Annotated in this window: 44 protein-coding genes; 21 read left to right on the top strand and 23 right to left on the bottom strand. The window is 72.1% G+C overall.

Features of this window, described 5'->3' with window-relative positions:
- On the top strand, positions 1-628 hold a 628-nt coding region (locus VNM44_RS16770), incomplete at its 5' end, for a sigma-70 family RNA polymerase sigma factor (RefSeq protein WP_325627420.1).
- A gap of 82 nt (positions 629-710) precedes the next feature.
- Here the strand turns inward: VNM44_RS16770 and VNM44_RS16765 are convergent.
- The 3 genes from VNM44_RS16765 to VNM44_RS16755 form a co-directional block, all read right to left on the bottom strand.
- Complete coding sequence (locus tag VNM44_RS16765; protein ID WP_325627418.1) at positions 711-1,490, bottom strand: mechanosensitive ion channel family protein; 780 nt, start codon at positions 1,488-1,490, stop codon at positions 711-713.
- Positions 1,491-1,650: 160 nt separating this feature from the next.
- Complete coding sequence (locus VNM44_RS16760; RefSeq protein WP_349258062.1) at positions 1,651-2,868, bottom strand: aspartate kinase; 1,218 nt, start codon at positions 2,866-2,868, stop codon at positions 1,651-1,653.
- Positions 2,869-2,911: 43 nt separating this feature from the next.
- Entirely contained in the window at positions 2,912-3,592 is a 681-nt protein-coding gene (locus VNM44_RS16755; protein WP_325627414.1) for a pyridoxamine 5'-phosphate oxidase family protein, read from the bottom strand.
- A gap of 87 nt (positions 3,593-3,679) precedes the next feature.
- On the opposite strand from VNM44_RS16755, the gene VNM44_RS16750 reads away from it, so the two are divergent.
- The 4 genes from VNM44_RS16750 (at position 3,680) to VNM44_RS16735 (ending at position 8,337) form a co-directional block, all read left to right on the top strand.
- On the top strand, positions 3,680-4,036 hold the full coding sequence (locus tag VNM44_RS16750; protein WP_325627412.1) for a plastocyanin/azurin family copper-binding protein: 357 nt from the start codon (positions 3,680-3,682) through the stop codon (positions 4,034-4,036).
- An 83-nt stretch (positions 4,037-4,119) separates the two neighbouring features.
- Positions 4,120-5,121, top strand: coding sequence for a sensor histidine kinase (locus tag VNM44_RS16745; RefSeq protein WP_325627410.1), 1,002 nt, complete (start codon positions 4,120-4,122; stop codon positions 5,119-5,121).
- A gap of 9 nt (positions 5,122-5,130) precedes the next feature.
- Positions 5,131-6,141 carry a threonine/serine dehydratase gene (locus VNM44_RS16740; RefSeq protein WP_325627408.1) on the top strand — a complete coding sequence of 337 codons (1,011 nt, stop codon included), beginning with the start codon at positions 5,131-5,133 and terminating at the stop codon, positions 6,139-6,141.
- Positions 6,142-6,150: 9 nt separating this feature from the next.
- A complete protein-coding gene (locus tag VNM44_RS16735; protein ID WP_325627406.1) occupies positions 6,151-8,337 on the top strand; it encodes a hypothetical protein in 2,187 nt (728 codons plus the stop codon).
- 10 nt (positions 8,338-8,347) lie between these two features.
- On the opposite strand, the gene VNM44_RS16730 is transcribed toward VNM44_RS16735, so the two are convergent.
- A complete protein-coding gene (locus tag VNM44_RS16730) occupies positions 8,348-9,466 on the bottom strand; it encodes an AI-2E family transporter (protein ID WP_325627404.1) in 1,119 nt (372 codons plus the stop codon).
- Between the two features lie 58 nt (positions 9,467-9,524).
- Here VNM44_RS16730 and VNM44_RS16725 point away from each other — a divergent pair, with 58 nt between their 5' ends.
- Positions 9,525-11,054 (top strand): phosphatidylserine/phosphatidylglycerophosphate/cardiolipin synthase family protein, encoded by a 1,530-nt coding sequence (locus tag VNM44_RS16725; protein ID WP_325627402.1) that lies wholly within the window; start codon positions 9,525-9,527, stop codon positions 11,052-11,054.
- 5 nt (positions 11,055-11,059) lie between these two features.
- On the opposite strand, the gene VNM44_RS16720 is transcribed toward VNM44_RS16725, so the two are convergent.
- The gene (locus VNM44_RS16720) at positions 11,060-11,947 is read right to left on the bottom strand and encodes a phosphatase PAP2 family protein (protein ID WP_325627400.1); all 888 of its coding nucleotides are present in this window, start codon (positions 11,945-11,947) and stop codon (positions 11,060-11,062) included.
- 147 nt (positions 11,948-12,094) lie between these two features.
- On the opposite strand from VNM44_RS16720, the gene VNM44_RS16715 reads away from it, so the two are divergent.
- The 6 genes from VNM44_RS16715 to VNM44_RS16690 all read left to right on the top strand — a co-directional run bounded on the left by VNM44_RS16715 (position 12,095) and on the right by VNM44_RS16690 (position 17,645).
- Complete coding sequence (locus tag VNM44_RS16715) at positions 12,095-12,838, top strand: phosphatase PAP2 family protein (protein ID WP_325627398.1); 744 nt, start codon at positions 12,095-12,097, stop codon at positions 12,836-12,838.
- Positions 12,835-13,716 carry a diacylglycerol kinase family protein gene (locus tag VNM44_RS16710; RefSeq protein WP_325627396.1) on the top strand — a complete coding sequence of 294 codons (882 nt, stop codon included), beginning with the start codon at positions 12,835-12,837 and terminating at the stop codon, positions 13,714-13,716. The genes VNM44_RS16715 and VNM44_RS16710 overlap by 4 nt, the downstream gene beginning before the upstream one ends.
- Complete coding sequence (locus VNM44_RS16705; RefSeq protein WP_325627394.1) at positions 13,713-14,666, top strand: YihY/virulence factor BrkB family protein; 954 nt, start codon at positions 13,713-13,715, stop codon at positions 14,664-14,666. The genes VNM44_RS16710 and VNM44_RS16705 overlap by 4 nt, the downstream gene beginning before the upstream one ends.
- Before the next feature lie 88 nt (positions 14,667-14,754).
- Positions 14,755-15,774: a M36 family metallopeptidase gene (locus VNM44_RS16700; protein ID WP_325627392.1), complete on the top strand. Its 1,020-nt coding sequence runs from the start codon at positions 14,755-14,757 to the stop codon at positions 15,772-15,774.
- A gap of 141 nt (positions 15,775-15,915) precedes the next feature.
- Positions 15,916-16,599 (top strand): peroxiredoxin, encoded by a 684-nt coding sequence (locus VNM44_RS16695; RefSeq protein ID WP_325627390.1) that lies wholly within the window; start codon positions 15,916-15,918, stop codon positions 16,597-16,599.
- 65 nt (positions 16,600-16,664) lie between these two features.
- Positions 16,665-17,645: a sigma-70 family RNA polymerase sigma factor gene (locus VNM44_RS16690; RefSeq protein WP_325627388.1), complete on the top strand. Its 981-nt coding sequence runs from the start codon at positions 16,665-16,667 to the stop codon at positions 17,643-17,645.
- Here VNM44_RS16690 and VNM44_RS16685 read toward each other — a convergent pair.
- Positions 17,642-17,962, bottom strand: a complete 321-nt coding sequence (locus VNM44_RS16685) for an STAS domain-containing protein (protein WP_325627386.1) — start codon at positions 17,960-17,962, stop codon at positions 17,642-17,644. The genes VNM44_RS16690 and VNM44_RS16685 overlap by 4 nt on opposite strands.
- A 92-nt stretch (positions 17,963-18,054) precedes the next feature.
- Here VNM44_RS16685 and VNM44_RS16680 point away from each other — a divergent pair, with 92 nt between their 5' ends.
- Positions 18,055-19,509 (top strand): DHA2 family efflux MFS transporter permease subunit, encoded by a 1,455-nt coding sequence (locus VNM44_RS16680; protein ID WP_325627384.1) that lies wholly within the window; start codon positions 18,055-18,057, stop codon positions 19,507-19,509.
- A 9-nt stretch (positions 19,510-19,518) separates the two neighbouring features.
- On the opposite strand, the gene VNM44_RS16675 is transcribed toward VNM44_RS16680, so the two are convergent.
- The 12 genes from VNM44_RS16675 to VNM44_RS16620 form a co-directional block, all read right to left on the bottom strand.
- Positions 19,519-20,127, bottom strand: coding sequence for an alpha/beta family hydrolase (locus VNM44_RS16675; protein WP_325627382.1), 609 nt, complete (start codon positions 20,125-20,127; stop codon positions 19,519-19,521).
- A 79-nt stretch (positions 20,128-20,206) separates the two neighbouring features.
- Positions 20,207-21,490, bottom strand: a complete 1,284-nt coding sequence (locus VNM44_RS16670) for a hypothetical protein (protein WP_325627380.1) — start codon at positions 21,488-21,490, stop codon at positions 20,207-20,209.
- On the bottom strand, positions 21,487-22,149 hold the full coding sequence (gene ric / locus VNM44_RS16665) for an iron-sulfur cluster repair di-iron protein (RefSeq protein WP_325627378.1): 663 nt from the start codon (positions 22,147-22,149) through the stop codon (positions 21,487-21,489). Before ric ends, VNM44_RS16670 begins: the two co-directional genes overlap by 4 nt.
- Before the next feature lie 611 nt (positions 22,150-22,760).
- Positions 22,761-23,846 carry a dipeptide ABC transporter ATP-binding protein gene (locus VNM44_RS16660; RefSeq protein WP_325627376.1) on the bottom strand — a complete coding sequence of 362 codons (1,086 nt, stop codon included), beginning with the start codon at positions 23,844-23,846 and terminating at the stop codon, positions 22,761-22,763.
- Complete coding sequence (locus VNM44_RS16655) at positions 23,843-24,856, bottom strand: ABC transporter ATP-binding protein (RefSeq protein ID WP_325627374.1); 1,014 nt, start codon at positions 24,854-24,856, stop codon at positions 23,843-23,845. The genes VNM44_RS16660 and VNM44_RS16655 overlap by 4 nt, the downstream gene beginning before the upstream one ends.
- Positions 24,856-25,815, bottom strand: a complete 960-nt coding sequence (locus tag VNM44_RS16650) for an ABC transporter permease (RefSeq protein ID WP_325627372.1) — start codon at positions 25,813-25,815, stop codon at positions 24,856-24,858. The genes VNM44_RS16655 and VNM44_RS16650 overlap by 1 nt, the downstream gene beginning before the upstream one ends.
- 115 nt (positions 25,816-25,930) lie before the next feature.
- Entirely contained in the window at positions 25,931-27,685 is a 1,755-nt protein-coding gene (locus VNM44_RS16645) for an ABC transporter substrate-binding protein (RefSeq protein WP_325627370.1), read from the bottom strand.
- Between the two features lie 29 nt (positions 27,686-27,714).
- Entirely contained in the window at positions 27,715-28,689 is a 975-nt protein-coding gene (locus VNM44_RS16640) for an ABC transporter permease (RefSeq protein WP_325627368.1), read from the bottom strand.
- Between the two features lie 183 nt (positions 28,690-28,872).
- Positions 28,873-29,115 carry a hypothetical protein gene (locus tag VNM44_RS16635; protein WP_325627366.1) on the bottom strand — a complete coding sequence of 81 codons (243 nt, stop codon included), beginning with the start codon at positions 29,113-29,115 and terminating at the stop codon, positions 28,873-28,875.
- Between the two features lie 76 nt (positions 29,116-29,191).
- Positions 29,192-30,385 carry a sensor histidine kinase gene (locus VNM44_RS16630; protein ID WP_325627364.1) on the bottom strand — a complete coding sequence of 398 codons (1,194 nt, stop codon included), beginning with the start codon at positions 30,383-30,385 and terminating at the stop codon, positions 29,192-29,194.
- Between the two features lie 3 nt (positions 30,386-30,388).
- Complete coding sequence (locus tag VNM44_RS16625; RefSeq protein ID WP_325627362.1) at positions 30,389-31,054, bottom strand: response regulator transcription factor; 666 nt, start codon at positions 31,052-31,054, stop codon at positions 30,389-30,391.
- A 12-nt stretch (positions 31,055-31,066) separates the two neighbouring features.
- Entirely contained in the window at positions 31,067-32,233 is a 1,167-nt protein-coding gene (locus VNM44_RS16620; protein WP_325627360.1) for a S1C family serine protease, read from the bottom strand.
- 219 nt (positions 32,234-32,452) lie between these two features.
- Between VNM44_RS16620 and VNM44_RS16615 the strand changes: the two genes are divergently transcribed.
- Entirely contained in the window at positions 32,453-33,208 is a 756-nt protein-coding gene (locus tag VNM44_RS16615; RefSeq protein WP_325627358.1) for a hypothetical protein, read from the top strand.
- 6 nt (positions 33,209-33,214) lie between these two features.
- Here VNM44_RS16615 and VNM44_RS16610 read toward each other — a convergent pair whose 3' ends face one another.
- Positions 33,215-33,856 carry a hypothetical protein gene (locus VNM44_RS16610; RefSeq protein WP_325627356.1) on the bottom strand — a complete coding sequence of 214 codons (642 nt, stop codon included), beginning with the start codon at positions 33,854-33,856 and terminating at the stop codon, positions 33,215-33,217.
- 58 nt (positions 33,857-33,914) lie between these two features.
- On the opposite strand from VNM44_RS16610, the gene VNM44_RS16605 reads away from it, so the two are divergent.
- Genes VNM44_RS16605 through VNM44_RS16595 form a run of 3 tightly spaced genes read left to right on the top strand, consistent with a single transcriptional unit; the run spans position 33,915 to position 39,074 of the window.
- A complete protein-coding gene (locus VNM44_RS16605; RefSeq protein WP_325627354.1) occupies positions 33,915-34,625 on the top strand; it encodes a metallophosphoesterase family protein in 711 nt (236 codons plus the stop codon).
- 34 nt (positions 34,626-34,659) lie between these two features.
- Positions 34,660-38,718, top strand: a complete 4,059-nt coding sequence (locus VNM44_RS16600) for a SpoIIE family protein phosphatase (RefSeq protein WP_325627352.1) — start codon at positions 34,660-34,662, stop codon at positions 38,716-38,718.
- Positions 38,719-38,720: 2 nt separating this feature from the next.
- Positions 38,721-39,074 carry an STAS domain-containing protein gene (locus tag VNM44_RS16595; RefSeq protein WP_325627350.1) on the top strand — a complete coding sequence of 118 codons (354 nt, stop codon included), beginning with the start codon at positions 38,721-38,723 and terminating at the stop codon, positions 39,072-39,074.
- A 1-nt stretch (position 39,075) separates the two neighbouring features.
- On the opposite strand, the gene VNM44_RS16590 is transcribed toward VNM44_RS16595, so the two are convergent.
- A complete protein-coding gene (locus VNM44_RS16590; RefSeq protein WP_325627348.1) occupies positions 39,076-39,795 on the bottom strand; it encodes a DUF72 domain-containing protein in 720 nt (239 codons plus the stop codon).
- A 124-nt stretch (positions 39,796-39,919) separates the two neighbouring features.
- Between VNM44_RS16590 and VNM44_RS16585 the strand changes: the two genes are divergently transcribed.
- Positions 39,920-40,897, top strand: coding sequence for a TIGR03557 family F420-dependent LLM class oxidoreductase (locus VNM44_RS16585; protein WP_325627346.1), 978 nt, complete (start codon positions 39,920-39,922; stop codon positions 40,895-40,897).
- 4 nt (positions 40,898-40,901) lie between these two features.
- Here the strand turns inward: VNM44_RS16585 and VNM44_RS16580 are convergent, their stop codons facing one another.
- Both VNM44_RS16580 and VNM44_RS16575 read right to left on the bottom strand, forming a co-directional pair.
- Positions 40,902-41,048, bottom strand: a complete 147-nt coding sequence (locus VNM44_RS16580) for a hypothetical protein (protein ID WP_325627344.1) — start codon at positions 41,046-41,048, stop codon at positions 40,902-40,904.
- The gene (locus tag VNM44_RS16575; protein WP_325627342.1) at positions 41,045-41,467 is read right to left on the bottom strand and encodes a PRC-barrel domain-containing protein; all 423 of its coding nucleotides are present in this window, start codon (positions 41,465-41,467) and stop codon (positions 41,045-41,047) included. The genes VNM44_RS16580 and VNM44_RS16575 overlap by 4 nt, the downstream gene beginning before the upstream one ends.
- 120 nt (positions 41,468-41,587) lie before the next feature.
- Here VNM44_RS16575 and VNM44_RS16570 point away from each other — a divergent pair, with 120 nt between their 5' ends.
- Positions 41,588-42,601 (top strand): hypothetical protein, encoded by a 1,014-nt coding sequence (locus tag VNM44_RS16570; RefSeq protein ID WP_325627340.1) that lies wholly within the window; start codon positions 41,588-41,590, stop codon positions 42,599-42,601.
- Between the two features lie 120 nt (positions 42,602-42,721).
- On the opposite strand, the gene VNM44_RS16565 is transcribed toward VNM44_RS16570, so the two are convergent.
- On the bottom strand, positions 42,722-43,726 hold the full coding sequence (locus VNM44_RS16565) for a magnesium transporter CorA family protein (RefSeq protein WP_325627337.1): 1,005 nt from the start codon (positions 43,724-43,726) through the stop codon (positions 42,722-42,724).
- A gap of 188 nt (positions 43,727-43,914) precedes the next feature.
- Here VNM44_RS16565 and VNM44_RS16560 point away from each other — a divergent pair, with 188 nt between their 5' ends.
- Together VNM44_RS16560 and surE are read left to right on the top strand one after the other, a co-directional pair.
- Positions 43,915-44,859: a PfkB family carbohydrate kinase gene (locus VNM44_RS16560; protein ID WP_325627335.1), complete on the top strand. Its 945-nt coding sequence runs from the start codon at positions 43,915-43,917 to the stop codon at positions 44,857-44,859.
- The gene (gene surE / locus VNM44_RS16555) at positions 44,856-45,683 is read left to right on the top strand and encodes a 5'/3'-nucleotidase SurE (protein ID WP_325627333.1); all 828 of its coding nucleotides are present in this window, start codon (positions 44,856-44,858) and stop codon (positions 45,681-45,683) included. Before VNM44_RS16560 ends, surE begins: the two co-directional genes overlap by 4 nt.
- The last annotated feature ends 762 nt before the right edge of the window (positions 45,684-46,445 follow it).

The raw sequence follows: 46,445 nt of genomic DNA, 5'->3' as shown, positions 1-46,445 counted from the left end.
CCTGATCCAGGAGGGGAGCCTCGGCCTGATCCGCGCCGTCGAGAAGTTCGACTACCGCAAGGGCTACAAGTTCTCGACGTACGCGACGTGGTGGATCCGCCAGGCGGTCACCCGCGCGATCGCCGACAAGGCGCGCACGATCCGGATCCCGGTGCACATGGTCGAGAAGCTGAACAAGGTCGTCCACATCGAGCGCCAGCTCGTCCAGCGCCTCGGCCGCGAGCCGCGCCCCGAGGAGGTCGCGGAGGAGCTCGAGATGTCGACCGACGAGGTGCGCGAGATCCTGCGGATGGCGCAGATGCCGGTGTCGCTCGAGAAGCCGATCGGCGAGGAGGAGGACTCCTCGCTCGGCGACTTCGTCCCGGACGACCAGGCCGAGTCGCCGTTCGACACGGCCTCCCTCTCGCTCCGCCGGGAGGACATCGAGCTCGCCCTGGGGTCGTTGCCCGAGCGCGACCGCAAGGTGATCGAGCTGCGCTACGGGCTGCTCGGCGAGGCACCGTGCACGCTCGAGGAGGTCGGGCGGGCGTTCGGCGTCACCCGCGAGCGGATCCGACAGATCGAGAACAACACGCTGAAGCGGCTCGAGACCCTGCCCGAGGCGCAGGCTCTACGAGACTGCGTGTAGGAGGGCGGGGGAACCGATGGTTCCCCCGCGAGCCCCCTCCTTCTGCGTCTCCGGCCGCGACTCGTAGCTCGCGGACACTGCCCTAGGCCGCGAGAAAGCCGGCCTCCCCGAGCGCGCCGAGCGCCGCCTCGCGGACGTCCGAGCCGAGCTGGATGACGTCCGCGTCGAGCGGCGCCGACACGGTCGCCGTCAGCCACACCGAGCCGCCGCTCACGTCGCCGACGAGCACCTTGCCCTGGCCCTTGTGGAGGCCATCGAGGCCGTCGATGGCCTGCAGCACCGTGCTCTTTGCCTCGTCGACCGGAGCGCCGAGCCGGACGGGGAACGACGCCGACACGACCCGTCGCGGGTCGCGGATCGTCCGGTTGACGATCATCGACGCGGTCAGCTGGCTGTTCGGGATGTACACGCGCCGTGCGTCGTCGGTGACGAGCGTCGTGTAGAGCAGGGTCATCTCCTCGACGAAGCCCGTCTGGTCGCCGACGGTGACACGGTCGCCGATCCGCAGCGGCTGCGCGAACGCGACGAGCATCCCGGAGCCGAGGTTCGAGAGCGGCGTGTTGAACGCGAGGCCGACGAAGATCGCGAGAACGGCGCTCGATGCGAGGAGCGCGTTCGCGAGCTGGTTCGTGCTCGGGTAGAGCGCCAGCACCTTCCAGATCGCGATCGCCGCGACGAACGCGACGATCACGCGCCGTAGGAAGCCGAGCGTCGTCCGCCGGCGGGCGGCCAGCCCAGCGTCCTTGGCGGCGAGCCGGGCGACGTAGCGCTCGAACGCGCGACCGAGCAGGAAGCGGACGGCGACCACGACGACGAGGCCGACGCCGGCCGTGATCAGCGCCTCGACGGTGCGGTCGCTCACGCTGCAGGCGTTCGCCGTTGCGGGCCGGGTGCCTGCCCGGCTTACTGGTGCAGTTGCGACCGCGAATGCGGGCGCCTTCGGGGATCTGCCCCGCCGTAGGCGGGGATCGAGCCGCAGGAATCCGCTCCTGCGGACTCCTGCCTGGCGGGCAAGAAACGGCTCAGATCGTGGGTTCCGGCTGCGGCTCGCCCTCGAGGGCGAACGCCTCATGGAGCGCCCGCACGGCCTCCGGGATGCGGTCGCGGCCGATCATGCAGGAGATCTTGATCGGCGAGGTCGAGATCATCTCGAGGTTGATCTCGAGCTCGGCGAGCGTGCGGAACATCGTCGCCGCGACACCGGGGTGCGAGCGCATGCCCGCACCGATGAGCGAGACCTTGCCGAGACGGTCGTTCATCTCCACCGCGAAGACGCCCAGGTCGGCCTGCGCCGACGAGATCGCCTCGTTGGTCGCCGCGACGTCTTCGGCGGGAACCGAGAACGACATCTCCGCCCGCCCGTGGACGACGTTCTGGATGATCGTGTCGACGTTCACCTGCGCCTGCGCGACGCGGTCGAAGATCATCGCTGCGACGCCGGGGCGGTCCGGGATACCGGTCAGCGTGAAGACGACGTCGGTCTCGGAGTGGGTGACGGCCGAGATGATCGCCTGCTCCATTCCCTCGTAATCGGTCACCCAGGTTCCTTCCTCGTCGGAGAACGTCGAGCGCGCGTGGATGCGCACCCCATGATTGCGCGCGAGCTCGACCGAGCGGAGCGCGAGCACCTTCGCGCCGGAGGCCGCCATCTCGAGCATCTCGTCGTACGAGACGAACGGCAGCTTGCGGGCGCCCGGGACGATTCGCGGGTCGGCGGTGAAGACCCCCGGGACGTCCGAGTGGATCTCGCACGCGGCGCCCAGTGTCGCCGCGAGCGCGACCGCTGTGAGGTCTCCTGCGCCCCGCCCGAGCGTCGTGATGTCCATCGTGTCGCGCGAGAAGCCCTGGAAGCCGGCGACGAGCACGATCTTCCCCTGCTCGAGCGACGTCCGGATCCGGTCGCCGCGGATCTCGCGGATCTTCGCTCGCGTGTGCGCCGAGTCGGTGAGGATGCCCGCCTGCGAGCCCGTGTACGAGACGGCTTCCTCGCCCAGGTCGTCGATCGCCATCGCGACGAGGGCGCAGGCGATGCGCTCGCCGGTCGAGAGGAGCATGTCGAGCTCGCGTGGGTTCGGCGTGGGGGAGACGTCGGAGGCGAGCGCGAGCAGCTGGTCGGTCGTCTTTCCCATCGCGGAGACGGTGCCGACCACGTTCAGCCCACGTCGCTTCGCCTCGACGAACCGCTGCGCGACGTGACGGATCTTGTCGGGGTCGGCGACCGACGAGCCGCCGAACTTCATCACGACGGTGTCGAAGGCGGGCGTGGTCACCGTGGAAGTGTCGCTATCCGACGAGGCCGGGGCGCCGGTACGGCCGGAGGCCGGGGGGCACGGGGATCCCGGGCCGCAGCGAGGGATCGGGAACGGGCTCGAGCGCCGTCACGACGAGCGGGACGTGGCCTGCCCAGACCTCGAGTTCGGCGTCGGGCGTGTCGCCGTCCTCCGGGCCGCCCTCGCGGATCTTCGCCGACGCCTCGTCGAGGGGGAGGCGAAGCACGGAGGTCGCCTTCAGCTCCTTCGCCGTGGGCTGGCGCGCCTCGTTCCAGCGGCCGGGGAGCAGCTTCTCGGTGAACGCCTCGAGCGCGGCGAGCTTCTCGTCCGGCTCGACTACCGGCGTCGCGTGTCCGAGGACGACGACCGACCGGTAGTTCATCGAGTGCTCGAACACCGACCGCGCGAGGACGATGCCGTCCAGGAGCGTGACCGTGAGGCAGGCGGGAAAGCCCCCCGCGAGCGTTCGCAGCGTTCGGCTCGCCGCAGACCCGTGCACATAGACCTCGTCGTCGACCCGGGCGTGGAGCGTCGGGATGACGAACGGCTGGCCGTCGGCGACGAAGCCGAGATGCGCGACCATCCCCGCGTCGAGCACGGCTTCGAGCGCCTCGCGGTCGTACCTGCCGCGCTCGGGCAGGCGACGGACGCGTGTGCGCGACGAGGCGGCGGCATCTCGGCGGCGGGTCGCCATCGGAGAAGCGTACGGGCGGACCGGCGCCGGGTCGCGGCAACGGCAGGCATAGTGCGGCGGGAGGCACTTCGAGTCCGAGGGAGGAGCATGACGAGCAAGGGGTTGGTCGCGATCCTGGCGAGCGTCGCCGTGGCGCTGGTGATCGCGTTGCCGGCGTCCGCCGGGTCGTCCGCGACGGTGGTCAACGTCACCGCCGGCAAGCCGTCGGAGCTCAAGTTCACGCTGTCGAAGAAGCTCGTGACGAAGGGCAAGGTCACCTTCAGGATCACGAACAGGGGCGCGCTCGAGCACGACTTCAAGATCGCGGGCAAGGTCACGCCGAAGCTGAAGCCCGGCAAGTCGGTCACGCTGACGGTCGTGCTCAAGAAGGGCAAGGCTCCGTACCTGTGCACGCTCCCCGGCCATGCGGCCGCGGGGATGAAGGGCGTCATCACCGTCAAGTAGGGCGTCGGCCCGCCAGGACGCCGCAGGCGAGGGTCTACCTCCGGCGCCTGGCGCCCGGCCGCTACACGCGCTACAACCCGTCCGTGAGCGAGGTCGTCTCGTGGCTCGACACGATCGGGCGGGTGTTCGAGGGCATTCCCGACCTCGCCACGCCCGACCAGGTCGAGTCGGCGCTCTCCGAGATCCTGGACGACCCCGGGCTCACGCTCTACTGGTGGGACTGGGAGCTCGAGCGCTACGTCGACGTCCGCGGCGTCACGGCCGAGCCCGCTGCCGGAGCGGGCGGCGCCGTCACGTGGGTCGGCTACGAGACACGGAAGATCGGGGCGCTCGCCCACGACGCGCGCCTGCTCGACGTGCCCGAGTTCACCGCGACGTTGATACCGCTGATGAGGATCGCCATGGAGCGCGACCGGCTTCATCGCGACCTCGTCTCGAAGCTCGACCAGCTGCGGGCGTCGCGCCTGAGGATCCTCGAGACGGCCGACGGGGAGCGGCGGCGCCTCGAGCGGAACCTCCACGACGGCGCGCAGCAGCGGCTCACCGCGGCGCTCCTCGGTCTCCGCACGCTCGAAGGACGGCTGTCGGAGGATCCGGAGCTCGTCGCGATGGCCAGGGGCGCGCTCGAGGAGCTCGAGGGCGCGATCGACGAGCTACGCGAGCTGGCGCGCGGGCTCCATCCGCCGCTCCTGGCCCAGCGAGGGCTCGAGGCGGCCTTGCGCGCAGGCGCCGCCCGGGCTGCCATCCCGGTCGAGGTCGACCTGCGTCTCCCGCGGCGCCTGCCCGAGGCGCTCGAGGCGGCCGCGTACTACGTGTGCTCGGAGGCCTGCACGAACGCGGTGAAGCACGCGCGGGCGTCGGGGCTGTGGCTCACCGTGGCCGACGAGGAGAACGCGCTCACGGTCGTCGTCCGGGACGACGGCATCGGGGGCGCGTGCATCGAGTGCCAGGAGGAAGCGTCGGGGCTCGGCGGGCTCGTCGACCGGGTCGAGGCGCTGGGTGGGACTCTCGCCATCGTCAGCCCGGACGGTGGCGGGACGACGCTGACCGCCGTCTTCCCGCTGGAGCCGGAGCCCGGCCTGTAGCGTCGGCCCATGCCGCCTGTCGGCGCATGGCCCACGCTCACTCTCGCGGACGTCCTCGAGGCGCGCCGCGCGATCGCGCCGTACCTCCTGCGGACGCCCCTCCACGGGTACCCCGGCCTGACCGGGCTCGTCGGCGCCGAGATCCTCGTCAAGCACGAGAACCACCTGCCGACGGGGGCCTTCAAGGTGAGAGGCGGCATCAACCTCGTCTCGCATCTCGATCGCGGCGAGCGCGCGCGAGGCCTCGTCACCGCCTCGACGGGGAACCACGGCCAGTCGATCGGCTACGCGGGGAGACTCTTCGGCACCCACGTGGTCGTGTGCGTCCCCGTCGGAGCGAACCCCGCGAAGCTCCGGTCGATGCGCGCGCTCGGTGCCGACGTCGTCGAGCACGGCCGCGACTTCGACGAGGCGCGTGAGCACTGCGAGGCGCTCGCGGCGGAGCACGGCTACCGGTACGTGCACTCCGGCAACGAGCCCTTGCTGATCGCGGGCGTCGGGACGCACACGCTCGAAGCGCTCGAGCAGGAGCCGCGGCTCGACGCGATCGTCGTCCCGATCGGCGGCGGCAGCGGCGCGGCGGGCGCATGCATCGTCGCGAAGGCGGTGGCGCCGGGCTGCGAGGTGATCGGCGTCCAGGCGGAGCTGGCGCCGGCCGCGTTCCGGTCGTGGCAGGCGCGCTCGGTCGTCCGTGACCGCATGGCCACAGCGGCAGAGGGGCTCGCGACACGGGTCGGCTTCGAGCTGCCGCAGTCGATCCTCTGGGAGCACCTCGACGACTTCGTGCTCGTCGGCGAGGACGAGCTCCGCGACGCGACGCGGCTGATGATCGAGCACACGCGGAACCTCGTCGAGAGCGCAGGCGCGGCGCCACTCGCGGCTGCGTTACGGCTCCGCGAGCGGCTCGCCGGGCGTCGCGTGGCACTGGTCTGCACCGGCGGCAACGTCACGCTCGACCAGCTGCGCGACGTTCTCGACGGGGACGTCGTTCCTCATAGCTCCATCACAGCCCTCGCGTAGCCTGCCGCGATGCTCCGCCGCCGGCTGCTCCTGGTCGCGCTCGCGTGCGCGGCCCTCGCAGCGGCGCTCGCGGGCCCGGTGTCGGCCGCGCCGTCGCCGTCGGTCCCGTCGCTCGATCCGCAGGCGACTCAGGCCATGTGGGAGCGGCTCACTTCGAAGCGCGAGATCCGGCCGCTCTCCGTCGACGCGGACTGCCGGCCGCTCCGGGCAACGTTCTACGCCGCGACGGACTGGCTGCGGCTCGCGACGACGCTGGCAGCCAAGGCGTCGCCCTGCGCCCAGTACTACGTCTCGGTCCCGCCGGTCGTCGCCGACAAGACGAAGCCGCGGCCCGACCAGGCCCAGCGCATTCGCGCGCTCGGCCCGACGTTCCACGCGCTCGCCGAGATCCACTACACGGCCTGGCAGAAGTGGGTCGCGAGCACGGGCTCGACGTGGTACCAGGCAGGCGTCGAGGCGCGACGCCGGATGGCCGCGGCGGGCTACGACGTCGCGGCGGGAGACACGTGGGCGCTCAACGAGGTCTCCTCGGCCGTGCGCCGCGGGGACGGCAACGGACGGGCGAACGTGCGGGAGCTCCTCCGCGGCCTGTACGACGCGGCCGGCGAAGGGCCCACCGCGCGCGGGGTCGTGTTCGTGGTCGGCATCGGTCAGCGCGTCCCGGAGCTCGGGACGTACAAGGCACGGGTGCAGGAGTGGTTCCAGGACGCGCAGTTCTGGATCGACATGAACGTCTACGTGAGCGACTGGTCGCAGGAGGCCTACGGGGACGTCCGCAGCTATGCCGTCCCCGGCGTCCCGCTCGCCGGCCGGCGCGACGGGCTCGTCGAGTACCTCCGCCACATGGACCTGCTGGCTGCGGCCGGTGGCGCCGTCTCGGGAACCGCGAACGCGTTCCTCGGCAACGCCGGCAGCACGCTCGCGAACGCTGCCTGGCAGTGGGAGTCGGCGTTCGGCTGGACCGCGGTCGACGACGTCCTGATGCAGCAGTACGTCTCGGCCCAGGTGTACGCGCTCCGGAACCACGGCGTCCGGGCCGGCCGGGCCACCGACCGGTTTGGATTCGCCTGGGCCCCGAAGAATCTCGACGCGCTCGCGCCGAGCGACTTCACGCAGCGGACGGCGGCCGTCCTCGACCGCATCGCGACGGCGATCAGAGACTCGGCAGCCGACTCGCCGGCCGACCCGGGAGTCGCGGCGTGCGGCGCGAGCGGTGTCTGGTGCGCGGGAGACCTCGGCGGCGCGACACCCTCGGTCGGCTGGCGCGGGTTCCGCGCCTGGTCGCCGACGACGCTCGCGTTCGTCTCGGCGCCCCAGACCATCGCGGCCGGCGCGATCTCGAAGCCGGTGTCGATCCAGGTGCAGGTCGCCACCGTCGCCGCGCGACCCGCCGCAGCCGTGCCGGTCACGATCACCTCTTCCTCGGCGACCGGCCTCTTCGCCACGAGCCCGGAGGGGCCGTTCGCGCCGACGCTCGCCGTCCAGCTGCCCGCCGGAGTCTTCGCCACGGCCCAGGTCTACTACCAGGATCCAACGGCCGGGACGGCAACCCTCACCGCGACGGCCGCGGGGGTCGTCTCGGGCACGCAGCAGATCACCGTCGGCGGAGCGGCGCCGGTCTCGTTGCGCGTCGAGCCGGCGACGGTCAGCGTGCTCCCGGGCGGTGCGGTCGCGCTGACGGCGGTCGGGGTGGACGCGTTCGGCAACGCGACGCCGACGGCCGCCCTCTGGACCGTCTCGCCGCCGACGCTCGGCGCCCTCACCGCGGCGATGGGGACGACCACGACGTTCACGGCCGGGACGGAGCCCGGCGTCGCCCGGGTGACCGCGAGCGTGACGACGCCGACGGGCACGCTCAGCGCGACGTCGAACGTGACGGTGACGTCGCCGCCTCCCGTCCGGGTCGCCGCCGTGCGCTACGGCGTCGCGCAGAAGCGGCTGCACGTGTACGTGACCGTCGTCGACGGCAGAGGAAGGCGCGTGCGCGATGCCTCCGTCACCGTCGCCCTCTACCGGAACGGCAAGGTCTACGCGCGCGCCGCCGGGCGGACCACAACCGGCAGCATGACCTTCTCGCGGCCGGCGTCGGTGGGCGCCTACCGTACGAAGGTCACCCGCGTTGCGGCGAGCAACCGGGTCTGGGACCGCGTGACCCCTCCCAACGCGTTCACGAAGAAGCCGCGCCGAGCCCCATAGAGGCGCGACCCTACTCGACGTCGCTCGCCGGGAACAGCACGGACGGCACGGGCTCCGTGGCCGGGTCCTTGTCCCGGACGACGATGTCGACGAGCGTCACCGCGATGCTCGCGAGCGGTACGGCGAGGATGACGGCGAACCCACCGAGAACCAGGCCGACGGTCGTGACGGAGACCAGCACGACGAGCGGCGACAGACCCACCGAGTGGCCGAGCACCTTCGGTAGGACCACGTAGTCCTCGAGCAGGCGCACGGCGAGCACGACGATCCCGGCCAGGATCGCGAGGTGGACGGACTGGGAGAGCCCCACCCCGATCGCGACGATTGCGGCGGCGAGCGGGCCGATCACGGGAACGATCTCGACCACTCCGGCGAACACTCCCACCAGGAGCCAGTAGGGCAGACCGATCGCCCAGAAGCACGCCGACAGCACCGTCGCCACGAGCGCCACGAGCACGGCCTGGCCGCGCACGAACGCGCCGAGCCGGAGCTCCACGAGGTCCCACGTGTCCCGGACCTTCCTGCGCCTGGGTCGTGACACGAGCGAGCAGACGAGGTCGACCGCGCGATTCCGCTCGACGATCCAGTAGGCCGAGGCGGCGAGGACGAAGAACGTGCCGATGATCGCCTCGAACGCCTTGCGCCCGTACTCGACCGCCGGGTCGACCAGGCTGGTTCCCGACGGCACGTCACTCAGCTTCCTGTCGAGCGCGATGAGGATGTCGTGCTTGACGCCCGTGGACTGACGTGCTTCCTGACGCAGCGGATGCTGGTCGCCGAGCGCGGCCTGAACTTGGTCGGCCGCCGCGGGCACGACGAGCCACAGACCCACGCCGATGATCGCCACGAGGACGGCGTAGTGGAGGACGACGCCGACGCCGCGGGGGACGCCGAGGCCGGCCAACCGGTCGACACCGGGCCGGAGCGCGGCGGCGAGGATGATCGCGGTGAGCAGGAGCGCCACCACCAGGCGGGCCTCCCAGACCACGACGGCCGCCGTGAGGATGCCCGTGACGACGAGAGTCGCGATCGCGACCCGCCCGGCGAACCGGGACAGGTCGTGTACCCCCCGGTCTCCTTCCTGAGCCTCGGGCTCCGGCTCTCCCCTCGTCGTCTCGCGCACCGCCACGTCGCGGTCGTACCCGCAGCCGACCGGTCCGACACGTTGCGCTCCCTATGATCGCGGCGTGGCGCAGGGCGACGAAGACATCTCGACGGGTCGGACGGAGCGGCCCGCGGACGCGGTTCCCGGGCAAGCGCCGGTCCCGAGGACGGCGGAGCGCCTCGGCGTCTGGGTCGGCCACGCCCTCGGCGATCGTCTCGACAGGACCGTCCGGCACCGGCACCGCGACGAGCTGCGGCACGTCGGCTGGGAGCACGCGCTCGATGCCACGACTGCCTCGTTCGTCCGCGAGGGGGCAGATCCGCGTCCCGGGAACGCCGTCGAGGTGTTGATCGATGGGGCGGAAGCTCTGCCGCGTATCGCCCAGGAGCTGTCCGGCGCCCGATCGCACGTGCATCTGACGGGCTGGTTCCTCTCGCCCGAGCTCCAGCTCACCCGCGAGGAGGAGCCCGTCGTCGTGCGCAACCTCCTCGCGGAGCTCGCCGAGCGGATCGACGTGCGGGTGCTCCTCTGGCAAGGCGCCCCCGTCCCGGCGTTCCGCCCCTCGCGTGGCGACGTGCGGAACGCGGTGGAGGATCTCGTGCGCCACACGCGGATCAAGGCGGCCGTCGACGGGTGCACGGGCCTCACACACTGTCATCACGAGAAGACGATCGTGATCGACGACCGAGTCGCCTTCGTCGGCGGCATCGACCTGACGCTCGACGGCGGCGACCCCTTCGACACCGGCAACCATCGTGCCCGCGGCGGGATCGGCTGGCACGACGCCGCAGTACGGATCGAAGGCCCGGCCGTCGTCGACGTCGCGGAGCACTTCCGGCTGAGGTGGCGCCGGCCCGGTCGGGAGGAGCTGGCGTCGCCGGCGGTGCCCGAGGCCGCGGGTGACGTCGAGCTCCAGGTCACGCGCACGCTTCCCGCGAAGACCTATCGGGCGGTGCGGCGCGGCGACTACTCGATCCTCGCGTCCTACATGGGCGCCCTTCGCTCCGCCGAGCGCTTCGTCTACCTCGAGAACCAGTTCCTGTGGTCGCCCGAGATCGTCGGCGTGCTGATCGACAAGCTGCGCGACCCGCCGAGCGACGACTTCCGGGTGGTCGTGCTGCTACCGGCCCGGGCGAACGACGGCGCGGACATCTCGCGCGGCCAGATCGCGGCGCTGATCAACGCCGACGACGGAGCGGAGCGGTTCCTCGCGTGCACGGTGTACGCGCGCGCGGGAAAGCTCCGCGACGTCGTCTACGTGCACGCGAAGATCGGGATCGTCGACGACACGTGGTTCACCGTCGGCTCGGCGAACCTGAACGCCCACTCGCTCTTCAACGACACGGAGATGAACGTCGTCTCGCTCGACCCCTCGCTGGCGCGCGAGACGCGGCTGCGACTCTGGGCGGAGCACCTCGAGGCGTCCCCGGAGGAGGTGTCCGGCGACCCGACGGCGCTCGTCGACGAGCGCTGGCGGCCGATCGCCGACGACCAGCTCCACCGGCTCGAGAACGGCGAGCCCCTGACCCATCGGCTGGTCATGCTCCCCGGCGTCTCGCGCCGACGGCGCCGGGTGCTCGGCCCGATGCAGAGCCGTCTGTTCGACCTGTAGTCGCGTCAGCGGCTCGGCGCCGACCTCGCCTCGGCGCGCTCGGCGACGCGCGCCGCCTTCTCCGCGGGCTCGCCGAAGGAGAGGAACCTGCCGCCGAACGCGATCGCGCAGAGCGCGAACCAGCCCCAGCCGAACGCCAGGCCGGCGACCACGTCGGAGAGCCAGTGGACGCCGAGCAGCACGCGGCTGGCCGCCACGCCGACGGCGACGGCGACCGCTGCTCCGGCGAGCAGTGAGCGCGTCCGCGGGCTCCGGCGCCGGGCCAGGATCAGCGCGACGGCGGCGTAGAACGCCGCGGCAGTGGCCGAGTGGCCGCTCGGGAACGAGGGACCGAGCGTCTCGGCGATCGGGTTGAAGGTCGGCCGCACGCGGTGGAGGAGATCCTTGATCGCGTTCACGAGAACGACCTCGCCGAGCAGCACCGTGAGGAGAAAGACGGGAATCCACCGGTTGGGTACGCGGACGTATTCGACGACGCAGACGACCACCGCGAGAGCGATCACGAACCAGGTGCCGCCGAGGTCGGTCACGAGCTGGATCCCGCGGGTCGACCACGATGTCGCATGGTCGACGCCCCACTGGCCGGCGCCGTTGTCGACCCCCACGAGCGCCCCGCTCGAGCGCATCAGGTAGGCGAGGACGCCGATCACCATCCCGCCCACGATCGCGAGCCCGAGCGCGATCGTGAGCGCGAGCCCGGTCGCCGCGGCGGGGTCGAGCCGCCGGGTGAGCGTGCGCCGCAGCCACGGCCGCTTCACGGTCTCCTCGGCGAGCTTCTCGCCCGCCGCCTGGGACGGCTCCTCGCCGATGACCGGCGTGGGGTACCGCGAGGCGAGGAGAGCCACGAGGGTGCCCCCTGCGATCGCGACGAGGAAGAGCACGAGGAGCGGCATCACCCTCGAGTTTGCCCATGGTGTCGCGGGGGTAAACAGCCCGCCGTGGATGCGGCGGACTCTTCGACGGCCCCGGCCGTTGCGCTCCGCCCGCTGCGCACGCCACGGGCGGCGGCGGGTAGGGACGATCGTCCGCGGTCCGTCGCGGTGCTCGAGCCGACGCCCGACGGCCCTGCCGAGCATCTCGCGCACCGGCTCGGCGCGACGCATCCCGCCCGTGTCTTCCTGGCGACGGTCGTGGCCGGCTTCGCAGCTCTCGTCGGGCTGACGATCTCCGCCGGTCTTCTGCTGACCGAGCTGCTCGTCCCGGTGCACGGGTTCGAGAAATGGGACAACGACGTCAACCGGTGGCTGGCCGAGCGGCGCTCGCCTGCTCTCACCGACCTCTCATGGCTCGGCTCGACGCTGGCAGGCGGGCTCGTGATCCCGGTGGTCGTCGGCGTGCTCGTCGTCGTCTTCCTCCTCAAGCGCAAGTGGCTGCTCGCCGCCTTCACGCTGTTCGTGATCGGCGTCGAATCCGGGTCGTATCGGGCGACGACGCTCGTCGTGGAGCGCGACCGCCCTCCGGTCCATCGGCTCGAGGGCCTCGACCCGACCGCGAGCTTCCCCTCGGGTCACATCGCGGCGACGGTCGCGCTCTACGGCGGCGTGCTTCTCCTGCTGTCCTCCTGGCTCCACCGCCGGTGGTTCTCGATGCTCGCCGTCTGCCTCACGATCGCGCTCGCGCTGTTCGTCGGATGGGCCCGGATGTACAGGGGCATGCACCACATCACCGACAGCGCCGCAGGCGTGGTGATGGGTCTCCTCGCGCTCGGCGTCCTCGTGCTCGCCGCACGGGCGGCGACGGCCGCGGCGAACGCGCGCGATGCAAGGCGGAGGGACGCGACGTGAAGAAGGTCGCCGTGGTCGCCCACGCCGGGAAGACGATCGGCGGCGGGCTCGAGGAGCTTCGCCGCGAGCTCAGGCGCGCCGGCGTCGCCGACCCATACTGGTCGGAGGTGCCGAAGAGCAAGTACGCGCCCGAGCGGGTCGAGCGGGCCCTGAGCGACGGCGCGGACCTCGTGTTCGTCTGGGGCGGCGACGGGATGGTGCAGCGGTGCGTCGACGTGCTCGCGGGGAGCGGCGTGACGATGGCGATCGTCCCTGCGGGAACGGCGAACTTGTTCGCGTCGAACCTCGGCATCCCTCAGGACATCGCCGAGGCGATCGAGATCGGCCTGCGCGGGCGGACGCGCACGCTCGACGTCGGGAAGCTCAACGGAGAGCGGTTCGCCGTGATGGCCGGCGCCGGGCTCGACGCGCGCATGATCCAGGGGGCGGACGGACAGCTCAAGGACCGCTTCGGGCGACTCGCGTACATCTGGACGGCGTCGAAGAACCTCCGCACCGAGCCGTTCGAGGCGACGATCGAGGTGAACGACGAGCTCTGGTACGAGGGCACCGCCAGCTGCATCCTGCTCGGCAACCTCGGCTCGCTCTTCGGCGGCATCGAGGCGTTCGACGACGCGAGCCCGGAGGACGGGCTGCTCGAGGTCGGCGTGACGAACGCCGAGGGCCTCGGCCAGTGGGCGCGGACGGTCGCGCGCACCGCCGTCGGCTCGACCGCGAAGTCGCCCTTCGTCCAGGTCACGAAGGCGAAGAAGGTCACCGCCTCCCTCGACCGCAAGGTCCCCTACGAGCTGGACGGCGGTGACCGCAAGAAGGTCAAGAAGCTCAAGGCGCGCATCGACCCGGGCGCCATCGCCGTCGCCGTGCCGGGGGCGTCGTGAGCACCGCGCCGCGCGTCCCCGAGACGTGGGACAGCATCGACGACGACCCGAAGGAGACGCTCGCGCGCACCGGGCGGCTGCGCCTGCTGGAGAGCGCGTTCGTGCGCTTCCGTCTCGCGGACGGCACCAGCCACTCCCGGTCGCTCGCCTTCGCCACGTCGCTCGTCCTCGTGCAGGGGCTCGTCGTGCTGGTGGGCTTCGCCGCGGCGTTCGGGCACTCCGGGATCACGTCGACGATCGTCGAGACGATCAGGAGCGCGGTCCCCGGTCCCGCCAGCGACGTGCTCGCCGACGCCGTCCGGCAGGCGAACAAGGTCGGCCACCAGAACCGCTTCCTCCCACTGACGATCGGCCTGATCGGGGTGCTGATCACGTCGGTCACCGCCATGGCCCAGATCGAGCGCGGCCTCAATCGGATCTACGGGATCGAGCGAGACCGGCCGACGGTGCGCAAGTACGCGGTCGCGCTCGTGATGACCCTGACCGTCGGGGTCGGTCTCGGACTCGCCTTCCTCATGCTCGGGTTCGGTCGGAACATAGGCTCGAGCTGGGGGCACGAGGCACGCGTCGTCTGGGAGGTCCTGCGGTGGCCCGTGGGTCTGCTGCTGATCGCCGTCTGCCTCGCCGCGCTGCTCGGTCGCTCGGTGAACCGGCATCAGCCCGGGAAGGCGTGGCTGGCGTTCGGTGGCGGCGTCGCCGTCGCGCTCTGGGCGCTCGCCACCATCGGTCTGGCGCTGGCGTTCCGGTTCTCGTCGTCCTTCGGGCAGACGTACGGGCCGCTCGCCGGCATCGTCGCGCTGCAGATCTGGACGTTCCTCTCGTCGTTCAGCATCTTCTACGGCGTCTCGGTCGCGGCCGAACTGGAGGCGATCAGGGCGGGCGCAGGTCAGACGCAGGCCGCGCGCCAGGACGTCCCCGCGTCGCCCGCACGCGCGTCTCTGCAGGGCTGAGCCGCGCCGGGGGCCCTTTCGGGGGTACTGCCGCGGGGCGTGCCCGACTATCCTGCCGACGGCTTCGCAACCGACAGGGGAGACGAACGTGAAGCGAGCTCTGATCGCAATTGCCGCACTGGCGTTGGTCGTCGCGTCCGCCGCGTACGCCACGAAGCCGGGCTCCGGCTCCGATACCGGGCGGGCGCTCGTGTTCGCGCCGAATCCGGTGCAGGACCTCGGCATCCAGAAGCTCACCGACCAGAAGGACTCGGCGGACGCCGTCCCGCAAGAGGCCTACCGCGCGGTGACGCTGCGAGACCTCGACGGCTCCGGGTTCCTGCGCGGCAAGTGGGCCGAGATCCGCAGCGAGACCGGCAACCCGGCCTATTCGCCGACGAACACCTTCCTGTACGACCGGCATCAGGACGAGTTCGAGCAGGTGATGGCGTACTACTGGATCACCGAGGCGCAGCGGTATATCCAGTCGCTCGGCTTCGGCTCGACGCTCCGGCCGGTGAACATGCGGCCGCAGAGGCTGCGCATCAACCAGTGGGGGGTCGACAACTCGTTCGCGACCGACAAGCAGGACGAGATCCGGCTCGGCAAGGGCGGGGTCGACGACGCGGAGGACGGCGAGGTGATCCTCCACGAGTACGGCCACGCAATCCACTTCTCGCAGGGCTTCCAGTTCTCGACGGAGGAGGCGGGCGCGATCAGCGAGGGCTTCGGCGACTACTGGGCCGTGACCGTCTCGCAGGTCGTGCGCACGGCCCTCGGCCGGCCCGCATCGGCCGACCCCGCCTGTGTCGCCGACTGGGACGCGACCTCGTATACGCGGTCGGAGCCGCACTGCCTGCGGCGCCTCGACGAGGGCAAGACGTACCCCGACGACCTCGTCGGCGAGGTGCACGCCGACGGCGAGATCTGGTCGCAGGCGCTCTGGGACATCCGGAACGCGATCGGGAACGTGAAGGCGGACACGGCGATCCTCGAGGGCCAGTTCGGCTTCGACGGCGGCACGATGCCGTCGCTCGCCGCGGACATCGTCTCCGCCGCCCGGACACTGTACGGCCCCGCGACGGCGGCCCAGGTCACCGACGCGTTCGAGTCCCGCGGGATCCTCTAGCGCGTCCAGCGCGCGGCGCGGCGGCCTCCGGGCAGCCGCGCCGCCAATGCTTCAATTGTGGAAGAATTGACCTGGCGCTGGCGTTGGGCACTATCGTGACCCCGCGCGGCGCGCGACGTTCGACACCGGGAGGTTTGGCGTATGACATTGACGATCGGCGACATCGCACCCGACTTCGAGGCGGACACCACGGAGGGCCGGATCTCGTTCCACGACTGGATCGGCGACTCGTGGGCCGTGCTCTTCTCGCATCCGAAGGACTTCACGCCCGTGTGCACGACCGAGCTCGGCTACATGGCGGCGATCAAGCCGGAGTTCGACCGGCGCGACGTGAAGATCATCGGGCTCTCCGTCGACCCGACCTCGGATCACGAGGGCTGGGTGCGCGACATCGAGGAGACGCAGGGCCACGCCCCGAACTACCCCATCATCGGCGACGCCGACTTCAGGATCTCGAAGCTGTACGGGATGCTCGGCGCCGACGTGAGCGGTGACCCCGGCGACCGGACGGCCGCCGACAACCAGACCGTGCGGAACGTCTTCGTCATCGGGCCCGACAAGAAGATCAAGCTGGTGCTCGTCTACCCGATGACGACCGGCCGGAACTTCGACGAGGTCCTGCGGGTAGTCGACTCGCTCCAGCTGACCGCCGATCACAAGGTGTCGACTCCGGTCAACTGGCAGCCCGGCGACGACGTGATCATCGCCGGCTCGGTGTCGAACGACGAGGCCCGCGAGATCTACCCCGACGGGTGGAACGAGCCCAAGCCGTACATCCGCATCGTGCCAGCGCCCGAGACGCGCGTCGGCGCGGCCACGAAGTAACGCCAAATGCCGGGGGTTCGGCTAGCCGAACCCCCGCGCGCGGCGACTCTTCCTAGGATGGCTCCGTGAGCGTCGTCACCACCGACGTCTCGGGCCAGCTCGAGCAGCACCGGCGCGAGCTGACCGGCTACTGCTACCGGATGCTCGGCTCGCCCTTCGAGGCCGAGGATGCGGTGCAGGAGACGATGCTGCGCGCATGGAAGGCGTTCGAGCGGTTCGAAGGCCGCTCGGCGCTTCGCTCGTGGCTCTACCGCATCGCGACGAACGTCTGCCTCGACATGATCGCGGGCCGTGAGCGGCGCGCGCGTCCGATGGATCTCGGCCCTGCGCGCGAGCCGGTTGTCGCCAGCCTCAACGCGCTCCCGGAGGTCACGTGGATCGAGCCGGTGCCGGACGGGCTCGTCGTCCCGGACGGCGATCCGGCGGAGGTCACGGCCGCGCGCGAGACGGTGCGGCTCGCGTTCGTCGCGGCGCTCCAGCACCTCCCCCCGCGCCAGCGGGCGGCGCTGATCCTGTGCGAGGTGCTGCGCTGGAAGGCCTCCGAGGCGGCGGAGCTGCTCGAGACGAGCGTCGCCTCGGTGAACAGCGCCTTGCAGCGCGCACGCGCGACCCTCGAGGCGAGCGACCTCACGGCGACGACGACCTCGCCCTCCGTCGAGCGGGCCGACGCGGAGCTCCTCGCCCGGTACGTCGACGCATTCGAGCGCTACGACCTGGACGCGTTGACGTCCCTGATCCACGAGGACGCGACGCAGTCGATGCCGCCGTACGACCTCTGGCTGCGGGGCCGCGACGACATCTTCACCTGGTGGTTCGGGCCCGGGATCGGGTGCAGCGGCTCGCGTGTGATCCCGACCGTCGCGGCGAACGGCGCGCCGGCGTTCGGCCAGTACAAGCCGAGCGAGTCCGGCGACGGCTACGAGCCGTGGGCGCTCCAGGTGGTCGAGATCGAGGACGGTCGGATCGCCGAGCTGACGTTCTTCCTCGACACCGCGCGCGTGTTCCCGCTCTTCGGGTTGCCGCTGCGGTACGAGGAGATTGCCTAGCCCTCGCTCGGCAGGACATCGGCCAGCGCCATGAAGGAGACGAGCTCCAGGAGCTCGCGGGATGCGTGCACGAGGCGCACGGTGCAGCGGTGCCGACGGGCGGCGAGCTGAAGCCGTGCGAGCGCGTCGACCGTGACGGCGTCGGGCTGGATGCCCCGCACGTCGCAGCGGGCGACCTCCGCTCCGCTCGCCGCGAGGAGCGCGCAGACGCGCTCGCAGAGACCCGGCAGGTCGGCGCGCTCGATCGGCCCGTGGATCGAGAAGTCGAGCATGCGCGGCTCTGCCGGGGCCATCGCACGTTCGACCGGCGGAGACACGCGAACTCATCGCCGCGCAGGGCGATGAGTTTCGGCTCGCGGGGCTGTCGAACCCCTCGACATCGCCACACCCGCCGGAAGGAGCCCGACCGATGACCATCGCCGACAGCCGTACCCGCTGGCTCGCGCTGATCGTGCTCTGCCTCGGCGATCTGATGATCGTCCTGGACGTGACGATCGTGGGCGTCGCGCTCCCGTCGATCCGCGAGGACCTCGGCTTCTCGGAGGAGTCGCTCGCTTGGGTCGTGAACGCCTACCTGCTCACGTTCGGCGGGTTTCTCCTCCTCGGCGGCCGGCTCGGCGACATCGTCGGCCACCGGCGGATGTTCCTCGCGGGGATCGGGCTCTTCACGTTCGCCTCGGTCGCCTGCGGTCTGGCGGGCTCGCAGGGCATGCTCGTCGCCGCCCGGGCGGTGCAGGGGATCGGCGGGGCGATCGTCTCGGCCGTCGCGCTCTCGCTCATCGTCACGCTGTTCACCGAGCCCGCCGAACGGGCGAAGGCGATGGGCGTGTTCGGGTTTGTCGCGTCGGGCGGCGGCTCGATCGGTGTCCTGCTCGGCGGCGTGCTCACCGACACGCTCGACTGGCACTGGATCTTCCTCGTCAACGTCCCCGTCGGGATCGCCGTCTTCGCGCTCACGCTCGTGCTGCTGCCGGCCTCGCGCGGACAGGCGGGCGGACGGCTCGACGTGGCCGGGGCGGTCACCGTGACCGCCGCGTCGATGGTCGCCGTGTACGCGATCGTGAACGGCAACGACGCCGGGTGGACATCGGCACGGACTCTCGGCCTGCTCGCTCTGGCGGCGACGCTGATCGGTGTCTTCCTCGCGATCGAGTCGCGGACGAGCGCGCCGCTCGTCCCGCTCGGGCTGTTCCGGTTGCGGAACCTCGCGATCTCGAACGTCGTCGGCGTGCTCTGGGCTGCCGCCATGTTCGCGTGGTTCTTCCTCGCGGCGCTCTACCTGCAGCTCGTGCTCGGCTACAGCCCGCTCGAGGTGGGCCTCGCGTTCCTCCCGGGGAACGTGATCATGGGCGTCCTCTCGCTCGGCCTCTCGGCGAAGATCGTGATGCGCTTCGGAATCCGCGCGCCGCTCGCCGCGGGCCTCGGGACTGCGGCGGTGGGTCTGGTGCTGTTCGCCCGGGCGCCGGTCGACGGCTCGTTCGTCGTGGACGTCCTGCCCGGGATGATCCTGCTGGGCGTCGGCGCGGGCATCGCCTTCAACCCGGTGCTGCTGGCCGCGATGGGCGACGTCGCACCGAGCGAGGCGGGGCTGGCATCCGGTGTCGTCAACACCTCGTTCATGATGGGTGGGGCGCTCGGGCTCGCCGTGCTCGCGAGCCTCGCCGCCTCGCGCACGGACACGCTGCTCGCGTCGGGCGAAGGGGCGGTCGAGGCGCTGAACGGCGGCTACCGCGTCGCGTTCCTCGCCGGCGCGCTCTTCGCAGCGCTCGCGGCGACGATCGGCGGGGCACTGCTCCGCCCGGGCGGCGCCGCGGAAGCCCACAGCGAGGCGGTCGGCGCCCCCGCGACCGCCGAGGCCGAATGACCGCCGACCTCAGAGGAGGTCGGCGAGCCAGGCTGCGACGGCTTCGGAGACCGCGCCGAGGTCGGACCGCAGCGCGTGGTCGCCCCGGACGACCGCCACGGTGCGTCCCGGCGCGCCCGGCGGGACGCCGAAGCGGTCGTTCGCTCCCTGGACGACGAGCATCGGGACAGTCACCTCGTCGAGCTCGGGGAGGCGGCTCGGCGCGGGCGGTTTGCCGGCGCGGGCCGGCGGCTGCAGCGGGAAGGCGAGGCAGAGCACCGCATCGGCGCCCGACGCCGCGGCGGTCCGGCAGGCCACGCGCGCGCCGGACGAACGGCCGCCGACGACGAGCGCACCGGCCGCGAGGCCGCTCGTACGCAGGTGGTCGACGACCGCGAGCCAGGCCGCGTCGAGCTGCGCGGCGGGCGCCGGCGACCTGCGCCCCGCGACGCGATACGGCTGCTCGACGAGCGCGGACGCGAGCCCGGCCGCCCGGGCGGCCGCGGCCGCCGTCACGAGATCCCTCGCCGCGACGCCGCCACCGGCGCCGTGGCCGAGGACGAGCACGCCGCGCGCGTCGACCACGGTCTCGACGGACACGCGGGCGGGTCCATGGGGTGTCTCGATCTCGATCGGCATCGGGGTGCCGCGTTGGATGCGGTGCGACGTTCCGCCCCGGCGGCGGACTGCCGATTCTCGCAGGCCGAGCTGCGGCGACTCAGCCCGTCGCCGGAGCCGCGTGGACGGCCAGCGCTTGCCGTCCCGCGCGGAGGGTGAGCGCGGCGCCCACGCAGGCCGCTCCCGCCGCGCCGACGAGCAGCATCCCCGCGAGCAGGGTCATGCTCTCGGATCCGCCCAGCACGCCGTTGACGAGGAGCTCGATGCCGACGGCGAAGACGATCGCCTCGACGAGCCAGACCCGGCGCGGGTAGAGCACCGACTGCTTCGGTCGCGGGCCGGGCGGCCACCAGGTCCAGGCCGACAGCGAGAGCAGCTTGCCGAGATGGCCGAGCGTGACGCCGGCCGCCCAGCCGACGAGGAGCGCGACGACGTAGGCCGTGAGACGCGCGGGCGACGCATCGAGCCCGAACAGCATGCCCATGCCGAGGATCGCCGCCTGGAGCAGGAAGAACATGCCGGTGACCATGTGCGTGAGCGGTCCCTCGAGCCCGGCCAGGCGGTGCTGCCGGCCCGTCCGCGCCGTGAGGAGCGCGAATGCGGCGATCGTCCCGAGCACGAGGAGCCCGCCCGCGATCGCCGGTGCCCGCTCGCCGAGCGCGAGCCCCGCGACGAGCAGCCACAGCCCGCCGGTGAGCACGAGCTCCTCCACGGGATGCCGCCTGCGGCCGGCCGCCGGGGCGAGCGACAGCATTGGCGTCAGCGTCCGGCCGACGGTCACGATGAGGAGCGTCAGCCAGCCGATCACCGCGAGGTTCAGGTGGATGCCGATCGCGCGGTCGTGCGGGACACCGAGCAGCGGCTGGAAACCTCGGTCGGCGAGGCCTGCGCCGACGGCGAGCGCCGCCGCGGCGTGGAACGTCGAGAGGAGCACGCCGAAGCGGCTCGCGAGCAGCATCCGGTCGTGGGGCGCGCGAACGACGAGCGCGACCAGCTCCCATGCGACGAGCACGAAGCCGACCGTCTCCGCCGACGCTGCGATCCAGGTCGCTGTCGCATGGTCGTAGGCGATGGCGTACGCGAGGAGCGGGCCGGCGCAGAGGAGCGGCAGGGCGACCCAGCCGCGGAGGCGTGACGCGTCGTTGCGGAGGAGCGTCGGCAGCACGTGCAGCGCAGCGCCGGTCACGGCGAGCGGGAGGAATCCGAGCCCGACGAGGTGGACGGCGAGGAGGACGTCGGGCGCCGCGACGCCCGCCGTCGCCAGCTCGGGGGCGGCGCGCGCGATCGCGATCGCCGCTCCGAGCCAGCAGACGAGCGCCGCGGCGAGGTAGGCGGCAACGAGCCGGGCCGGCGCCGGCCTGCCGACCCGCGCCCCCACGCTCATGCAGCGGCGAGCGCGCGCGGGAAGAGCACGTTGTTCTCCTCGTGGATGTGCTGGTGCAGGTCGAGCTCCAGCGCGTGCAGGCCGTCGATCGTCGCCCGGTGCGTGTTGCAGAGCGCCCGGTCGAGGTCGTAGCCGCCGGACAGCTCGCGCAGCTTCGCGAGCGCCGAGCCGGCCCACTCGTGGTCGTGCTCGAGCTCCACGACCTGCTCGGCGTCGTAGGGGCCGCCGCTTCGGACGAGTGGGAAGAGCTCCTCTTCCTCGGTCACCATGTGCTCCTCCAGCTCGGTGCGCAGCGCGACGAACGTCGTGCGCAACTCGGCCAGCTCTGGGCGCTCGTCGCCGTGCGCCCGGACGACCTTCTCGAGCAGGGTGTCGAGCCGCGGCAGCTCCTCACGCAGCGGCTCGTGGTGGCGGGAGACGATGTGGTCGCAGAGCTCGGGCAGCGGTGCCTGCGTCCAGTCGCGCTCCTCCGACGGCTCGTTCTCTGCCGTCTCGAGCGCCGCAACAGCGTCGACGGGCGCGATCCCACGCGCCTCGCAGGCGTCGGTCAGGCTCCGCTTGCCGCCGCAGCAGTAGTCGATGCCGAGCTCCTCGAAGACACGCGAGCGAGATGGCTGCTCGAGGACGAGCTCGGCGACGGTCCGGGACGGGTCGATCATGGCTGCTCCTTGGCCGTGTGGGGACGACGGCGGGCGCACGCGAGAGATGCGCACCCCACCTGCCCCGACGCTACCGTCGCGTGCCCCACGCGGGCGTCCGTTCAGGGCCACCCAAACGCTGCGGGCGATTACTGATGCGCCGGGGCGGGACGGCGGTGCAGAGTCAGCGGCGTCGAACCACTGCCGAGGCGAGCTCATCCCCCAGGGCCCGTCGCCGGCAGGGTCTCCCCAAGGGGACGCCCTCTTTCCCACCCGGGTGTCCCATTGCTCCGCGCAGAGCCGGGCCCCGTGCGAGCGAGAAGCACGGGGCCCGGCGTCATGCTCGCCGGCCGTGCTGCTCCCGGCTACCGACCTCGGATTTCGGCGGCCGGCTCGAGCGCGGCCGGTCGAGTCTGCCGACCTCCCACAAGCCTCGCGTCGTAGCGTGGACGATGGCATCGGCCGACCGGAGGATTGCGGGGGCCGGGGCAGCTCGTACGCCGCCAGAGCCGGAGAGCGGCACTGCTCCCCGGCTCCCTTCTCGGACCCTCCCCCCGGGTCGGCGCGGGCGGCGACCTTCGCGTCGCAGCCTCTCGCATCGGCGGTGGAGCGAGGATCGTCCGATCGGAGGATCAGGCGGCCCGGCGCGCGCGGGCCGCCGGGGGCGGTGCCGCGTCAAGGGGGTGGTGGCAGGCGGCGAGGTGCCCGCCGCCGTGGTCGACGAGCGGAGGCTCGACCATGCGGCAGATCTCAGTGGCATAGCGGCACCGCGTGTGGAAGCGGCACGCCGGCGGCGGCGCCACTGCGCTCGGCGGGTCGCCGCGGAGGACGATCCGACCGCGCAGCCGCTCGCGTGCGTCCGTCTCGACGGTGGGCACGGCGGAGAGGAGCGCCTCCGTGTAGGGGTGAACGGGGCGCGCGTGGAGCTCGTCCGCCGGCGACAGCTCGACGATCTTGCCGAGGTACATGACGGCGATCCGGTCGGAGACATGCCGGACGACGTTCAGGTCGTGCGCGATGAAGAGGTACGTGAGGCCGAACTCGCCCTGGAGCTCGGCGAGCAGGTTCAGGATCTGCGCCTGGATCGAGACGTCGAGCGCGGAGACCGGCTCGTCCGCGACGACGAGCTTCGGCGTCGTGATCAGCGCACGCGCGATCCCGATCCGCTGCCGCTGGCCGCCCGAGAACTCGTGCGGATAGCGGTTGTAGTGCTCGGGGTTGAGCCCGACCACCTCGAGCAGCTCGCGAACGCGCGTGCGCCGCTCGCTCCGCGTCCCGATCTTCTGGAGCCGCAACGGCTCGCCGACGATCGTCCCGACCGTGCGGCGCGGGTTGAGCGACGAGTAGGGGTCCTGGAAGACGAGTTGGATCTCGCGCCGCAACGGGCGCAGGGCACGACTCTTCCAGTGCGTGATGTCCCGCCCGTCGTAGACGACCTCACCGCCGGTGGGCTCGAGCAGGCGGGTGACGAGACGCGCGACGGTCGACTTCCCGCAGCCGGACTCCCCGACGAGCCCGAGCGTCCCACCGCGCGGGATCTCGAACGAGACCCCGTCGACGGCGTGTACCTGCCCGCGTTCTCCCCCGAGGAAGACGCCGCGGGCGAGCGGGAAGTGCTTGACGAGGTCTCGGGCCGCGAGCAGCGGCTCCTGGCGTGTCCCGCGAACGGCCGCGCGTTGCGGCTCGGCGGGGGAGGCGGCCGGCGCCAGGCGACTCATGCGCGGGCGTTCGGCGCGCGCACTGCGGCTCCGATCCTCCTGCGGGTCGGAACCGGGAGATGGCAGGCGACGGTATGGCCGGGACGGGTCGGCAGGAGTGCGGGCTCCTCGCGCGGGCAGACCGCCATGACGTACGGGCAGCGGGGATGGAACGGGCAGCCGCTCGGAACGGCGATCAGGCTCGGCGGCGTCCCCTCGATCGGGTGCAGCGGTTGGTCGCGGGACGCGTCGGCGCTCGGCAGCGACTGGAGCAGCCCCCAGGTGTAGGGATGCTCGGGCGCGTCGAGGACGCCCACGAGAGCTCCCAGCTCGGCGACGCGCCCCGCGTACATCACGGCAACCTCGTCGGCGGTCTCCGCGATCACGCCGAGGTCGTGTGTGATGAGGAGGACGGCGGTGCCGTGCTCCGCCTGGAGGGCGCGCATGAGGTCGAGGATCTGCGCCTGGACGGTGACGTCGAGGGCCGTCGTCGGCTCGTCTGCGATCAGGATCTCCGGGTCGAGCACGAGCGCCATCGCGATCATCACCCGCTGGCGCATCCCGCCCGAGAGCTCGTGCGGGTAGCTGGAGAGCCGGTCGCCCGGGCTCGGGATCCCGACCTCCGTGAGGGCCTCGAGGGCGCGCGCCCGGGCGGCCTTCTCCGACACCCGCTCGTGCGCCCGGATCGCCTCCTCGATCTGCCAGCCGATCTTGTACAGCGGGTGCAGCGAGGAGAGGGGATCCTGGAAGATCATCGCGACCCGCTTGCCGCGGACGCGCCGCAGCTCGTCGCCGGGGAGTGCGAGGAGGTCGACGCCGTCGAGGAGCACGTGCCCCTCGATGGTCGCGTTCGGAAGCCGCGTCAGCCCCATCACGGTGAGCGCGGTGACGCTCTTCCCGGAGCCGGACTCGCCGACGACGCCGAGGGTGCGGCCGCGATCGACCGAGAGCGAGACGCCGTCGACGGCATGCACGATGCCGTCGCGCGTCGCGAAGCTGACGTGGAGATCCCGGATCTCGAGGAGCGCCATCAGTAGCGCACCCTCGGGTCGAGGAACGCGTAGAGAATGTCGACGAAGATGTTCGCAGCGATGATGAAGAACGCCCCGAACAGGACCGTCCCCTCGATCGCGGGCAGGTCGGAGTTGATGATCGAGTCGTAGGCGTAGCGCCCGATCCCGGGGATGTTGAAGACCGTCTCCGTGAGGATCGCGCCCCCGAGAAGGATCCCGATGTCGAGCCCCGCCATCGTGACGACCGGCGTCAGCGCGGCGCGCAGGCCGTGGCGCCCGACGACCCGCCGCTCCGAGAGGCCCTTCGCGCGTGCCGTGCGGATGTAGTCCTCGCCCATCGTGTCGATCAGGTTTCCGCGCACCATCCGGGCGTAGAAGGCCGCGAAGGCCGCCGCGAGCACGCACCACGGCATCAGGAGCGCGGTGAACCACCGCCAGGGAGAGACGGAGAACGGCGTGTAGCTCCCGGCGCCGGGGAGGAGGTGAACGACGCCGATGTCGTTCGAGAAGAGGAAGAGCGCGATCAGGCCGAGGAAGTAGACGGGGGCCGAGATCGCGACGAGCGCCGCACCCATCGTCGCCCGGTCGAGCAGCGAACGGCGGCGGATCGCCGAGATCACGCCGATCGGGATCGCGACGACCATCCAGATCACGAACGCGCCGGCCGTGAGCGAGAGCGTCACCGGCAGGCGCGTGAAGATCTGCGACTCGACCGAGACGCTGTTCTGGTACGAGTAGCCGAGGTCGAAGTGCAGGACGATTCCCTTGAGGAAGAGCCAGTACTGCGTGTACAGGGGCTTGTCGAGGCCGAGGTTGTGCCGGATCTGCGCGATCAGCTCGGGCGTTGCCTGGCGGCCGGCGCGGAGCGCGGCGGGGTCGGCCGAGGGGAAGACGGTGAAGATGACGAACGTCAGCGCGCTGACGACGACGAGCAGGAAGGCGCCCCAGACGATGCGCCGTACGACGTAGCGCAGCATCGAGGAGGAGGCGACCGCCAGGATGGCGCCGCCGATCGCCCCTCCTCCCCGGGGTGGGCGGGCCCCGGGGGAGGAGGGGACGGGCGCGGTGTCGAGCGTCGCGGACGTGGTGTCCCTACGAGCCCGACACGGACATGAAGGTCACGTCCGGGGAGCCTCCGTTCCAGAGCTCCGGGGCGGGCGTGACGCGCTTCGAGTAGACGGACGGGAAGTTCTCCCAGACCCACGGCACGGCGGCCGCAGACCGGGTGACCATCTTGTCGATCTTCCCCCATGCCGCCCAGCGGGCCTGCGGGGACACGATCGTCCTCGCGTGCGCGATCGCCGCATTGATCTTCGGGTCGTTCAAGAGCGGCCAGTTCGAGTTGTTCACCGGCGTGATCGCGTCGCCCGCGAACGTGACGTTGAGGACCGCCTGTGGCTCGTGGAAGTCCGGCAGCCAGCCCACGTTCGGGCAGATGTTCGGCTCGTTCTTCGGCACGTTGCAGTACTTCGTGTACATCGTCGAGTGCGTGACCGAGATCGTCTTCACGTGGAAGCCGAGCTTGGCGAGGCCGGCGGCGACGACCTGCGCGGTGTTGGAGCCCGGCGGCGAGTTGTCCGCCACCATCGTCACCTGGGGTCCCGAGTACATCCCGTTCGCGTAGCCGGCCTTGCGCATCAGGGCCTTCGCCTTCGGGACGCTGCCGCGGAAGCCCGCACTCGGGAACGGGTTGAAGGCGAGGCCGCCCGACTGCGCGAAGCCCTGGGTCTTGAAGCTCGGGTCGAGGAAGTGCGTCGCGATCCGGCCGTCGATCGCCCCGCCGCGCGTCAGGCGCATCGCGTTTCGGTCGAGGACGGTCGCGACGGCTTGCCGGACGGCGAGCTTGTCGAACGGCGCCTTCGACGTGTTGAGCGCGACGTAGCGGCTCCCGCCCGCGGGCGTGAAGTGGAGCTGCTTCCGCTCCGAGGAGCTCGTCATGATCGACCGGAGCTCGGCCGGCGGGGGCGGCGAGTCGCCGTTGACGTCGGCCGACCCGGAGAGGATCGTCCGCGTCATCACGGTCGGATCCTGGTAGCCCTCCTTGAAGAGCACCTCGCTGGCATGGGCCGGTCGCCAGCTCGTCTTCGCGCTCCAGTTTGGGTTCCGGACCAGGTCGATCAGCTGGCCCGGCTTGTAGCCGACGCCGTTGATGTTCCCCGACGAGTCGTTCTTGATCATGTACGGCCCCGTTGCGACCTGGTGCATCCCGTACGTCGAGGTCGTCTGGGAGTCGAACCGCTTCGCGTATTCCTGCGGAACCGGCGCCGTCATCAGCAACCCGAGCGAGCCCGTGAAGACGCCGTCCGGCCGCTTGAGCCGGAACACGATCGTGTCCTTGCTCGGCGTCTGGATGCCCTTGATGTCGGGGACGCCCTTCGTGGCCTTCCTGGGGGCGCCCACCACGTCGCCGAAGTACGCGCCGGCGTAGCCGTTCGCGACGCTCGACGAGAACGCGCGATCGATCGCGTATTTCACGTCGGCGGAGGTGACCTCGCGGTTCACCGGCGGGCTGAAGCGGACGCCCGGCCGGATGTGCACCGTGACGGTCTTCCCGCCGTTCGAGTACTTCGGCATCGCCGAGGCGAGGTCCGGGATCGCGTTGATCGAGTTCGGCCGGTATGACAAGAGCGGCCGCTGGGTCGCGTACGAGATCTCGTACGTGAACGAGTAGTACGCCTGGCCGGGGTCGATGTGGTCGACGTCGCCGGCCGAGAGGACGGTGATCGTCCCTCCGGCCTGACGGCTCCCGGCCGTGGCGGCGGCCGCGCCGACCGCGGCGACGACCACCGTGAGCAGCGCCGCGGTCACCGCGGCGCGGCGGCCGAAGGCCCTCGTGAGTGCTGACATCGCTCCTCCTTCGAGCGTTGGTGAACTGGTCATGCGGCTTTCGGGTCGAGGGCGTCGCGGATCCCGTCGCCGAGCAAGTTGAAGGCGAGCACGGTGAGCAGGAGCGCGAGGCCCGGGAAGAGGAAGAACCACCAGGCGGTGGCGAAGATCGGCGTCGCCTCGGCGAGCATCTCGCCCCAGCTCGCCTGCGGGGGGTTGATCCCGACGCCGAGGTACGAGAGCGCCGCCTCGAGCAGGATGTTCTGCGGGATGACGAGCGTCGAGTAGACGACGATCGGCGCGACGAGGTTTGGCAGGAGCTCGCGGAACATGATCGTCGTCGAGCCCGCGCCGGCGGCGCGCGCGGCCTCGACGAACTCCTTCTCCCGCAGCGAGAGAACCTGGCCGCGGATGATCCGGCCGATGTACGTCCAGTTGACGACGACGATCGCGACGATCACCGTCGACAGTCCCGGCTTGATCAGTCCTCCCGCGCAGCCGTTCCCGAGCGAGCACGACGACGCGATCCCGAGCGCGAGAAGCAGGATCGGGAACGCGAGCGTGACGTCGATCACCCGCGAGATGACGGTGTCGGTCGCGCCGCGGTGGAAGCCGGCGAGCATTCCCGCGACGACGCCGAGGCCGACCGAGAGCGCGGTTGCGACGAGCGCGACCTGGAGCGAGACGCGCGCCCCGTAGAGGACGCGTGCGAAGACGTCGCGGCCGACAGTGTCCACGCCGAAGAGAAAGTCGCGCGACGGCCCGGTGGGCGTGCCGTAGGTCGGGTCGAGGGTCTCGGGATACTGGGCGTTCGGCGGATGGCCGAGGAGCTTCACGATCCACGGCGCGAGGAGCGCGAGCGCGATCTCGAGCACGATGAAGCCCAGCGCCGCGAGCGCGACCCTGTCCTCGCGAAACCGCTCCCAGAAGAGCTGGAACGGCGTCTTGCCGGCGATCGAGCCGCCGACGTGCGGCGGCGCGCCCTCCGACCATGCCTCGAAGGCCGGTTCGGCCGTCGTGGTCAATGGCGCTCCATACATTCACGCTGCACGCCCCGCGGGCCGCGGCCGATCCTGCGAGGAGACGATCCCCCGTACGCTCGGGCCCGGGTGGCAGGCGGACGGCCCGATCCTCCGATCGGCCGATGCGTGACGGCCCGCCGTGCGCGGATGGCACATCACGCCGTCGATCCGGCGCGGCCGGAGCTCCTACGATCGGCCGAGGAGGTCCGCGATCAGGCGCTCCACGTGGAGCACGCCCGTGAGCTCCTGGTGGAGGCCGTCGAGCTCGAGCACGGCGGCTGTGAGGAAGGCGACCTTCTGCCGCTCGGAAAGCGGGAGCCCGCACTCCTCGCAGAACGCGAACCCCGTCACCGTCGCCTGGGCGACCCGCTGAGCGGCGACGACCTGGAGGGTGGACTCGACGCCTTCGCTCGTTCTCCGCTCGGGCATCGCTCGATGTTCGGGGAGCGACGCGCCCGTCGCCATCGTCCGTCCGGACGATCGCGCAGGCGAGCCGGGCCGTCGTCTACGCGGGGCGCAGGGGCGTCCCGGGGACGCGGACCTCGACGCGAGTTCCGTCCCCGGGCGCGGAGAAGAGCTCCATGCGGCCCCCTGCCGACTCGATACGGACGCGCTGCGCCGCGAGCCCGATGTGGCCGTCCGCAAGCCGTTCGTCCGGCAGCCCCGGCGGGAAGCCGCGGCCGTCGTCCTCGACGACGAGCACGAGGTCGCCGTTCGCCTCGGCGAGGCGCACGGCGACACCGGAGGCGTCCGCATGACGGACGACGTTCGACAGGAGCTCTCGCGCGGCGGAGAAGACGAGCTGGTCGCCGTCGTGCCGGTCGGGGCAGTGGAGGTCGAGCCGTAGCCGGAGGCGCCCGCGCGCCGCGGCCTCGTTCGCGATCGAGCGGAGCGCGGCCTCGAGGCCGGCGGCCTCGAGGACGTACGGGTGGAGATCGAACACCGCCTCGCGCAGCTGGCCGGCCGCGGCGACGAGCGCGTCGTCGGCCCGGGCGAGGGCCGGATGCGTCACGGTCTCCGCCGCCTCCTCGAGCTCGTGACGTGCGGAGAGGAGGTTCTGGATCGCGTTGTCGTGGAGCGACTCGGCGAGCGCCTTGCGCTCCCGTTGCTCCGCCTCGAGGGCATCCGTGAGGAGGCGCGCCCGGTCGGCGACCAGCCGGGACGCCAGCTCCGTGCGGCGCTCCAACAGGCGTGAGAGCATCACGCAGGCGACACCGACCCAGGCGAGGAAACCAGCCTGCGTGGCTATGAATCGCACCGCGTCCGGCTGGCTCGCGGCCGGGTGAGCTGCCGCCTGGATCACGTAGGTCGCCGTCGTGACGACGACCGCGAGTGCCGTGATCGACGGCCGGAACCGGAAGGCGACCGCGACCGGGACGAGGAAGAACGCGAGGCGCGCATGCGAGTAGGCGCCGCCGGAGAGGACGGCCAGCATCCCGATCGCGGCGATGTCGATCGCCGTCGCGACGAGCGCGAAGCGTTCGCCCGCCTCGCGGAGATGGACGTAGGCGAGGACGCCCACGCTCCACGCGGAGAAGAGCGCGAGCGTGACGAGAAATCCGAGCCGGTCGGGGTCGGGATGGTCGAGGCTCGCCCCCATCGCGATCAGCCCGATCGCGGGCAGCCTGAGCCACGCGACCGCCCGTTCGGCCTCCGCGATCGCCTCCCCGGACGACGCGGGGAAGGTCGGTCGCTCCACCGCCTACTCGATCAGGCCCCGCCGCATCGCGCTCGCAACCGCCGCTGCGCGATCGGAGACGCCGAGCTTCTCGTACAGGTGCTGGACGTGCGTCTTCACGGTCGTGAGGCCGAGGTACAGCTCCTTCGCGATCTGGGGGAGGCTCTTGCCCGCAGCGATCAGGTGGAGGATCTCCTGCTCCCGCGGCGTGAGCGCCGGCGCGTCGGTCTGCTTCCGCAGCCTGATCTCGGAGACGAGCCCCGAGGCGACGTCGGGCGGGACGACGTTCTCGCCGCGCGCACAGGCGAGCACCGCGTCGGCGATCTGCTCGCGCCGCGCCTCCTTCGAGACGAACCCGGCCGCGCCGATCTCGAGCGCGCGGTAGACGACCCCGCTGTCCGTGAACGCCGAGACGATCAGCACGCGGGTCGGCAACTGCTCGCGCACGACCGCGTGCGTCACGGCGACCCCGTCGAGCTCGGGCAGCTTGTAGTCGAGCAGCGCGACGTCCGGCCGGTGCGCCTGGATCTCCGCGAGCGCCGAACGCCCGTCCTCCGCCTCCGCGACGATCTCGACGTTGCCGCTCGCGAGCAGCGCACGCACGACGCCCTCGCGGTAGAGGGGATGGTCGTCCGCCACCACGACCGTGACCCGCTTCCGGCCCTGCTCCTGCATCGTGACGTCACTCATCGTACGCCCCCGTCAGCCCGGGACGTTCCCGAGCGTCACGTCGACTGTCCGCGTCTGCGAGCCGCGTACGACGGTCAGCCGGACGTGGTCGCCAGGCTTTCGCTGGGCGAGCAGGTCGGTCAGCGTGCCCGACGAGGAGACAGGCTTGCCGTCCAGCCCGACGATCGCGTCGCCTCCCGTCGAGGCACTGACGCCGTTCACCGTCACCTGCTTCGTCGCGGCGACGATGCCCGCCCTGTCCGCCGGGCTGCCCTTCGTCACGCGGAGGACGACGACGCCGTGCGAGGGGAGCCCGCGGACGACCCGCGCAACGGTCGGGTCGATCGTCTCGATCTCCACGCCGAGCCATGGGTGCTCGGCGTGGCCGTGCGCGAGCAGCTCGCTCGCTACCGTCCGGGCCGTCGAGCTCGGGACAGCGAAGCCGATGCCGACGTTCGCATCGACCGTGCCGCCCTCGAGCTGCGCATTGATGCCGACCACCCTGCCGAAACGGTCGAGCAGCGGTCCGCCCGAGTTGCCGTGGTTGATCGGCGCGTCCGTCTGGATCGCGCCGGCGATCGTGCGGCCGTTCGGCGCCTGGATGTCGCGGCCGGTGGCGCTGACGATGCCGGCGGTCATCGTCCGCTCGAGCCCGAACGGGTTGCCGATCGCGTACACCCGGTCGCCCACCTGGACGCCGCTCGAGGCGGCGAACCGCAGCGGATGGAGCGCGGCCGACGGCGCCTTCACACGCACGACTGCGATATCGGTCGTCGGGTCGGTGCCGACGATCGTTGCGGGGTACGTGGCGCCGCCGCTGAAGCCGACCCGGATGTTCGTCGCTCCCTGGACGACGTGGTCGTTGGTGACGACGTCGCCCCTGCGGTCGACCACGAAGCCGGAGCCGAGCGCGCCGACCCGCTGCTTGCCGCCCGGCGTGAAGAACGTCGGCGGCACGACCTCCGTCTGGGTGTCGGTGATGAGCACGACCGCCGGCGACCCCGTGCGATAGACGGCCTCGGGTGAGAGCGCGGAGGCCCTCGCGGTGCTCCGCACGGCACTCGTGTTCGTCCCGACGACCGGCTGCGGCGTCGTCGCGGCGCCGGTCGCGTGTCCGCCGCCGACGGCAACCCCCACCGCGGCCCCGGCGAGCCCTCCGACGACGGCAGCGGTCACGACGATTGCGACGGTGCGAACCATGACGGTGCTCCTCGGACGGAAAACGGTGGTGGCCGCATCGTCCCTCCGGCGCCGACGGCCGACGATCGCCCGCTCGGGCTATCGCGCGTCCGCGCGGGCGCGCCCGCGGGACGAGCCGTGCCTCGTCTCGGCGCTCGTCCGTTCGGCCGATGCGTGGCCTGCGCCGGGACAGGCATGCTCGTGGGCGATGCTCGGTCCCGCGGCGCGCCAGCCGGCTCCGTGACCGGCCCGCTCGGTCGCGGGCTCGTCGAGGCTGCCTTCCTCGCCGTGGCGACGACGGCGCTTCTCGCGATCGGCCGCAGAGATGGCGGGTCGGCGCGGGCGCGCGCGGCGCGCCCCGTCGCCGCCGGCGGCGCGGCCGTCTCGCTCGTCCTCGCCGTGCTGACGGCGGCCGCCGCGGCCGCGCTCGTGCTCGTGCTCGGTCCCGGCGGCGGCTCGTCGGGCACCGCGTCGGCCTCGCTCCTGCGCGCGGAGCTCCCCGGGGAGCTGATGACGCGCGCGCCCTGGCCCGCGAATGTCGCACGGTTACGTGCGCGGCTCGACGCGCTCGGGCTGCCGGCGCTCGGCCGGGAGGGCACGGCGCTCCACACGCACCAGCACCTCGAGGTCTTCGTCCACGGCCGCCGCGTCGTCGTGCCCGCCGGGATCGGCATCGACGCCGCCGCGCGCTTCATCTCGCCGATCCACACACACGACGCGTCGGGCATCGTCCACGTCGAGTCGCCCAAGGTCCGGACCTTCACGCTCGGGCAGGTCTTCGGAGTCTGGGGCGTCCGCCTCACCCGCACGTGCCTCGGCGGCTACTGCGCGCGAGGGCGCGACGAGCTCGCGGTCTACGCCGACGGACGTCCCGTCACGGGTGACCCGCGCGTGCTGCCCCTCGCCCCGCACGCGGAGATCGTCGTCGCCTACGGCACGCGGCGCGAGCTGCCCCGGCCGCTGCCGTCGGCGTACGCCTTCCCGGCCGGGCTCTGAGGCTCTTCAGGCAGGGCCCGAGACATCGCCCGACGCCCGCGCGCGGCGGGTCGGGAACGGGACGACGCGATGGTTCGTCTCGTGCGCGTCGGGAAGGATCCGCAGCCGCTCCGCGAGCGTGAAGAAGGCCGCGCCGAACGGCGACTCGTCCACGCGCTCTCGCAGCAGCGCCCAGTCGATCTGCTCTCGGAGGGCGCGCGCGATCTCGAGCACGGGACGGTAGTCCGGGTCCTGCTCGGACATCGCGAGGAGCTTCGTCGCGAGGACGTCGTCGGTCGACGCGACGAGGAGCGGAAGCGCGACGACCTCGAGCTCGCTCGCCCGGTCGAAGTACGCCTCGTCGACGGGGCCGCCGGCGGGCCGGAAGATCAGATCGACGAGGACGTCCCCGTCCCAGGCCTTGAGCAGCCACCCCTCGGGGGGCCGCTCGCCGCGCATCCCGGCCGCCTCGAGGGCCTCGAGCGCGAGCTCGGCGTCGCGCTCGCGCAGGAGCAGGTCGACGTCGTGGTCGGTCGGCGGCCCGCCGCGCGCCCAGGCGGCCATGCCGCCGCCGAGGAGGAAGGGCACCTCGGCGTCGCGCAGCGCCGCCGCGGCCCGTTTCATCGTCTCGATCAGCTCCGGAAAGTCGTCGTTCGGCGTGTGGCTCACGCGCCGGTTCTACCCCCCGCGCGGTACGTCCAATCCGCGGGTGGGTATGCCCGTCGTCGTGACCGGAGCACGCATCGCGGCGGTCGGCGACCTCCACGCCTCGGAGGACCACCGGGAACGGCTCGTCCGGGTGTTCGCCGGGCTGGCCGATGTCGACCTCGTTCTCCTCGCGGGCGACCTGACGACGCACGGCCTCGTCGAGGAGGCGGCGGTCCTTGCCGACGCGTGCCGCGCGGCCGGCCCGCCGGTGGTGGCTGTGCTCGGCAACCACGACCACCACAACGGCCTCGCGCAGGACATCTCGCGGGTGCTCACCGACGCTGGTGTGACGGTGCTCGACGGGACGCATGCCGTGTTCGACGTCGGCGCGGCCCAGGTCGGTGTGGCCGGGACCAAGGGATTCGTCGGCGGCTTCCCGGGCGCGGAGATCGCCGACTTCGGCGAGCGCCTGCTGCGGGACGTCTACGCGGAGACGTCGCGCGAGGTGGCCGCGCTCGAGGAAGGTCTCGAGGCCGTCGCGGGCTGCGAGACGCGACTCGTCCTGCTGCACTATGCGCCGATCAGCGAGACGATCGTCGGCGAGCCGGAGGGCATCTGGGCATTCCTCGGATCGGGGCGCCTCGCCGGCCCGATCGGCGCCCACAGGCCGGACGCCGTCTTTCACGGGCACGCGCACCACGGCCGGCCGCTCGGAGCGATCGGCACCGTTCCCGTCCACAACGTCGCGCGGCCGGTGCTCCCCGGCGACTTCCACCTCGCCGCCTTCTAGGGCGCCGCCTGGCGTACGTGCTATCACCCATCGCGTGAGGACTCGCGTCGGCGCCCCCACGCTCGTCGGCGGTGTGCTCGTCGTTCTCGTCGCGATCGCGACCGTCGCCGTGGCCTGGCTCCTCTGGACACGAGCCGACGATCGGGAGCGTGCGCAGGACGACCGCGCCGCGCAGACCGCCAACGAGGCGGTGCAGAACAGCATCGGGCGCGTGTTGACGAGCCTCCGGGCCTCCGCGGGGCTCGTGGACGCGCGCGGCAACGTCGACGAGGCCAGCTTCGAGGCCTTCGCCCGCGCCGTCGGGTCGATCGGCGGGTCGAGCGCCCTCGCGCTCGCGGAGGTCGTACCGGCCTCCCAGCGCGCGAGGTTCGAGAGTGCGTTCGGCCGTCAGATCTCCGAGCAGGTGGGGGGCGGTGGCTTCCGCGCCGCCGGCGCGCGCCCGGTCTACGTTCCGATCGTCTCTGTCTGGCCTATGACGGGCGCTCGGAGCGCGCTGCTCGGCTACGACCTGATGAGCGAGCCGATACGCCGTGAGACGCTGCTCCGCGCGCGCGCGACGCGACGGACGGAGTTCACCGGCGCAATTCCTTTCCTCGCGGGCGGTCGCGGATACCTGGCGCTGCGGCCGCTCTACGCCCCCACGGGGAACCGCGACGTCCCGGTCGCGTACATCGGCACGTGGTTCGGCATGGGCGTCGTCTCCGGAGTGCTGCGCCGCCTGCCGCCCGAGCTTCGCGTCCGTCTCGCGATCGACGGCAGGCAGGTCTACGCGACGCCCGACCCGCCGAGCGGCGGTGTCACCCGGTCGTTCCAGCTCGGTGGCCGGCCGTGGCGCCTGACGGCCCAGGGCGAGGGCGTCGGGCACGGCTCGTCTCTCGCGATCCTCCTCGGCGGCGCGATTCTCGCGTTGATGCTCGGTGCCTTCACGTGGACGCGGGCGACGTCCGAGCGGCGGTTGCGCAGCGCGAACGAGGCCGAGCGCGCGGCCCGGGAGCGATCGGAGGCCCTCGAGCGGAACGCGGCGCGTCTCGGCGAGCGGGCGGACATGCTGCAACGGCTGGCCGCCTCGCTCTCGGCCGCCGCGCTACCGACAGAGGTCGCCGAGGCGGCGATGCCCTTCCTCTTCGATGCCTTCGGCGCCGACCTCGGCACGGTCGGTATCGCCTGGGGCGACGACGTGCGGACGCTGAAGGTGCCGGCCGGTGTGCCGCCGGAGGAGTGGCACTGGAGACCGGTGCCGCGCGAGACGTCGACCCCGACGGCCGACGCCATGCGCGGCCGGCGCACGATCGAGCTCCATGGACACGAGCAGATCGCCGAGCGCTACCCACCCGATGTCGAGTCGCTCCTCGAGGGCATCGTCTCGATGGTCGTCGTGCCACTCCCCCGACAGACCGGCGCCGTCGGCGTCGCCTTCGCCCAGCCGAGAATGCTCGAGGACGCCGAGCGGAACATGCTCGACGCGGTCGCGGAGGAGCTCACGCAGGCGCTGGAGCGGGCCTCGTTGCTCGAGCGCGAGCGCGACGCCCGGCTCGAGGCCGAGCTCCTCGAGCAGAACGCCACGCGTCTGGCGGCCGCCGCGACGGCGACCGACGTTGCCGAGTCGACCGTGGCCGACTTCGAGGAGTTCGGTGCCGACCTCGTGTTCGTGTGGCGGCTCGCCGGCTCCGACCGGCTCGCGGGGCTCGCCTCGTCGGACGTCCCGATGGAGACGCGCACCCGGTTCGCGGAGTATCCCCTCGAGCTCGGCGGGCTCGTCTCCGACGCGATGAGGGAAAAGAGGGTGACCGCGGTCGACGCGGAGAGATACGACGCGCTGTATCCCGAGATCGCGGCGGAGCGGCAGCGCGTCGGCCTCGAGTCGCTCGTCGCGCTGCCCCTGCGAGCCGCCAGCGGTGAGGTGATCGGCGCGATCTTCGCGGCCTCGCGGCGACAGCGCTGGGCAGGGCAGGACCGCAGGCCGCTGCTCGTCGGCATGGCCGAGCAGGCCGGCGTCGCGCTCGAGCGCGCCATGCTCTTCGAGGCGGAGCGGGAGGCACGGCGCCTCGCCGAGCTCCTGGAGGTGAACGCCGCCCACCTCGCCGCCGCCGTGACGGTTCACGACATCGCGAGATCGACGGTCGCCGATCTCCACGACGCCGGGTTCGGCCCGGCGGCGATCCACACCAGCAAGGACGACGGGGTGATCGAGATCCTCGCGGTCGGCGGCGTTCCCGAGGATCTCGTCGGCGGCGCGGTCGAGGCGCTCGGCTCCGACTCCTCACCCGCGGCCGCGGCGCTGCGCACGGAGGCCATGGTGGAGATCGTTGCCGACGCGGAGCTCGACGCGCGGTTTCCCGGCTTCGCGGCGGTGCGCGAGCGTGCAGGCGTGCAGGCCGTGGTGGCCGTGCCTCTCCGTGCCGTGAGCCGCAAGGTCCTCGGCGTCCTCACCGTCGGCTTCGTCGAGCGGCCGTGGAGCAGCTCGGCGCGTCGCGACGTCGTCGTCGGTGTGGCGGAGCAGTGCGGCCTCGCGCTCGAGCGCGCGCGACTCTACGTCGACGCCGTCAAGGCTGCCGACGCGAGCGCCTTCCTCGTGCGTCTCGGCGAGTCGCTCGAGTGGGCGACGACGGTCGACGCCCGCGCGCGCCGGCTCGTCGAGATGCTGACCGAGGAGCATGCGACGTTCGCCGGCGTCCACCTGCTCGACGAGGAAGGCGCGCCGAGCGCGGTCGTGAGCACGGGCTCGCGCCCGCCCGAGCTGGCGGACGACTCGCGCTGGGCGGAGCTGGTCGAGAGCGCGATCGCCGCGGGGGAGGAGGTGCGTCCCAAGCCCGACGGCTCTTCCGATGCCGCGACGGCGGTCGTGCTGCCGCTTCGCGCTCGGGGTCACAACCTCGGCGCGCTCACGATCCGCTCCGCGGCCGGTGAGGACTGGGCGCCGTTGATCGGCGACAGCCTGGCCCGCGAGATCGCCTCGCGGGCCGCGGTGATCCTCGACAACGCGGTCCTCTACGAGCACGAACGCGAGGTTTCGCACACGCTGCAGCTCGGCCTCCTCGGCGGCGGCCCGCCTCCGTTCGAGGACGTCACTGTCTCGGCGGCGTATCGGGCGGGTACGGCGGCCCTCGAGGTCGGGGGCGACTGGTACGACGCGTTCACGCTGCCCTCCGGCGCCGTGTCGCTCGTCGTCGGGGACGTCGTCGGGCACGGCCTGGATGCGGCCGTGGCGATGGGGCAGCTCCGGGGCGCCGTCAGCGCCCTCGCCCAGACGACGGGCCCGTCGGAGCTGCTCGAGCGGCTCGACGCCTTCGTGGAGACCGTGCCGGCGGCGGCGACCGCGACGCTCGCGTACGTCGAGCTCGATCCCGGCGACGGAGGGATCCGGTACGCCTGCGCCGGCCATCCGCCGCCGCTCGTCGTCTCGCCCGACGGCCGCACTCGCTTCCTCTGGGAGGGGCGCTCGCCGCCGCTCGGATCGCTGCTCGGTGACCGCCGCGACGCAGTGGATCGCCTCGAGGAGGGCGAGACGCTCGTGCTCTACACCGACGGCCTCGTCGAACGGCGCTCGGAGAGCATCGACGCGGGGCTCGAGCGGCTCGCGCGCGCGGCCCTGCTCGCGAGTGGGAGCCCCGCGACGTATGCCGACGACATCTGCGACGCTCTGCTCGGCCCCGAGGAGCAGGACGACGACGTGTGCGTCCTCACGACGCTCCGACTCCCCACGACGCCGCTCTTCAACCATTCGCTCAGGGCGGCGCCGGCCGAGCTCGCGGCGCTTCGGGACAGCCTGCGCGCGTGGCTCGTCGATCAGGCTCTCGGCGAGCACACGGAGTGGAGCACGGTCCTCGCCGTCTCGGAAGCCGCGGCGAACGCGGTGGAGCACGGCTACGGCTCCAACGGGGAGGGGATCGTGACGGTGAAGGCGTCCCTCGATCGCGGCAGGCTGGAGGTTCAGGTGCGGGACGAGGGCGGCTGGCGCGACGGCCCGGGGGACGGCGACAGGGGCCGCGGCCTCGCGATAATGGGATCGATCATGGAAGACGTCTCGGTCGAGCGGGACGACGGCGCCACTGTCGTTCGCATGGGTCAACGGGTCGAGCAGGCCTCCGTGTGAACATGGTGCCGTCCGAGATCACGACGGAATATCGCGACGGCGTCGCCCTCATCCGGCTGGAGGGAGAGTTCGACCTCACGAACGCGGACGACGTCCAGGACGCTGTCGTGGCGACGACCGCGGCAGGCGTCGTCCTCGACGTGACGGCCGTCTCGTATCTCGACAGCTCGGGCATCAGGGCGATCGACCGCGGCCACCGGCAGCTCGCGTCCGAGCAGCGGTCGCTCTTCATCGTCTCCCCGCCGGGCACGCCCTCGTCGTGGACGTTCCGCGTCGCGGGCTTCGGCGGTGACGTGGTGCTCGAGACGCTCGAGGCAGCGCTCGCATCCGCGCTCCGTACGCGGATCGCGTCGTAGCTCAGCGGTCGGCGACGAGCGACCGCAACGTCGCGGCGTTCTGCGGCGCGAAGCCCTCCCAGTCGTTGTTGAAGTAGACGTAGGCGTCGCCGCTCCGGCCGCGCAGCCGCTCGGCCCACCGCTCGAGCTCGGCCGGCGAGTAGTTCCCCCGGCGACCGGCACGGCCGTGATGCAGGCGGACGTACCACCAGCCCGCGGTGTCGACCCAGGGCGCCTCGGGAAGCCCGTTGCGGTCGGCCACGACGAGCGCGGCACGGTGCTCGCGGAGGAGTGCGTAGACGTCGTCGTCGAACCAGCTGGGATGGCGGAACTCGAAGGCGTGCCTTCCGTCGGGCAGCCGTGCGAGCGTCTCGGCGAGCCGCACGTCGTCGCGGCGGAAGCTCGCGGGGAGCTGCCAGAGAACCGGCCCGAGCTTGTCCGCCTCCCGCAGCGGCGCGATGCGCTCCTCCAAGCGCGCGAGGCCCGCGGGCAGGTCGCGCAGCCGCTTGACATGTGTCAGGTAGCGGCTCGCCTTGACCGCGAAGAGGAACGTCCGAGGGGTGCGCGCGGCCCAGCCGGCGACGGTGCTCCTGAGCGGAAGGCGGTAGAACGTCGCGTTCACCTCGACCGTGTCGAACGTCTCTGCGTAGAGCCCGAGCCAGCCCGACTCCGGCGCGCGGCCGGGGTAGAAGCGGCCCTTCCAGTGCTGGTAGCTCCAGCCGGAGCAGCCGATGCGCACCATGCCACGGCTTTCCGTCCTCCTCGCCCGGCGAAACGTCGACGGCGACGCGCCGCCGTTTCGGCCGAGGAGCGAGCGGGAAGGGCCGTCTCGACGACAGCCGGGACCTGCGAGGCGAGGAGGAGCCGTGGAGCTGGGATATGCCCTTTCGAGCGAGGAGCACCGTCCGCTCGATCTCGTGCGAAACGCGGCGCAGGCCGAGGAGGCCGGGTTCCGCTTCGCCCTCGTCTCCGACCATTTCCACCCGTGGATCGACCGCCAGGGCCAGAGCCCCTTCGTGTGGAGCGTGCTCGGCGGGATCGCGCTCGCGACCGAGCGCCTGGTGGTCGGCACGGGCGTCACGTGCCCGACGATGCGGATCCATCCCGCGATCGTCGCCCAGGCGGCGGCGACCGCGGCCTCGATGTTGCCGGGCCGGTTCTTCCTCGGCGTCGGCACGGGCGAGAACCTGAACGAGCACGTGCTCGGCCTGCGCTGGCCGGCGACGGAGGTGCGCCGGGAGATGCTCGAGGAGGCCGTCGAGGTGATGCGCGACCTCTGGCGCGGCGAGCTCACGAGCCACCGCGGCCGCCACTACACGGTCGAGAACGCGCGGATCTACACGCTGCCAGAGGAGCCGATCGAGCTGATGGTCGCCGCCGGCGGGACCGAGGCCGGGGAGCTCGCGGGACGGATCGGCGACGGCCTGATCGGGACTTCACCGGACGTCGAGGTCGTCGAGGCCTTCGACGAGGCGGGCGGCGAGGGCAAGCCGCGCTACGCGCAGGTGACGGTCTGCTGGGCCGAGCGGGAGAAGGACGCGCGCAAGACGGCGCTCGAGTGGTGGCCGAACGCGGCGCTTCGGGGGCCGCTCGGCCAGGAGCTCGCACTGCCCTCGTACTTCGAGGACGCGTCCGGGATGGTCGACGAGGAGGCGATCGCGAAGGCGATCGTGTGCGGCCCGGATCCCGAAGCGCATGCGAAGGGCATCGACACGTACGTGGACGCAGGGTTCACGCACGTCTACGTCCACCAGGTCGGCCCCGATCAGGAGGGCTTCCTGCGCTTCTACGCCTCGGAGATCCTGCCTCGGTACGAGCGCGTGCACGAGGCTGCCGCGCGCTGAGCCGCTAGGGGGTCGTCCGCTCGAGAATCGCGGCCAGGCGGTCGAGCGGCGGCTCGTAGCGCCAGCGGATGGAGAGCGCGTCGAACAGGCGTGCGAGCTCCTGCTCGACGGGGTGGGCGAAGTCTGGACGGTCGCCCCGGGTGTGCGTCATCCGGCTGCTTCCGCGGCGAACGGGGTCGTCGCGGGGCGGCGCCGGACGATCGCAGCGACGTCCCCGTCGGGGTCGATCAGCAGGTCGTCGAGCGGGCCTCCCGCCGCTCCCGGCCCGTCGATCGCGTGGGAGAGCCGGACGCCGTTCTCCAGGTAGAAGCTCAACTCGGTCGCCGAGAGCAAGCCGAAGACGGAAGTTGGCACGATCTGGTCCTCCTCGACGCGCGCGGCGACCCAGGGCAAGAAGTGGGGCTGGCCCGATCGGCCTTCGACCACGAGGCCGAGGACGTGGCCGACGCTGCGGTTGACGACGACATCCGCGACGCTGCCGACGTTCACGTCCCCGACACGCACCTTCCGTCCGAGAAGGGATCGCGCCGAGCGGGGCCACACAAGCTCGGCGGAGTCTCGCGAGGCCATGGTCGATCGTCCCCGGGTCGGGCTCCGGACAAACTCCGCCGCGGTTTACCCGACACCGCGCCGTGGAACGATCGGACTGTGACGGCGCCCACCCTCGACGCGGCCGTGCGAGGCTGAGGGGTGGCGCGGCGCGGGGGGTGGCGGCGGATCGGGAGGCGTAAGCCGTTCCGCTACGTCGATCGGCGCGGCGAGCGGATCACCGACGAGCGCGACCTCGAGCGGATCGAGCGACTCGTCATCCCGCCCGCGTGGCGGGACGTCTGGATCTCGCCGAACGGAGGGGCGCGCCTCCAGGCGACGGGAGTCGACGCCGCGGGAAGGACGCAGTACCTCTACCACCCGGACTTCCGTGCCGCACAGGAGCAGGCGAAGTTCGACCGCCTCGTCCGCTTCGGCGAGCTCCTGCCCGGTCTCCGCGAGCAGATCGCCCGCGACCTGGAGAAAGGCCCGTACGAGCGCGAATGGGCGTGCGCGGTCGGTGTGACTCTCGTGAACCGCGGCTGGTTCCGGGTCGGCTCCGAGCGCGCGGCGCGGACGAGCCGCACGTACGGGATCACGACGCTCACAAAACGGCACGTGGAGGTCCGCGGGCGTCGGGTCGCATTTCGCTTTCGCGCCAAGCACCGCGTCCTCGTCCGGACGACGCTCGTCGACGAGGAGCTCGCCACGGCGGTGAAGGCGCTCCTGCGCCTCGACGGCGGTGGCCGCCTGCTCCGGTTCGAGCGCGACGGCGAGACGGGCAACGTGACTCCGGCTCTCCTGAACGGTTACATCGCCGAGCACCTCGGCGAGGGCTTCACGGCGAAGGACTTCCGCACCTGGGGAGGCACGCTCGCCGCGGCCCTCGCGCTCGCCGAGCACGGGCCGCCCGATGAGACGACCGACGAGCGGCGCGTGCTCGCCCGCGTGATGCGGCAGGTGGGCGAGGAGCTCGGGAACACCGCGGCGGTCGCGCGGAGCTCGTACGTCAGCCCGGCCGTGGTCGAGCAGTGGCGGGACGGGCGCACGCTCGAGCAGTTCCGTCCCCGCCGCATGCGCGTCGTGTCGGGCCGTGACCCGCTCGCCCAGGAAGAAGAAGCTGCGCTCGTCAGCCTCCTTCGCTCCTGGCGCATCCGGCGCGCGCGGGCCGCATGACGAACCGCACGAGGGGTCGGCGAGAGCCGACCCCTCGGCGCCGGGCCCTGAAGAAGGGCCCTGGTCTCCCCACGATGGAGGGGATACCCGGCCGCGCTCGAGCGGCAAACACCCTCGAGCTCAGATCCAGTCCTTCGCCTTCGCGACGGCCAGCGTGACGACGGCGATCATGGCGATCACGGCGAGGACGACCCAGAACAGCGCCGTGTGCGCGAAGAGGCCCACCTTGAAGTTCATGCCCATCACGCCTGCGAGGAGCGATCCCGGGAGAAGGATCACCGACGCGAGGGTCAAGACCTTCATCACGTCGTTCGTTCGCTGGCCCGTACGTGCGATCACGACGTCGAACGAGCTGACGATGCTCGCCCGGGTGTCCCGCGCGGTCTGGATCGTCGTCTCGTAGCTCGACAAGAGCTCCTGGAAGCGCTGCCCGGACACGTCGTCGCCGAGCGCCTCGAGCTCTGGGTGCGTGAGCGCGAGGAGCGCTGCCCGGTGGGTGGTGAGGGCCCGCCGTAGGCGCCCTGCGCGCCGGCGGAGGACGACGAGCGACTCGATGTGCGCCTCGGGCACGCCGCGGCCGCGCATTGCCTGCTCGTCGAGTTCCTCCAGCTCCTCCTCCAGGTGGTCGAACGCCCTCTCGTACCCGTTCAGTACCCAGGCCACGAGCGCTGCGAGGAACGACGTCCCGTCCAGTTCGCCGACCGCGCCCGAGCCTTCCGCGAGCTCGGTGAACTCGTCGAGCGCCCCGATCGGCCTCGCATGGGAGGTCACGACCCAGCGCTTGCCCACGAGACAGTCGACCTCGACCACGCTGTCGGCGGACTCGGCCTCCGGCGCCTCGAGGGTGACGGCGACGAAGTGGCCGCCGTCGTGGAACCGATTCGTCTGCCCGTCGCTCGTGAGGACGGCCACGGCGTCGTCGTCGAGGTCGAGCGCCTCGGCGATCCTGCGGGCATCGTCCTCGGAGGGCACGCCGGCGTCGATCCAGAGCAGCGACGACCTGCCGATCCGGCGGGGGACGTCGTCGAGGCCGTCGAGTCGCTTCGTCCGCTCGCCGTCGAACAGCGTCAGGCGTAGCTCGCAGCCCTCGTCGGCTCGCGGGCGGTCGCGCTCCCGTACGGCCATGCCCCGGTGTACCCGCTCGCGGCTGCTTCCACGCGCGCCTGTTTCGCCGCCGAAGGAAGAGGGAACGCGAAGCCTCAAAGCCTCATGGGTCTCGAGGCCACATGCCGGGCCCGGGCAATCCCGAGAGCGGCGTGGACCGAGTCGGCCGCGCGCGGTTCGCTCGCCGTGACAGCGGGTACAGAGCCGAGATGGGCGAGCTGCGCGGACACGAGGGCGCGATCGCGGTGTTCGCGCCGGTCACGATCCTCACCGTCACCCTCGAGCGGACGGCCGACGACGAAGCCGAAGTCCACGTCCATCCGGGGGGTCAGGGCGTCTGGCAGGCGCGGATGGCCACGTCGCTCGGCGCGCGCGCCGTCCTCTGCACGCCGCTCGGGGGCGAGCCGGGCATCGTGCTCAGGGCACTCCTCGACGAGGAGGGGATCGAGCGCTCGGACGTCGACCTCGAGGCGCCCAACGCGACGTGGATCCAGGACCGTCGCGGGGGCGAGCGCGAGACCTGGTGGGAGGGAGATCCGCCCGTGCCCGGCCGCCACGCGCTGGACGAGCTCTACTCCGCGGCGCTCGCGGCGGGCCTCGAGTGCGGCGTCTGCGTGCTGGCTGGGACGCACCGGGCCGGGGCGATCGACGTGGACACGTACCGCCGGCTCGCCGGCGACCTGCGCGCAGCGGGCGCCCGCATCGTCGCCGACCTGACCGGCGACGAGCTCGAAGCGGTGCTCGAGAGCGGACCCGACATCGTCAAGGTGAGCGACGACGACATGCGCCGTGACGGCCGGCTCGGGGGGACAGGCCCCGCCGAGGTCGAGGCGCTGGTCGCCGGTCTTCACGCGGACGGCGCGCAGCACGTTCTCGTCTCCTGTGCCGACGCCGGCGCGCTCGCCTCCGACGGCACGTCCCTCCACGAGGTCCGGCAGCCGCTCCTCGACGTGGCCGATTCCCGCGGCGCCGGGGACTCGATGACGGCGGCGGTCGCGGTCGGGCTCTCGCGCGGCCTGCCGTGGGCCGACATGCTGCGCCTCGGCGCCGCCGCGGCCGCGCTCAACGTCACGCGCCACGGGTCGGGCACCGGCCGGGCGGACGCGGTGATTGAGCTCGCGAAGCGCGTGACGGTGGAGGCGCGAGCGGCATGACGGTCGTCGTGACGAACGACGACGGAGTCGACTCGCCGGGAATCCACGTCCTCGCGGCGCTGCTGCGCTCGCTCGGTCACGAGCCGGTCGTCGTCGCCCCTGCCCGGGACATGAGCGGCGCGAGCGCGGCGATCGGGAAGATCGAGCTCGACGTGCCCACGCAGGTGCGCCGCGTGACGCTGCCGCCGCCCGCGACGGACATTCCCGCGTACGCGGTCGAGGGCCCGCCGGGCCTGGCCGCGCTGCTCGCGGCGCGACGGGGGATCGACGACGTCGAGCCGAGCCTCGTCGTCTCGGGCATCAACGCGGGAACGAACACCGGGCAGGCGATCCTCCACTCGGGCACGGTCGGCGCAGCGCTGACGGGCGCCAGCTTCGGGCTCTCGGGGCTCGCCGTGAGCCTCGCCGTCACCGATCCGATGCCCTGGGACGCGGTCGAGCCGTGGCTCGCTGAGGCCCTCGAGCTGCTCGCCGCCGCGCCGCCCGCGACGGTGCTCAACGTGAACGTCCCGGCGACTCCCCGGAAGGGCGAGAATGGCTCGCTCCGCTGGGCGACCCTCGACCGCTTCGGCTCGTTCCGCGTCTCGGTCGCCGAGCGCCGCGAGTCGCTCGTCCAGCTCGAGTACCGCTCGACGGACGCCGACCTCGACCCGTCCTCCGATACGGCGCTCGTCGACGCGGGAATCGCGACCGTCACGGCGATCGAGGGCATCCGTGCCGTGCCGCCGGAGCAGATCCCGTTCGCGGAGCCGCGGCCGGCTCCCGAGGCGCGACTCGCGAGCGGTCCGCGCGGGGAAGCCCGCGCGGAGCCCGCGGACGGATGACCCTCAGCCGAGGGGGTCCCGCCAGGCGAGCGCCGACTCGGCGCTGGGCGGCGGGACGATCGAGAGCGAACGGTCGTCGGTGCGAAGACCGCGATCACGCCCTGCTCGATCGCGCCTGGTAACACGGTCTCCTCCCTGCTGGAGCGCCGTTTCCCGGAGGCACCGTCCGCCCCAAACGCGCGCCGTTCCGTTTGCCTGTGGCCGCCAGCGGGAAGACTGCGTCGACGGACGCTGACCCCCGGGACAAAGGAAGCGAGGTGACCCGAGATGCCGTTGTGGGCATGGATCTTGATCATCGTGCTGCTCGTCCTGCTCGTCACGGGCGGCGTCGGCTACGGCCGGCGCTAGCGAGCGAGCGGCGGCCGGGCCGAGGGCGCCAGCCGGCGTCCTCGGCCTTCACCGCCCTGCGGCGCTTGACTCGTCAGCCGCGCGGGACGCTGTCGACTCGCGTCGACAAGACATCCTCATCCTCGCGCCGCGCTCCATAGCCAGGCGCTCAGGTCTTGCCCTCTCCGGAGGAGGCGCCGAACCGCGCGAACCCAGGTAGCCCCTGGGGTTCCAGGCTGTGGACGAGTCGGCACACATCCGGCACGGCGCATGGGTTGACGAAAACCGGTCTCTGAGGCGGATCTTCGCCTCCCGCCGACGCTGCGCCCGTCGCTGCAGTTTCAGCGGACGCCGGGTCGGGTAGGCCGAGAGCCATGGCCGACGAGACCAGAAACGACCGGACCCGGGGCGTCGACGGCGGGCACGCCGGTACCG

Source organism: Gaiella sp. (assembly GCF_035558935.1).
GTDB lineage: Bacteria > Actinomycetota > Thermoleophilia > Gaiellales > Gaiellaceae > Gaiella.
This window is presented reverse-complemented; position numbering and strand designations above follow the sequence as displayed.

Coding starts and splice junctions, on each gene's coding strand:
- VNM44_RS16655 (WP_325627374.1), bottom strand. CDS start 24,856: ATGGCGCTCCTCGAGATCCGGGATCTCCACGTCAGCTTCGCGACGCGC.
- VNM44_RS16590 (WP_325627348.1), bottom strand. CDS start 39,795: ATGGTGCGCATCGGCTGCTCCGGCTGGAGCTACCAGCACTGGAAGGGC.
- VNM44_RS16760 (WP_349258062.1), bottom strand. CDS start 2,868: ATGAAGTTCGGCGGCTCGTCGGTCGCCGACCCCGACAAGATCCGTCAC.
- VNM44_RS16620 (WP_325627360.1), bottom strand. CDS start 32,233: ATGGTTCGCACCGTCGCAATCGTCGTGACCGCTGCCGTCGTCGGAGGG.
- VNM44_RS16720 (WP_325627400.1), bottom strand. CDS start 11,947: ATGCCGCTCCTCGTGCTCTTCCTCGTCGCGATCGCAGGGGGCACCCTC.
- VNM44_RS16740 (WP_325627408.1), top strand. CDS start 5,131: ATGCCGCCTGTCGGCGCATGGCCCACGCTCACTCTCGCGGACGTCCTC.
- VNM44_RS16580 (WP_325627344.1), bottom strand. CDS start 41,048: ATGACGCACACCCGGGGCGACCGTCCAGACTTCGCCCACCCCGTCGAG.
- VNM44_RS16635 (WP_325627366.1), bottom strand. CDS start 29,115: ATGCCCGAGCGGAGAACGAGCGAAGGCGTCGAGTCCACCCTCCAGGTC.
- surE (WP_325627333.1), top strand. CDS start 44,856: ATGACGGTCGTCGTGACGAACGACGACGGAGTCGACTCGCCGGGAATC.
- VNM44_RS16645 (WP_325627370.1), bottom strand. CDS start 27,685: ATGTCAGCACTCACGAGGGCCTTCGGCCGCCGCGCCGCGGTGACCGCG.
- VNM44_RS16680 (WP_325627384.1), top strand. CDS start 18,055: ATGACCATCGCCGACAGCCGTACCCGCTGGCTCGCGCTGATCGTGCTC.
- VNM44_RS16675 (WP_325627382.1), bottom strand. CDS start 20,127: ATGCCGATCGAGATCGAGACACCCCATGGACCCGCCCGCGTGTCCGTC.
- VNM44_RS16755 (WP_325627414.1), bottom strand. CDS start 3,592: ATGGCGACCCGCCGCCGAGATGCCGCCGCCTCGTCGCGCACACGCGTC.
- VNM44_RS16575 (WP_325627342.1), bottom strand. CDS start 41,467: ATGGCCTCGCGAGACTCCGCCGAGCTTGTGTGGCCCCGCTCGGCGCGA.
- VNM44_RS16565 (WP_325627337.1), bottom strand. CDS start 43,726: ATGGCCGTACGGGAGCGCGACCGCCCGCGAGCCGACGAGGGCTGCGAG.
- VNM44_RS16695 (WP_325627390.1), top strand. CDS start 15,916: ATGACATTGACGATCGGCGACATCGCACCCGACTTCGAGGCGGACACC.
- VNM44_RS16595 (WP_325627350.1), top strand. CDS start 38,721: ATGGTGCCGTCCGAGATCACGACGGAATATCGCGACGGCGTCGCCCTC.
- VNM44_RS16735 (WP_325627406.1), top strand. CDS start 6,151: ATGCTCCGCCGCCGGCTGCTCCTGGTCGCGCTCGCGTGCGCGGCCCTC.
- ric (WP_325627378.1), bottom strand. CDS start 22,149: ATGATCGACCCGTCCCGGACCGTCGCCGAGCTCGTCCTCGAGCAGCCA.
- VNM44_RS16660 (WP_325627376.1), bottom strand. CDS start 23,846: ATGAGTCGCCTGGCGCCGGCCGCCTCCCCCGCCGAGCCGCAACGCGCG.
- VNM44_RS16625 (WP_325627362.1), bottom strand. CDS start 31,054: ATGAGTGACGTCACGATGCAGGAGCAGGGCCGGAAGCGGGTCACGGTC.
- VNM44_RS16750 (WP_325627412.1), top strand. CDS start 3,680: ATGACGAGCAAGGGGTTGGTCGCGATCCTGGCGAGCGTCGCCGTGGCG.
- VNM44_RS16650 (WP_325627372.1), bottom strand. CDS start 25,815: ATGCTGCGCTACGTCGTACGGCGCATCGTCTGGGGCGCCTTCCTGCTC.
- VNM44_RS16560 (WP_325627335.1), top strand. CDS start 43,915: ATGGGCGAGCTGCGCGGACACGAGGGCGCGATCGCGGTGTTCGCGCCG.
- VNM44_RS16670 (WP_325627380.1), bottom strand. CDS start 21,490: ATGAGCGTGGGGGCGCGGGTCGGCAGGCCGGCGCCGGCCCGGCTCGTT.